At 37.8% G+C, this 47,474-nt stretch carries 37 protein-coding genes, 2 tRNA genes and 3 pseudogenes (1 of these 42 running past the window's edge); 13 read left to right on the forward strand and 29 right to left on the reverse strand.

Annotation, left to right across the window (positions count from 1 at the left end):
• A protein-coding gene (locus GSM42_RS11035) for an FAD-dependent monooxygenase (protein WP_160801594.1) crosses the window boundary here: on the forward strand, nt 1-458 show its end. It extends 676 nt beyond the left edge of the window; 458 of the gene's 1,134 nt are visible here — the last part of the coding sequence; its start codon lies off the left edge, out of view; the stop codon is at nt 456-458.
• A 72-nt stretch (nt 459-530) separates the two neighbouring features.
• Here the strand turns inward: GSM42_RS11035 and GSM42_RS11040 are convergent.
• The 3 genes and pseudogenes from GSM42_RS11040 to GSM42_RS11050 all read right to left on the reverse strand — a co-directional run.
• A pseudogene (locus GSM42_RS11040) lies at nt 531-865 on the reverse strand (aldo/keto reductase); the annotation flags it as partial.
• Between the two features lie 109 nt (nt 866-974).
• Nucleotides 975-2,114 carry a sensor histidine kinase gene (locus GSM42_RS11045; protein WP_160801595.1) on the reverse strand — a complete coding sequence of 380 codons (1,140 nt, stop codon included), beginning with the start codon at nt 2,112-2,114 and terminating at the stop codon, nt 975-977.
• Nucleotides 2,111-2,797, reverse strand: a complete 687-nt coding sequence (locus tag GSM42_RS11050; protein ID WP_160801596.1) for a response regulator transcription factor — start codon at nt 2,795-2,797, stop codon at nt 2,111-2,113. The genes GSM42_RS11045 and GSM42_RS11050 overlap by 4 nt, the downstream gene beginning before the upstream one ends.
• Before the next feature lie 291 nt (nt 2,798-3,088).
• On the opposite strand from GSM42_RS11050, the gene GSM42_RS11055 reads away from it, so the two are divergent.
• The 3 genes from GSM42_RS11055 to GSM42_RS11065 are packed head-to-tail and all read left to right on the forward strand — an operon-like array spanning nt 3,089 to nt 7,971.
• Complete coding sequence (locus GSM42_RS11055; RefSeq protein ID WP_160801597.1) at nt 3,089-4,588, forward strand: FAD-dependent oxidoreductase; 1,500 nt, start codon at nt 3,089-3,091, stop codon at nt 4,586-4,588.
• Nucleotides 4,589-4,631: 43 nt separating this feature from the next.
• On the forward strand, nt 4,632-5,831 hold the full coding sequence (locus tag GSM42_RS11060; protein ID WP_160801598.1) for an MFS transporter: 1,200 nt from the start codon (nt 4,632-4,634) through the stop codon (nt 5,829-5,831).
• A gap of 49 nt (nt 5,832-5,880) precedes the next feature.
• Entirely contained in the window at nt 5,881-7,971 is a 2,091-nt protein-coding gene (locus GSM42_RS11065; RefSeq protein WP_160801599.1) for a multicopper oxidase family protein, read from the forward strand.
• Between the two features lie 173 nt (nt 7,972-8,144).
• Here GSM42_RS11065 and GSM42_RS11070 read toward each other — a convergent pair whose 3' ends face one another.
• The 5 genes and pseudogenes from GSM42_RS11070 to GSM42_RS11090 form a co-directional block, all read right to left on the reverse strand.
• Nucleotides 8,145-8,345: a hypothetical protein gene (locus tag GSM42_RS11070; protein ID WP_237446566.1), complete on the reverse strand. Its 201-nt coding sequence runs from the start codon at nt 8,343-8,345 to the stop codon at nt 8,145-8,147.
• Between the two features lie 634 nt (nt 8,346-8,979).
• Complete coding sequence (locus GSM42_RS11075) at nt 8,980-10,689, reverse strand: M20/M25/M40 family metallo-hydrolase (RefSeq protein ID WP_160801601.1); 1,710 nt, start codon at nt 10,687-10,689, stop codon at nt 8,980-8,982.
• Nucleotides 10,690-10,788: 99 nt separating this feature from the next.
• Nucleotides 10,789-11,961 carry a sensor histidine kinase gene (locus GSM42_RS11080; RefSeq protein ID WP_160801602.1) on the reverse strand — a complete coding sequence of 391 codons (1,173 nt, stop codon included), beginning with the start codon at nt 11,959-11,961 and terminating at the stop codon, nt 10,789-10,791.
• Nucleotides 11,961-12,641 (reverse strand): response regulator transcription factor, encoded by a 681-nt coding sequence (locus tag GSM42_RS11085; RefSeq protein WP_160801603.1) that lies wholly within the window; start codon nt 12,639-12,641, stop codon nt 11,961-11,963. The genes GSM42_RS11080 and GSM42_RS11085 overlap by 1 nt, the downstream gene beginning before the upstream one ends.
• 500 nt (nt 12,642-13,141) lie before the next feature.
• Nucleotides 13,142-13,633 (reverse strand): annotated as a pseudogene (locus GSM42_RS11090) (sugar phosphate nucleotidyltransferase); the annotation flags it as partial.
• A gap of 238 nt (nt 13,634-13,871) precedes the next feature.
• Here GSM42_RS11090 and GSM42_RS11095 point away from each other — a divergent pair.
• Nucleotides 13,872-14,651, forward strand: a complete 780-nt coding sequence (locus tag GSM42_RS11095; protein WP_160801604.1) for a glycosyltransferase — start codon at nt 13,872-13,874, stop codon at nt 14,649-14,651.
• Complete coding sequence (locus GSM42_RS11100) at nt 14,648-16,051, forward strand: hypothetical protein (protein ID WP_160801605.1); 1,404 nt, start codon at nt 14,648-14,650, stop codon at nt 16,049-16,051. The genes GSM42_RS11095 and GSM42_RS11100 overlap by 4 nt, the downstream gene beginning before the upstream one ends.
• A 78-nt stretch (nt 16,052-16,129) precedes the next feature.
• Here GSM42_RS11100 and pseI read toward each other — a convergent pair whose 3' ends face one another.
• The 9 genes from pseI to GSM42_RS11145 form a co-directional block, all read right to left on the reverse strand.
• On the reverse strand, nt 16,130-17,182 hold the full coding sequence (gene pseI / locus GSM42_RS11105) for a pseudaminic acid synthase (RefSeq protein WP_237446567.1): 1,053 nt from the start codon (nt 17,180-17,182) through the stop codon (nt 16,130-16,132).
• Nucleotides 17,183-17,196: 14 nt separating this feature from the next.
• Nucleotides 17,197-17,730: a UDP-4-amino-4,6-dideoxy-N-acetyl-beta-L-altrosamine N-acetyltransferase gene (gene pseH, locus GSM42_RS11110; RefSeq protein ID WP_160801606.1), complete on the reverse strand. Its 534-nt coding sequence runs from the start codon at nt 17,728-17,730 to the stop codon at nt 17,197-17,199.
• 2 nt (nt 17,731-17,732) lie between these two features.
• The gene (gene pseG, locus GSM42_RS11115) at nt 17,733-18,824 is read right to left on the reverse strand and encodes a UDP-2,4-diacetamido-2,4,6-trideoxy-beta-L-altropyranose hydrolase (RefSeq protein WP_160801607.1); all 1,092 of its coding nucleotides are present in this window, start codon (nt 18,822-18,824) and stop codon (nt 17,733-17,735) included.
• Nucleotides 18,821-19,567, reverse strand: a complete 747-nt coding sequence (locus tag GSM42_RS11120; RefSeq protein WP_160801608.1) for a cytidylyltransferase domain-containing protein — start codon at nt 19,565-19,567, stop codon at nt 18,821-18,823. Before GSM42_RS11120 ends, pseG begins: the two co-directional genes overlap by 4 nt.
• Nucleotides 19,568-19,579: 12 nt before the next feature.
• Nucleotides 19,580-20,755 carry a UDP-4-amino-4,6-dideoxy-N-acetyl-beta-L-altrosamine transaminase gene (pseC, locus tag GSM42_RS11125; RefSeq protein ID WP_160801609.1) on the reverse strand — a complete coding sequence of 392 codons (1,176 nt, stop codon included), beginning with the start codon at nt 20,753-20,755 and terminating at the stop codon, nt 19,580-19,582.
• 26 nt (nt 20,756-20,781) lie between these two features.
• Nucleotides 20,782-21,759, reverse strand: a complete 978-nt coding sequence (pseB, locus tag GSM42_RS11130; protein ID WP_160801610.1) for a UDP-N-acetylglucosamine 4,6-dehydratase (inverting) — start codon at nt 21,757-21,759, stop codon at nt 20,782-20,784.
• 20 nt (nt 21,760-21,779) lie between these two features.
• On the reverse strand, nt 21,780-22,742 hold the full coding sequence (locus tag GSM42_RS11135; RefSeq protein WP_160801611.1) for a CgeB family protein: 963 nt from the start codon (nt 22,740-22,742) through the stop codon (nt 21,780-21,782).
• 248 nt (nt 22,743-22,990) lie between these two features.
• The gene (locus GSM42_RS11140; RefSeq protein ID WP_160801612.1) at nt 22,991-23,248 is read right to left on the reverse strand and encodes a hypothetical protein; all 258 of its coding nucleotides are present in this window, start codon (nt 23,246-23,248) and stop codon (nt 22,991-22,993) included.
• Between the two features lie 1,187 nt (nt 23,249-24,435).
• Nucleotides 24,436-24,789 carry a winged helix-turn-helix transcriptional regulator gene (locus tag GSM42_RS11145; RefSeq protein WP_160801613.1) on the reverse strand — a complete coding sequence of 118 codons (354 nt, stop codon included), beginning with the start codon at nt 24,787-24,789 and terminating at the stop codon, nt 24,436-24,438.
• 111 nt (nt 24,790-24,900) lie between these two features.
• On the opposite strand from GSM42_RS11145, the gene GSM42_RS11150 reads away from it, so the two are divergent.
• Both GSM42_RS11150 and GSM42_RS11155 read left to right on the forward strand, forming a co-directional pair.
• Nucleotides 24,901-25,575, forward strand: coding sequence for an MBL fold metallo-hydrolase (locus GSM42_RS11150; RefSeq protein ID WP_160801614.1), 675 nt, complete (start codon nt 24,901-24,903; stop codon nt 25,573-25,575).
• A 178-nt stretch (nt 25,576-25,753) separates the two neighbouring features.
• Nucleotides 25,754-26,641, forward strand: a complete 888-nt coding sequence (locus GSM42_RS11155; RefSeq protein WP_160801615.1) for a DMT family transporter — start codon at nt 25,754-25,756, stop codon at nt 26,639-26,641.
• Nucleotides 26,642-27,172: 531 nt separating this feature from the next.
• On the opposite strand, the gene yhbH is transcribed toward GSM42_RS11155, so the two are convergent.
• The 3 genes from yhbH to trmL form a co-directional block, all read right to left on the reverse strand.
• Nucleotides 27,173-28,321 carry a sporulation protein YhbH gene (gene yhbH, locus GSM42_RS11160; RefSeq protein ID WP_160801616.1) on the reverse strand — a complete coding sequence of 383 codons (1,149 nt, stop codon included), beginning with the start codon at nt 28,319-28,321 and terminating at the stop codon, nt 27,173-27,175.
• A gap of 27 nt (nt 28,322-28,348) precedes the next feature.
• Nucleotides 28,349-30,247: a PrkA family serine protein kinase gene (locus tag GSM42_RS11165; RefSeq protein ID WP_160801617.1), complete on the reverse strand. Its 1,899-nt coding sequence runs from the start codon at nt 30,245-30,247 to the stop codon at nt 28,349-28,351.
• Between the two features lie 391 nt (nt 30,248-30,638).
• Complete coding sequence (gene trmL, locus GSM42_RS11170) at nt 30,639-31,103, reverse strand: tRNA (uridine(34)/cytosine(34)/5-carboxymethylaminomethyluridine(34)-2'-O)-methyltransferase TrmL (protein ID WP_160801618.1); 465 nt, start codon at nt 31,101-31,103, stop codon at nt 30,639-30,641.
• Between the two features lie 119 nt (nt 31,104-31,222).
• On the opposite strand from trmL, the gene GSM42_RS11175 reads away from it, so the two are divergent.
• On the forward strand, nt 31,223-32,404 hold the full coding sequence (locus GSM42_RS11175; protein WP_160801619.1) for an MFS transporter: 1,182 nt from the start codon (nt 31,223-31,225) through the stop codon (nt 32,402-32,404).
• A gap of 44 nt (nt 32,405-32,448) precedes the next feature.
• On the opposite strand, the gene GSM42_RS11180 is transcribed toward GSM42_RS11175, so the two are convergent.
• The 6 genes from GSM42_RS11180 to GSM42_RS11205 all read right to left on the reverse strand — a co-directional run bounded on the left by GSM42_RS11180 (nt 32,449) and on the right by GSM42_RS11205 (nt 36,454).
• The gene (locus GSM42_RS11180; RefSeq protein WP_420820988.1) at nt 32,449-32,922 is read right to left on the reverse strand and encodes an amidase domain-containing protein; all 474 of its coding nucleotides are present in this window, start codon (nt 32,920-32,922) and stop codon (nt 32,449-32,451) included.
• Nucleotides 32,923-33,080: 158 nt separating this feature from the next.
• Nucleotides 33,081-34,454 carry a cytochrome P450 gene (locus GSM42_RS11185; RefSeq protein ID WP_160801621.1) on the reverse strand — a complete coding sequence of 458 codons (1,374 nt, stop codon included), beginning with the start codon at nt 34,452-34,454 and terminating at the stop codon, nt 33,081-33,083.
• Nucleotides 34,455-34,641: 187 nt separating this feature from the next.
• The gene (queG, locus tag GSM42_RS11190; RefSeq protein ID WP_160801622.1) at nt 34,642-35,775 is read right to left on the reverse strand and encodes a tRNA epoxyqueuosine(34) reductase QueG; all 1,134 of its coding nucleotides are present in this window, start codon (nt 35,773-35,775) and stop codon (nt 34,642-34,644) included.
• Nucleotides 35,776-35,793: 18 nt separating this feature from the next.
• Nucleotides 35,794-36,204, reverse strand: a complete 411-nt coding sequence (rnhA, locus tag GSM42_RS11195; RefSeq protein ID WP_160801623.1) for a ribonuclease HI — start codon at nt 36,202-36,204, stop codon at nt 35,794-35,796.
• A gap of 76 nt (nt 36,205-36,280) precedes the next feature.
• Nucleotides 36,281-36,358: transfer RNA gene (locus GSM42_RS11200), tRNA-Pro, on the reverse strand.
• A 12-nt stretch (nt 36,359-36,370) separates the two neighbouring features.
• A tRNA-Leu gene (locus GSM42_RS11205) sits at nt 36,371-36,454 on the reverse strand.
• 185 nt (nt 36,455-36,639) lie between these two features.
• Here GSM42_RS11205 and GSM42_RS11210 point away from each other — a divergent pair.
• On the forward strand, nt 36,640-37,422 hold the full coding sequence (locus GSM42_RS11210) for a mechanosensitive ion channel family protein (RefSeq protein ID WP_160801624.1): 783 nt from the start codon (nt 36,640-36,642) through the stop codon (nt 37,420-37,422).
• Here the strand turns inward: GSM42_RS11210 and GSM42_RS11215 are convergent.
• Nucleotides 37,414-37,968 carry a DNA topology modulation protein gene (locus GSM42_RS11215; RefSeq protein ID WP_160801625.1) on the reverse strand — a complete coding sequence of 185 codons (555 nt, stop codon included), beginning with the start codon at nt 37,966-37,968 and terminating at the stop codon, nt 37,414-37,416. The genes GSM42_RS11210 and GSM42_RS11215 overlap by 9 nt on opposite strands.
• Nucleotides 37,969-38,175: 207 nt before the next feature.
• Nucleotides 38,176-40,083, reverse strand: coding sequence for a heavy metal translocating P-type ATPase (locus tag GSM42_RS11220; protein WP_160801626.1), 1,908 nt, complete (start codon nt 40,081-40,083; stop codon nt 38,176-38,178).
• A 627-nt stretch (nt 40,084-40,710) separates the two neighbouring features.
• Between GSM42_RS11220 and GSM42_RS11225 the strand changes: the two genes are divergently transcribed.
• The 3 genes from GSM42_RS11225 (at nt 40,711) to GSM42_RS11235 (ending at nt 46,696) form a co-directional block, all read left to right on the forward strand.
• Nucleotides 40,711-43,095, forward strand: a complete 2,385-nt coding sequence (locus tag GSM42_RS11225; RefSeq protein WP_160801627.1) for an ATP-binding protein — start codon at nt 40,711-40,713, stop codon at nt 43,093-43,095.
• A 24-nt stretch (nt 43,096-43,119) separates the two neighbouring features.
• Nucleotides 43,120-45,438, forward strand: a complete 2,319-nt coding sequence (locus GSM42_RS11230; protein WP_160801628.1) for an ATP-binding protein — start codon at nt 43,120-43,122, stop codon at nt 45,436-45,438.
• 190 nt (nt 45,439-45,628) lie between these two features.
• Nucleotides 45,629-46,696 (forward strand): peptidoglycan-binding protein, encoded by a 1,068-nt coding sequence (locus tag GSM42_RS11235; protein ID WP_160801629.1) that lies wholly within the window; start codon nt 45,629-45,631, stop codon nt 46,694-46,696.
• Nucleotides 46,697-46,828: 132 nt separating this feature from the next.
• Here GSM42_RS11235 and tnpA read toward each other — a convergent pair.
• Nucleotides 46,829-47,312, reverse strand: a pseudogene (gene tnpA / locus GSM42_RS11240) (IS200/IS605 family transposase).
• Nucleotides 47,313-47,474: the final 162 nt, after the last annotated feature.

Below are 47,474 nucleotides of genomic sequence, written 5' to 3' on the forward strand. Positions count from 1 at the left end.
ACCGAAATATCAAGTTTTCAGGAGAACAGAAAAAAACATTCTTATTACAGAAATGTAAGTCTATTGAGTGGGGAATCCATCAGGTGATAGAGCAAATTGATCCTGCTTATATATATGAAGACACAATGAGCATAATTAACTTACCTGAGTGGAGTAAAGGAAGAACGGTCTGGGTTGGAGACGCTGCACATGCTATGACCTTTATGCTAGGAACAGGTGGGGGGAAAGCAATGCTTGGAGCGGATCGTCTAGTGAATGCATTGATGGAAACTACTAATTACAAAGAAGCATTCTCTAAATATGAATCTCTTCATCGGATTGATGTAGAGAGATTACAACAGAAATCCGTTGAAGCAGCAAAGTTTACAATCTCTAATAGTTTAGAGGAATTCAAACAAAAAAATTTGTTACTGCAACATGCTCCAGATCAATTATTAAAAAGATACTCCTCTGAATAATAAAATTTAAATAATTTCAGGTCCACAAATAACGAAAAACCACCTTCTCAAAAACATGAGAAGGTGGTTTTTTACACTACTTCTTAACAACCACGCCAATGCCACATGTGACTCTTTTTCTCTCAATTCCGCACACAACTTAGAAAATTTCTCAAGCTGTGAGTGATGTATTTCAATAAATCGATCGTTGTGATGTGAGTGGTCCTATTTTTATTTAATGCATTCCCACCGAGAACTCCCCCTGCTAAAGGACTCCATGCCACCACGCCTAATCCCAAATCTTTAGTAGCAGGTAATACCTCCAATTCAGGAGTTCTTTCTAATAAACTGTATTTGTGTTGTTCAGTAACTAATCCCATAAAATGACGCTCTTTGGCTGCTGCTTGTGCTTTTACCAAATGCCAACCCAGCAAACTTATTCCCTTGTTAGTTTAGATCAGAATGGGTGCGCACCTACAAAGATGCTGTACTTCCCACAAATAGTAATAAATATAAAATAGGAATCTCAAAAATAGTTCACAAGGTCAAATCATTTCTATAAAGCTCTGAAGGCAAGTAAACGGTAAATGTCGTTCCCTCGTCTGGTTGGCTCACAACGTTGATAAAACCTCCGTGAGCTTTAACAAATTGGTGAGCAATGGACAATCCAATCCCTGTTCCGCCTGTATGCCGTGATCGAGCCTTTTCTACCCGATAAAAACGATCGAACAGATGAGGAAGTTCTTCCTCAGGTATCCCAATCCCGGTATCGATTACGGAAACACATGTGTAAACCTTATCTTGATCAACAACGTTGTCTTTGATATCAACCGCTATCACTCCGCCATTAGGAGTATATCGGATTGCATTAGTCAACAAGTTGATAAATACTTGCGTTATTCTTCTGGCATCGACTTTTACAATCACAGGATTTGGGCAGGAAGAGAGGCTCATCCTCAGTCCATTCTCTTCAGCCTCTATCTTTACATCATTGACGATTTGTTTCAGTTTTTCCCTCAGATCGATCGACTTGCAATCTAACGTCAGCCGTCCTGCTTCGGCCAACGACAAAACATGAAGATCATCCACTAACAAACTTAGGCGGATCACTTCGTCATGAAGTCTAAGCAGTACTTCAGGAGAGACATTTTGACTGGCTTGCTGAGTATTTTCCAACTTTAATTGCATAATAGAAAGCGGAGTGCGAAGCTCATGAGCGACATCCGCAAACATCCGCTTTCGCACAATCTCAGCTTCTCGTAAACGAAGCGTCATGTCGTTAAATGTCCGGACAACTTTCCCATATTCGTCCTTAGATTCCATAGGAACATTCACGTTTAGATCTCCTTTTGCAACCCGTTCAATAGCGGCTACAAGTTTTCGAAGCGGAAGTGTGATGACTCCTGATATCCAGAGACTAAAATACAGACCAGTTGCGATAAAAAATACAGCAATTCCAACCCCCATCAGCTTCATTTTGTCAATTACAAACGTCTTCAACATCTCCATTTGATGATCGGGTGAGGCTTTCAAAAAAGCTGTTCCGATTTGTTCCTTGCGAAATTCATCAAAAACGAGGTTCATATAAATTTGATAAGTAAAAATGTGAGAAAGGGTAATGATCAAAACAAGTAGCCCCATGTAAGCAAAAATTTTTTGCCGTACTGTCATTTTCATGATTGTTCACCGAAACGATAGCCGAAGCCGTATACGGTCTGGATATATCGCGGGTTGGCTGGGGAGTCTCCCAGTTTCCGTCGAAGGTTTCGAATATGAGAATCCATCGTCCGTTCATAACCTAAATATTCGTCTCCGAGCGCGACTTTTAATAACTGCAGGCGGCTAAAAACAATACCAGGACGTGCAGCCAATGTGTACAAAATTTTAAATTCGGTCGGTGTTAGTTGGATTTCTTGGGAGTCTTTGTATACTTGGCATTTGGCTTCGGAAATGGTCAAATTGTCTCTTTCCAAAAACTGAGGCTTGTTTTCTGGTCCATGCAAGCGCCGAAGTAACACCCGGCTGCGCGTAGCTAGTTCACGCAAGCTAAAAGGCTTTGTCAAATAATCGTCCGCTCCAATTTCCAAACCAACGATTTTATCCGATTCATCTGATCGGGCTGTGACCATAATAATGCCGCAATTCGATATTTGCCTTAACTCGCGGCAAACATCTAGGCCGCTCTTTTCAGGAAGCATCCAATCAAGCACAACAAGTTCTGGCTGCTCTAACTGGACGAGCTCAAGTGCTTTTCTTCCGTTTTGGCAGGTGTAGACTCGAAATCCTTCACGTTGCAGATAAGTTTGCATTTCTTCCAACATGTTGGTCTCATCCTCTACAATCAGCAATTTTGCTTCCATTCCAATTTCATCCTTTCAGTACAGAAATTCATATTTAATATTATATCGTGGATTAATTGGATAAATAAAAAAACCACACAAATTGAGAATAATCTGCATAAGTTCTCGACAATTATTATGTAAATTAACGTCGAAAGGGAACGGACGTACAAAAAATCATAGGAGTTTAATCTGTTCACTCAGGAGAAACAAAAAGATTAAGCCACGAAGGATTAATCCCAAGTTACTTTTTAAGATTAGCAATAGAAAAAATAGCCTATGGCGAAAGAGGACAATAGAAGGATGACAATCATGGCAAACATGAATAAAGCTGTAGTTATTGGGGCAGGAATAGCTGGACTGATAACAGCTAGAATGCTATCCGAGTATTATAAAGAGATATATATTGTGGAACGCGATGACTTACCAACAACACCAGCCAATAGGCAGGGCACTCCACAATCATTCCATCCACATCGTGTACTGCCACGCGGTCACATGATTTTAGAGCGCTACTTCTCTGGTTATACAAATGATCTGTTAGACAACGGTGCTTATCCCTCAGATGCCGAAGAGATCGTGCTTGTTAATCCGTTCGGTAATTTAATAGTTCGTCCTCCTGCTGGAAGTGCTTCGAGCAGCAGAGCTTTGTTAGAATGGGTGCTTCGCCGTCGTGTACAAAAGATTCATAATGTTCATTTTATAACTAATACGGAAGTTATAGGTTTCATGTCCTCAGAAGACCGTCAAACAATTATTGGCGTATATACAAAAGAGCGCAAAAAGAATAGCCAAGAGGATTTGCTTACAGCGGACATGGTAATCGATAGTTCTGGGCGCTCTTCGAAGGTCATCAAATGGTTGCATTCGCTCGGTCATACTGTTCCGAATCAAGAGGTGCTCAAGGTATTTCTCGGTTATAGTACCCAGTACTACAAAATTCCTCTAGAGGCGCAAAAACAATGGAGATCAGTTATATCCGATGCACAACCTGCTAAAGGAATAAGTAATGGTACGCTGATTCGTATTGAAGATGATATAGCCGGAACATTGTTGTTTAGCGCAGGTGGTGAACACTATCCTTCCATTAAACCGGATGAATACCAAGAGGAACTAAAAAGTTTAAATGCATCAGAAATTGCCAATATTATGGATTACTTAGAGCCTTTGCAAGCTCCCCGCGGATATCGTACATCTGAATCAATTCGGCAGCATTTCGAACAAATGAAGAATTGGCCGTCGGGACTGCTTGTTCTGGGTGATGCGTTCTGCAGCTTTGACCCCATTCATGGACAAGGAATAACAGTGGCTGCGATTGAAGCGGAAATAATCGAAAATTGTCTGGAAGAGCAGATACGCAATCCACAGCCATATTTTGAGCGACATGTACTGCATCGGATGCAGGAAGCCATTGAACCGGCTTGGTGGCTGAGCTCTATTGCAGATTTGCGTTGGAATGGTGTCAAACATATTGGTACAACGCCCTTAAAGGGGGTTACATTCGCCCAGAAATACATCGACTTGTTTACAAAAAAAGCGACAGAATTGGTAACGAAGGGTAACAGCAAATTTTATCTGATGCAATTCTTGATGAATTCATTGGTTCTGCCTCCTAGCAAATTCTTTAATGCAGAAATACTTACCATTATATTAAACGATAATGGCTCACCAGAAGAAAAACAAGTAAGAGCGGAGCTGGATGTTCAGGACCCTAAACTATTTCAGCAACGAATTGATGAATGTATTCCGTCATTTGATAGTGCATTTGATGAGCGTTTGAACGACGTTCTTATGTCTTTCGAACAGCAATAATTTATGGATCGATAATAAAAAAAGATACGAGGTGTTTGATTTTATGAATTCGAAGTGGATTATTTTTTCGTCTGTACTCATTATTTGGATGGGGATTGCTGTGATCAATCCTTTAATGGGGCCAATCGCACGTAGCATGGGTCTAACCGAAATACAAGCTGGATGGCTCATTTCGATCCCGGCCATCATGTCTATCGTAGGAAGCCTTTATCTGGGGCGAAAAAGTGATATCTTGGGCCGTAAAAAAATCCTTTTGCTCGGCATGACTGGATTTACGATTACAATGCTCTTTTTTGGAGTTTTGGTTCAGATGGGTTTGTCCAATTCAACATATATAGGGATAGGAATGATTTTTTTGCTCTTGCTGCTCACTCGCCTCATTCAAGGTTTTTTTGCTGGAGCCATTCCCTCTACTGGACAAGCTTATATGGCAGACATTACAACTGGAAAAGAGCGACTTTCAGCAATGGCTCTGATTGGTAGTGCGAATGGCCTAGGGTTTGTATTAGGACCTATGTTAGGAGCTTTAACTGCTGGATTCCACTTTGCAACGCCATTTTATGTGTCAGCCTTTTTGACAGCAGGTGTAACCATATGGTTATGGATATCACTACCTAACCAAAAACCGATTAACAACCTTGGTGAGAAAGAAAATATCGTAAAACCCATTCTTTTCTCTAAAGTATGGTTACCGCTTGTTTGTAGCCTATTGCTTACGATGGCATTATCCATGGTGCAAGTAACTTCTGGATTTTATATTCAAGATATATTACATCTTTCCATAAAAGACGCAACACGTTATCTCACTATCTTTATTACCATCGCCGGTCTATCCGTCGTTTTTACCCAAATACTCATTGTCAAACGCTTTCGTTGGTCACCGGCCACACTGATAAGTATTGGCTTACCGATAGTCTTTCTTGGTTTTTTCTTGTTGTCCATCACTCATCAGATTCTGTCTTTCTCTATTGCCTTCTTGCTTATTGGTATTGGGACTGGTATGGCTTTACCTGGTTCAATGTCAGCAGCTTCATTAATGGTTGATCAAACCCAACAGGGGAAAATTGCAGGGATGATTACTGCAGGCAATGCAACAGGAGTAGTTATCGCTCCTTTACTAGGAACCTATCTCTATCAATTTTCTCCACAAAGCCCTTATTATACTTGTATCATTCTGCTAATAGGAGCTAGTTTGTTGATTTGGACGGTAGGCAGAAGAAAACTGAATCTATTGAGTAGTTAGTAGGTTATCAGGATAAATATTTCGGTTTGAAAAAGGGAGAATATTGTAAATGTTTATGATGCTTTACATTACTAACATGCTCAGCTCTGTTTTACTGATGATCGCATCAGGAATTGTCACCAATCGACTTGGAAGACTTTCATTTCGTTCTACGAAAGAGGCTTTATTCAGAAGTATCAAACGGGCAAATATTTTACTATTCGTGACGTTCATTCTACTACTCATTAAACTCACCATTGTTTCTATTATCGTTATTTCATATGGATGGATGTTTGTTAATGATCAGCAACTATCAGCCCTACCACTCATACTTATATCTTTCACTGCGTTATTTATATTGACTTATCCAATATTACGTAATACTAGAAAAGAAGGGACGATCCATTTAGAAGAAGCAAGGAATCTTTTCTTTTCTGCTACATTTTTCGTACCAGTCCAGTCTTTATTTATCAGTACTGTGTTGAATACGTATTTCACGATCTTTCAATATCCATTTACACTCAATTGGCTCACTATGATTTGTGTTTGGTTGCTGTTTGCAGTGATGGTGATAGCACTTTGGTTTCGACAAGAAAGACGGAACAAAAACCTTGATCAATGGAATGTTCATCAGCGGTTCGGTAGAATTCGCCGTGCGATTCCAATTACCCTCGTCACATCAATTTTGACGGCAGGTTGGTTTTCTTACACAGCTTACGCATCGGTACTTCCGGATAAATATAGTATGGCTGATCACCACTCTGTTGACTGGGGAGATGAATCTCAACCTACTAATAGTCATCACTCTCATCAATCATCAAATAAATCAAGTGTTAGTGTAACTGCCTTACGTGGACCGCAAAACATAAAAGCCGATAAACAAATTACATTAGTTGCAAAGAAGGAAAGAGTTCGGCTTCAGTCAGGAAAAATCATAGAGGCATGGACCTTTAATGGCTCAATTCCTGGGCCCGAAATCCGAGTAAAACAAGGCGATTTGGTAGAGGTAATATTAAAAAATAAAGATATAAAAGATGGCGTTACGATCCATTGGCACGGTTATAACGTCCCAAATGGAGAAGATGGTGTAGCTGGAGTTACACAAAATTCCATACAACCTGGAGAACAATTTGTATATCGCTTTCGAGCAGAGCAAACAGGAACTTACTGGTATCACTCTCATCAACAATCATCCAAACAAGTTTCAAAAGGGCTGTTTGGTTCATTTATTGTAGAACCGAAAAAGGAATTACCCAACAAAGAAAAAGATATTACCATTGTCAACCATGAGTGGGACCTAGAAAATGAATCCAACACTATTGCGACATTTGGTATGAATGATCAGGTATCCAAGCATATTATTCAATCTGGGACACCTGTACGACTTCGACTAATTAATTCAAGTAATAATGCAAGATATTTTCAATTATCAGGTACTCCCTTCCAAGTAGACGCAATCGATGGAAATAAAATTAACCAACCATCAAAAATTAGTAATCAAAAGATGTTGATCGCTGCAGGAGGAAGATATGATCTAATTTTTAAGATGCCTAACAAACCTGTATCTTTGATTAGTGAAGGTAAATATGGAGGAACAAAAGTTCAACAGCTTTTTCATCCACCTAATACTTCTGCGCCAGCTCCTGCTGTTCCAGTAGAGGAATTACCAACTTTTGATCCCGCACATTATGGAAAAACAACCAAAACATCTATGCATAATAAGCAATTCGATCGAGAATTCAAAATGATTTTAGGAAATAGAATCGGCTTTTATGATGGAAAATTAACGCCGGTATATACAATAAATGGTAAAATAGCGCCTTATACTCCTATGTTAATGGTTAGAAAAGGAGATATCGTAAAAACAACTTTCGTTAATGAAGGAGTTGAGGATCATCCGATGCATCTGCATGGTCACCATATGTTGGTACTCAGTCGAAATGGAAAACCAATTACGGGAAATCCTTGGTATACAGATACCCTCAATGTTGAACCTGGGGAAAAATATGAGGTAACTTTTGCAGCTAATAACCCGGGAATTTGGATGGATCATTGCCATAATCTAACACATGCAGAAGTAGGCATGACGTTACATTTATCTTATCAAGGTATCACAACACCATTTAAAGCAGGTTCTGCTACATTAAATCAACCTGAATAGCTTGCGAAAATATGCAGTGGTTTTTGTCACCATACCATACCATCCCATTCCTTCATCTCGTCGAGCTTGGTATCACATCTGTAAGTGGTGTCATAATACTACATCAAGCATATTGGTATCAAATGTTGAATTATAGAAATCTTTTTATACTGAATATAAAACTCAGCATTTTATCAAAAAAAGTCGCCTTCTCGAACCACATTCGAAAAGGCTTCTCTTTTTACACAATTTCTTCTTTCATTTAAAATCTCAATGTCATCTCCACTATTAATATAAAGAAAAACACCTATGGAAAAGAGAAATAAATATCTCCAGTAAAGTCCAGTAAGTATTCCACCAAAAATAGGTCCAATGAAACCTGCAAATGCCATCACGGAGGCTATCATCCCCAAAGCTTTTCCCCGCCTTTCCAATGCAATGTTACGAACTTAGCTTGGTCCGAAAAACGTTATTTATCCTTGGCAGCACGTTCGTTTCGTGTCCTGCTTATTGAGCATTTCGCTGAATAATAGAAATAATCTATTGGAGAACATAGGCGTTCTATAAATCTCAGTACAACTCGGTCTTCATTTAGATAGCTTAAACCATTTTTTGTTTAATTGGAAATAATTGCTTGTGAAAAATCGATTAGCTCTGTTGAAGCAAGATTAGCCCTAGAAAGCTCAAGAAGGGTATAATCAAGCGATACAATCATTCGATTTATAAAACAATGAACCATATCCTTTTTAATTTGTTCATGCAAAGGATTAAGAAGGTGTATGGAACAGTAACAGAAAAACCTCCTTCTCAAACGATACTTGAGAAGGAGATTCATTTTTTTACACGATCACACAGCAGCTTCCTACTTTCGAGAGAAATACTTCACTTCAACAAATGATATGCTTGGCTTTTTCTTGGATAACAAAGTGAGAAAATTTCGGGTCTACCAAATGGCGATTGTATTGTTTTAGACGTCTGAGATATTCCTAATAGGGTAATATCCATTTCAAAAAATAACTTTTCTAATACCTACTCACAAGACTTTAAAACCAATGTATCTTTCGTTATGAACAGAGCAGAAACTATCGAGATCGGAATTACACTTATCGCAACTGATACCGGGGTAAACGGTAACATGAGCAATACATAGATTAGCCAACATACAGGCATATACAGAAACACTATTGTTGTACCAACCACCACCGATGCAATCCATCTGCCGATCTTGTACCGGTCAAGTAGTGCTACAGCCAAAATTCCCAGTGTTGAAAGAGAGAACAAATAACTAATTTCTTGGAACAGAACGAGACAGCCTACAATTAACAACAAGTGAAGAGGCAGGAAACCAGCAAGCGCTTCCCGTAGTGACAACTTACGTGCCCGGATAATACCAGCGATTAAAGTGCATATACTCATAAGAAAAAAGATACTAAAAAATGCATTGTCATTGTTCGTAGACTCACCTAACTGCATCACTTGTGTTACTCCAGCTACGATTCCCCAGCTCAATAACGCCGCTCCAACCATCACTCCGAGAAGCCAGCCTGTTCCTGTCATCATTGTACGAAGCCGAAAGCTGCCTTGTCGAATCTGCAAGATCATCCACCATATGGCCAATACAACAGCTACTAGTGACAGGATATAAGATGTAGAATTACTCATGATCATTAAATAGCTGGGAGACAAGGAGAAAAAGAGGCTATCCTGTTTTCTTCCTTCTTTAAATGGTACTTGTGAAGCATGATCTACCACTTCCAAGGCAGTCAATAAATAATGGTATGCTGTCCCAAGATCTAAATTTTCAATGGTATCCGTCTCTCTGCCGTAATTTTCAGCTCCTTGCGCTGCTGCAAAATTTAGACCTGAGTAGCCTGCCTTCAAAAAACGAGTTAAATCGGTGTCATTTGGCATCTGATGGTACAACGCAGTCAGGAATGAGGAGGACAACGGACGTGAGCTTGCAGACTGAAGGTAGTTCACAGCATCCAGATTACGATCAGAAGTCTCGAACATCAGCAGCGGTCCGCGACTACCTCGGGCTTCAAAGTTAAAGACCAGATCTATTTTATTTAGCAGCTCTGGGTGTGATTGAACAAATGACTTCGCTCCCAGCGTTCCTACTTCCTCGCCATCCGTAAACAGAAAATAAATATCTGACTTCAGACTCGGATTTCCCGCATGCTTACGAATGGCTTCCAGCATAGCAACTACGGAGAGCATATCGTCCGCTGCGCCTGGAGTTTCCGGTTCGGAGTCATAATGAGCCATTAGCAGGATACCGCGATCAGTTTTGGGGGCATCCATCTTCACCAGTATATTTTGTAACACCAATTTATCGTTCTTGTCAAAATGTGCCTTTTCACGAATGGTATTCATGAAACCCTCTTCTGCAGAAACTCCGTTAATTGGTGGCATATTTTTGAAATCCGGCGCTCCCTTGCGCTCTATAAGGTCAGCTTTCACGTCATCAACTGTGTAGGTTACTTTGTCAATCGTTGCTTTCAAGCCCATCGCACGGATTTGCTCCAGTAAATAGGCCCGTACCGATTCCAGCTCCTTTGACCCGGAGGGATGAGGTACGACAGTCATCGCCTTTAAATTAATCATCATTTGCTTATATGATGGATAGTGGACATCGGATTTGTCTGGCGGTGTCGGCGGCAAAAAAAGTTGAGCCCCCAATCCAATTCCTATCACAAGTACGATGCACATTAATATAATTGAAATAGTTCTAGACATATTTCGCACTCCCTTAGTATGGATATACCAATACTATAAAGGAGGCAAGGTTAATTCTTGGTTAAGTAAACAGTTCACGGAAAAGATGGCAAACCATTTTCAAAGAACGCTTGGAGAGTTAGGCAGTTGAATCACGAATGTAGTGCCAAGGCCTGCTCCGCTCTGAACTTGTATCGAGCCGTCATGCTTATCGATGACTGCCTTCACAATGGACAGACCTAATCCGTTGCCCCCAAGTTCTCTCGAACGGGACTTGTCCACACAGTAAAAGGGATCGAAGATCTTGTCTATTTGATCCTCTGGGATTCCAATACCTGTATCGGTAATAGTAATGCATGTTGTCTGTGAATGATGAACAGCAGTGATTTGAATGCTTCCATTCTCCTCATTATATTTGATGGCATTGTGAAGAATGTTGGAGAAAGCCTGATGCAACAGATTTTTCTCACCATAAAGCATCACACCTTCAAGCTGAACGTCAATATAAATATGTTTACGTTGAATCTCCAAGGAAAAATCCCTTATAATCATCTGAAATAATTCATTGGCACCGAATACTACACGTTTGAACCCATTCCAATCCGCATTCATTTGGAGCAGATCGTGAACGATGGAATTAAGTCGTTCCACATTGCTCCGCATATCCTCCAGTGCTTCCGTATGTTCTTCAAGTATAGGTGGGTCACTTAGTTGTACCACCTCAATCCTAGCTAGCATAGCAGCGAGTGGTGTTTTGAGTTCGTGTGCGGCATTAGCTGAAAAATGTTTATAGGACAAAAATGATTTTTGTAACTTATGGATCATCCGATTAAAGGAAATGGACAGACTCGCGACCTCATCCTTGGACGGGGGAACTTGAACTTGTCTATACAGATTATTTTCGTCAATCTCTTCGATCTCCTTGCTTAAGTCTGTGACAGGCTTCAACGCTCTTCCTGTTACCATGTAGGTGATGCCAGTTCCACTTGCGATGATCAAGATCACGCACAGGAGACCAGCAGAAGCAAAGTCAATCTGCTGTTCCATCAAGACGGGTGCAGGTGTGACAGATGGGATAGGTGGCACAGACGGTAAAGATGGTACAGACGGTACAGTCAGTGATCCTTCCTTCGTTCCATCAAAAGCATCGACTTTCGGAACAAGCTGCGGTTGAACATAAATAACACGAGCGGCATAAATGGAAGCTACCATAAGCGAGATACATCCGATTGAAAGTATTATTGCCATTAATAAAGTCAACCGTAGACGGAGGGAAAGTGTACTAGTTTGCATCAAAGAGGTACCTCCGCAATATAGTATCCAAAACCCCTTTTGTTCTTGATCACTTCTTGCTCTCCCAAAAATATGGACAACTTCTTCTTTAGCGAATTGATATGAACCTTGAGAGAATTCGAGAAACCATCAAAGCTGCTGTCCCACAAGTGCTCCATGATCTCTTCCGTACTGACAATCTTATCTTTATTAAACATCAAGTACTCCAAAATGCCATATTCTTTCTTTGTTAATTCTATCGGAGTGTTCTGAATATATACTGTCTTTAACGCCGTATCCAATATGATCTCTCCATATGACAGCCTTGTATCTGACTGAATGAATCTTCTGCGAAGCAATGCTCGAAGCCGAGCCTCTAACTCCTTAAAATGAAAGGGTTTCACCATATAATCGTTCGCTCCAGTATCAAGACCATAGATCTTATCCTCTACCTCGGAACGCGCCGATAAAATCAGAACCTTGATGTCAGGCTTATCCTTGCGAATCACCCTTAACACATCGATCCCATCGATTTTAGGCAGGTTCCAGTCCAATACGATCGCATCATATTCGTGGATTTCGACCATTTGTAGCGCTCTTTCGCCATCTGACGCTGCATCAACCGCATAGCCGAATTTTCGCAATCCCATGCTGATTGATTGCTGTATGGATAGATCATCTTCGACTACCAATATTTTCAATTTCATCTCCTCCTTCTTCCATTAATTCTATAATAGGTCAATCTCAGTTAATAGAAGGTTAAGATGTATTTGTACTGCACTACCCGCTAACATTATGGAATTAACCTAGCATAAAGCCCAATACTTTTACTTCTGAATCACCCATAACTGGAAAAAACTTAACGCAAACTACTAAGAAAATATCACAAACTAATGTTATTCTTGGTGACTACTACTTTTAGCACAACCTTTACCAAGGAATTATCTTCATGAAAAGCACTTGCTTAAGTCCAAATACACTACAATCAAAGAACATAAACACTCATTCACTTACATCATTTTCAAAAAAAAGTGCTAAAAAACTTACTGATCATGTTTTAATAGTAATATTATTTTAGGAGATATCAGATCAACGATGAATTATCTGTATCTATCTTAACGAGAAACTTATCCTCAAAATCTACTTAAAAAACTGAATAGAAATCGCCTCCTACATCCATTATAGAAAGGCGAGTTCTATTTGGACGAACAGGTTTTTCTTCAATGGAAGTAACAGTTCCATCCTCTAAAAAGTCAATAACTCCAAATCGTTCCGGATCATGAACGAAATAACCAAACACAGTTGCACCTTTTTTTTGATTTACAGCTTCCATTAGCAAATGCTGAAACTCATAACCATAAAAAATATTGTCACCTAAGATTAATGCCACGTTATCATTCCCTATGAATTTTTCCCCATAAACAAAAGCTTGAGCAATTCCCTCTGGGGCTGGCTGTACCTCATAGCTTATAGAAATGCCCAAATCCGAACCATTTCCTAGTAGCTCTTTGTAGCGAGGGGTATCCTGCGAGGTGGGATATAATTAAGAATTCTTTAATTCCAGCAAGCATGAGTGTTGAGAATGGATAATAAATCATAGGCTTATCATAGACTGGCAATAAATGTTTAGATATTGAGTGGGTTAACAGATATACCTCGTGCTACTGCCACCTGCTAAAATAATTCCTTTCATGCTAGGTCTCCTTTGTTATATATACAATAAATTACTTGATCATTGAGTATTGTATGTTCTTTCAATAAAAAGTGGTGCAACTTTACGAAAAGACAGGCTTTTTGTTGAATGTCAAATGAAATGTCCCATTTTTTAATTAGACTCTAAAAGTTGTACCACTACTCACCTAATTGTCATAAAGTATAAGAAATGTGACTAAGGAATGCTGTTGTAATAAAAAGGGGAAAGAGGTGGGGTCGTGCCAAAAGTATCAATCATTTTAACCAGTTTTAATAAACACGAATATGTTGGAAAAACGATTCGATCAATATTAGACCAAACGTATGATGACTTTGAATTGTTTATTATGGATGATAATTCAAATGAAGAAACACTTAATAAAATTAGACCATTTCTGGATGATTCTAGAGCCAAATTTTTCAAGAGTGACGTTCAAACGGTTGATGAAAGAGTAGCGAAAACGAGATATGCCGTTTTGATTAATCAAGCACTAGAATTAGCACAAGGAGACTATATTGCGTATGCTACCGATGACAATGTCTATCATAAACAAAAAATAGAGAAAATGGTGGATTTTTTGGAGAACCATCCGAATGTAATGGTTGTTTATTCAGCATCAGAAACAAACTATTTAAATGTGAAGGGGGAAATTACAAACTCCATTGTCAGACCGTCTAAAGTCATTCAATGGCTCGCACCTTGTGTTACGGATCATTGTTCCATTATGCACAGAAAAACTGTAATACCTGTGATTACTAAAACGTTTGGATCTATTTGGGATGAAGATCCCCAATTTTATAGAATCGGTGATGCTCGATTCTTCTGGAAACTTAATCACTTTTGGCCGTTTTATCCTATTCCTGAAGTACTTGATTTTAACGCTATTACCCCAAAATCCATTCACGCACAGATTTATAGTGACCAACCAAATGAGTTTGCCAGTAAACTGCCGCAGCAAAGAACATGTAAGGAACTAAGAGACTCCTTAAGGGCAATAAGACGGGAGAAGAGAGAATGAATACTTATTTGAAAAATTACTGGGCTATCTATCGCGAGTTTATCGAAACGTTCAAGAACTTTACATTCAAAGATATTCCCATTTCCTTGTTAACGAATTTTTATCATCATATAGACCAAGATTTGAAAATGAAAATGGAAGCAGAAAATTTTCCTATATCAGAAAAATACCCTGAATGGAAACAAGAAATGATACAGCCCTATTTTGAAAAGTGGTTGAAAAAAAATAGTCCTCCTTCTACGAACAAACCGAAGGATGGGAAAATTTTGATAAATTATGACTATACACGCATTCCAGAAACTTGTTATCGAACATTATTTGATCCAGAAAAAACAATCATTCTGTCTCGTTCAAAGAGTAAACAAATTTTTGGAATTCCAACTGAGATGATGCAAAAATACGAAGAATCAACTGAAGACATTTCCAGTCAACTCGTAAAAAAAGCAAAAGCTTTATTTGGAAAGTTAAAGAACCATCCAGCCTTTGGTAATGAATTCTTTCAGCAGACGTTTCTTAACCGAATCCCGATAATCGTGAAAACAGTCAGTGCCGCCTTTAATCTTTTCGATCAACTCACTTTATCAGCAATTATAGTAGGAACGACAGAAGATATTGTAAGTAGATCTCTTGCTATTGTTGGTTCCATATGCGGGATCAAAAGTATTTGTCTTCAGCACGGTGTTTTAATGGGAGAAGAGGCTTTTATGCCGATTTTTACCAGTTCTATTGCCGTCTATGGTGAGTATGAGAAAAAGTGGTATTTGCAAAGGGGGCTGACACAAGAACGGATTAGTGAAATCGGTCATCCTAAATATGATGAAATTTTCACTAAAGTCACTCAACACAATACTACATTTCCGGAAAAATTCAAACTTGATTCTAATAAAATTACTTTATTAGTGATTACTGGGCCTAATATAGATGCTGCCCGATTCACTGAACTAATAAATAATCTAATAACTAATTCTAACTATCAATTAATTATTAAGCCGCACCCATGGGAAATCAAAAAAAAGCAGTGTGATCTTTATTTAGAGCTTGAAAAAAAATGCAAATCGATTAAAGTGTTGACTTCACGAGAGGATTACTTGTATGAACTAATCAGTCATGTTGATGGAGTGATTGCTTCTTTATCTACCGTTGCATTAGAAAGTATCTTATTTAAAAAACCTGTATTTTTATTTGACTTTTTAATTAGCAATCGAACATATAATTATTTTGATCAACTAGGAGAGTATGTTCAACCTAATCCAAATCATTTATACACGATAGTCAATCAATATTATACTTCTCCTGAGCATAAGCAAGCCTATGATAGAATTAGAGAACAGTATTTAAGTAGCATTTATATGGACGGAACTTCTGGACAGAAATTACTTTATGAATGTTACCACAACTAAGCAAATATTATATCTGTGATATAAACTAGAATGAGGACCTGCCATTCCTTTAGCAGATCCTCATTCTAGTTTATTCTATTAGACAAATAGTGACCAGTCCGTGGGGGTACCAGCTTTTACTTTCTTCCCAACTTTTTTCCCTAATAACTGCTCGTAGTATTTCGGAGCCAAGCCAAAACCAGGCCGTATGACTCTTAAATTGTCTTTTGTTAAAATATCCCCAGCTTGTACGTCCTTTACAATATAAATTGATCTTCGGAATTTCAGTGAGTTTTTTTCTTCTGCAGTGGGACCGTAACTCACTTGCCCCAAGGATTGCCAGACACGTTCTGTCTCAATAACCAATGACTTCATTTCATTTGACTCCATTGAAAAGGCAGAGTCAACTCCCTCTTCAGAACGAGAAATTGTAAAATGTTTTTCAATAACAGTTGCACCTAAAACAACACTGCCGATAGAAACCCCGATCCCCATCGTATGGTCGGACAAGCCTACTTGACATTGAAATAATTCCCTCATGTGAGGAATGGTTACAATATTGGTGTTTTCAGGCGAAGCAGGGTAGGTACTCGTACATTTTAACAAAACTATATCTTGACACCCAAAAGCCCTAGCCGTTTGAACTGTCTCTTTTAATTCCTCGATTGTTGCCATCCCAGTAGAAATAATCATCGGCTTTCCTGTTGCAGCTACTTTTTTAATTAAGGGGATATGATTGTTTTCAAAGGAAGCAATTTTATACATCGGTACGTTTAAGTCTTCTAAAAAATCAACAGCTGTTTCGTCAAATGGTGTGCTAAAAGGGATCATTCCCAGTTCTAGTGTTCTGTCAAATATCGGTTTGTGCCACTCCCATGGAGTATAGGCCTGTTGATATAGTTTATAGAGATTGTTTCCATTCCATAAACTTGTCTTGTCATTGATTTGAAAATCGGTTGTATCTAGATTGATTGTCATTGTATCGGCGGTATAAGTTTGTATTTTTAAGGCATGCGCGCCAGCCATTGCTGCAGCCTCGACTATTTGTAAGGCACGTTCCAAGGATTGATTATGGTTTCCTGACATTTCTGCAATAATAAAAGGAGGATGGTTCGGTCCAACCATTTTTCCTCCAAGATTGATTTCCTTCAAATTATTACACCCTTTCAAGTGAAATTCAGGTCTAATTTCGCTTTATGATGCTCCCAGTCTTCTTTGTCTAAGACAAACCTAATGATATTGATTGGCTGGCCATTTCGGTATAAAGTATTTTTATAATGCAGATCATGTTTAAAGCCTAGTTTGCGATGATACGTAGCACTCTTTTTATTAAAAGATAGAACCTCACCAATAATGGTTTTCATCCCTAAACATTGAAAGGCATAATCTAACGCTAAACTTCCCATCCATGTCCCTGCGCCTTTAGGTGCCTGAATTTCACCAATATAAAATCCCCAGAAGCAGGTTTTCTTTTGTGGATTACTTTCTTTAAAGGAAACGAGCCCCAATGGTTTGCTATTATAACGGAAGATGCGATAATAAGCAGTTTGGTTTGTCAGAATGATTTCAAACCAATGACAATGAGCTTCATAGGGAATAAGTTCATCTTGAAACATGTTCACCCGAATAAATTCAGCGTTTCTCCAGTTATAAATCAAGTTCTTATCATTTTCTGTTAGTGCACGTAAATCATAATCCATACTTAACCACCCATTTTCATGATGTCCTCTATCATTGTCTGTAAATTGACAAGATTGTCTTTCATCAATACAGCCGCTAGTCGTGACATTTCCACTCGTTCTTGTTCATTTTCAATGAATTTCTCCAGCTGCGGTGTTAACGATGACTGTTTCACTGTGTGATTCTCCCCTAAATACTTGATGATCTTTTTTCTCCCGAGATTCTCGCAAATAGCCTTCTGATTTGCTGCAATACTCCAAACGATCGCTGGTAAACCAAGATAACATCGTTCCCATGTGGTCGTACCTCCAGCACCTATTGAGAAGTCCGCACGCCGCATTAGTATGGCAATATTAGTTATTTGGCAATGAAAATGCAGATTAGAATACTGATCACAAATTGCTTTCAAGTCATGTTTATGGAAGTTTGATTTTCCTACAACCACGTCTACTTCGATGTCATGTCGCTCTAATTCTAAAAAAGAAGCTAGTGCTTTCCCTGTTTCATTCGTATGGTCAAATCCTCCAAAAAAAATAAATATCCTTTTAACAGGACCTGTTCTCAGCTTCATTTGATATCTTTGCTGGTAAAACTCAGGTCTCAACAATACGTAACTAGGACCAAGAAAAAGGCTGCAATGAGCTGGAACGAGAGAACGATATCGGTATGGTGCATCGAGTGCTGTTGGATCCATTAAAAGGTCACATTCATGCTTCCGATCGGCCAGATCATCAATAACCATGATTCTTTTTGCAATATCTTTTTGATTGCGTTCCCATTCATTGTAAATGGCATAATGATCAATAATCAGTAAATCAACAGAGTGTTCTCGTAGTACAGCTTTCGTCTGTCTTGCATCAATGAACAATGGAACACCAAGCCAGTGGGAGTGGGGGGTCAAAAGTGGAAGGGGGGCATCCCATGTTGGAGCAGGAAGTTTTAATACCAAGAAACCCTTTTCTTCAATTAATTCGCATAGATGCCCGACATGTTCCCTGCATATAAACGTGACACTTGCACCATGTAAGTGTAGTTTTTCTGCAAGAGTCAAGCATCTCATCACATGTCCTGATCCTATTTCATTAGAGGCGTCGACACGAATATATACATTCATATGATATCCTCTAATTTCTTTTGTTCTATATGAGAATTGATTAAGTTCCATTCAGGTTTTTTCTGTAACAAACAAATAATATCTTCAAATGTAACGGATTCAATCTTTTTGTCAGAAAAGTAATGAATCAAACGTTTTATTAACTGAAAATCTTCTTTGGTATCCACTGTTAGCCGATAACTGCTTACATCAAGAGGGTTCTTAACACTACCCAAGGTAAATTTGTCGGGATGAAGATAAATATATGGTGTCACATGTTCACGATGAACGATGTTTCTTGCTTCCCGGTTCGCTTGATCTAAAGCCTTCATTGACATCACTTCAACATCTAAACCGCGTGGAAACGTTCTTTCAATTGTATTTGAAACATAATCATAGAGGTTAATTTTTGATAAGTATTTGGTGATGCTGGCATCGATAATTTTCGGATCAATCAAAGGGCAGTCAGATGTAAGACGAACCACAACTGTCGCTTTGTACCTCATGGCAGCTTCCCAGTACCTTAACAAGACATCTTGTTCTGAACCACGGTGATAGGCAACAGAGAGTCTATTACATAGATCAATAATAGGCTGTTCTGATTCCTTGTTTGTGGTGGCAATCACTATTTGATGAATAAACCTAGACTTTCTTACTCTTTCAATTTGATATTCAAGCAGAGGTCTGCCTAAGACTTCTTTTAAGATTTTTCCTGGAAGTCTAGTTGACCCCATTCTAGCTTGAATGATTGCTACTATTTTCAAAGAATCACCTTCTTATAATTTGCAATAAAGATTGATGATTTTTTTTACGGCGTAAATAACGTCTCTTACATCATTTTCTGTCATTGCCGGGAAGAGGGGAAGGGTAATGATTTCTTCATACAGCTTTTCCGCCTTTGGACAAATCCCTTGTTTGTAGCCGAGATTTTGGTAATATGGCAGTAAGTGAACTGGAATATAATGTACATTTAGCCCGATATTTTCTTGCTGGAAGGCGTCGAAAATCTCTTTCCTAGTCGCTGTTAATTGGTCTAATTGAAGACGGATCACATACAAATGCCAACTTGAGCACCCATTCTTATCTTGGGAAGGAAGCGTTATAGCTGGAATGTTGGTAAATGCTTCGTTATACATCGAACTATATTTTTTTCTTAAATCTATAAATGTGTTGAGTTTTTTGAATTGGCTGAGCCCAAGGGCTGCTTGAATATCCGTCAAACGATAATTATAGCCGAGGAATTGCATTTCATAATACCAAGGGCCAGGATTTTCTGTTAATTTACTAGAATCCCTTGTGATTCCATGAGAACGAAATTGCAGGAGCTTCTCATAATAATCTTTATTATTGGTGGTTATCATTCCGCCTTCACCAGAAGTAATATGTTTTACTGGATGAAAGCTGAACATGGTCATGTCGCTGATCGACCCAATCATGTTTCCCTTGTAGGTAGCACCGAGAGCATGGGCGGCATCTTCAATCACTATTAGATTATGGTTTTTGGCGATGGCGGTTATTTCTTCCATATCAGCCGGCTGTCCGGTGAAATGTACGGGGATAATGGCCTTTGTTTTACTCGTAATTCGTTTTTTGATTTCTTCTGAGTCAATGTTGTAAGTCTTTTCATCAATATCGGCAAAAACAGGAGTACCTCCTTGATACAAAACGCAATTCGCACTCGCAGCAAAGGTCATCGCACTGGTAATCACTTCATCCCCTTCAGAAACCCCGGCAGCAAAGCAGGCACCATGCAGGGCTGCGGTGCCATTTGCAAAACTCACGGCAAACTTTGCCCCAACGTAGTTGGCCACTGCTTTTTCAAAACGGGAAATGAATGGGCCTGTTGTAAGATAATCTCCCTTTAAGACTGCTGTCACAGCTTTAATATCATCATCATCAATCCACTGCCGGCCGTAAGGAATATAGGAACTTCTAATTGGTTTCTGATTCACTGTATGCCTCCTTCCGTTAAATATATTTATAGATTTTTATCGCTTACCAAGAGTCGTAGCTCTTCTACGGTAAGCCATTGACTATTTGTATTACTTACATAACTAAAACCATTTGGTAATATTGTTCCTCTTTTGACACCTGTAGCATCCCACCAAGGAAATTCAGGTTGAATAACATAATAGCTGCCATAATCTAATGTATGGCGAGCATCATCTTCGGTAATCATCGTTTCGTGTAATTTTTCTCCAGGACGGATACCGATAATCTCCATTTTGCAATCTGGGGCAATCGCAGTGGCTAAATCGGTCACTTTCATACTTGGAATCTTCGGAATAAAAATTTCTCCGCCCTTCATTCTTGCTAGATTGTCAATGACAAACTGTACTCCTTGGTTTAAGGTAATCCAGAAACGAGTCATTCCTTCATCTGTTATCGGGATTCTCCCTGTTTCTTTCACTTTTTTAAAAAATGGAACAACACTGCCGCGGCTGCCCACTACATTCCCGTACCGAACCACAGAAAATCGCGTTTTTTTCGATCCACTATAAGAATTTGCGGCCACAAATAATTTATCTGAAGCTAATTTTGTTGCTCCGTATAGATTCACTGGATTTGCTGCTTTATCGGTACTTAATGCGATGACCTTTTCTATCCCTCGATCAATGGCTGTTTCAATGATATTTTGAGCACCTAGAATATTGGTTTTGATTGCTTCAAATGGATTGTACTCGCAAACTCCAACATGCTTTAATGCAGCAGCGTGGACAACGATATCAACACCATCAAATGCCCGAAATAATCTATCTTTGTCACGGACATCTCCGATAAAAAAGCGGATTCTGGGATCGGTAAACTCTTGTGCCATTTCATATTGTTTTAATTCATCACGGCTAAAGACAATGACTTTCTTTACTTCAGTTTCCAGAACCCGCCCAACGAATTTTTTCCCAAACGATCCGGTACCACCCGTCACGAGGATGGTTTTATTTTTAAAAAATAACAATATTACCTCCTTCTTCCTTTTTATCCTAATAAACTTATCATTTTTTGCACCCTATGGAAAAAGGTATGACAATCAAGAACTCTTTCCATTGCCTTTTCACTATAATGAATTCTTTCTTGGTCATCATTTATAAAGGCATGAATAAGTTTGATACATTCCTCATCCGTAGAATAGCTAACAATTTCCTTTTCTGGATCAAAATGCAATTCGATATCTGGTTTTGCAGAAAGTAATTGAAACCCCCCAGAAGCAGCGATCTCAAAGGTGCGATTATTGATACTCTTACTTTTTATACCAATCGTATTTTTATTTTTGTGAAAATCAAAAGCGCGATGGGGATTTAAGATTATCTTGGATAACTGATATAGTTGGTTAACCTTGCTAGGTTCCATCCATTTATTGATGACCATCAATCTCTGATGGTGCTGAATTTTCATATACCTTCTCCAAACAGGGCCAGAAAGAAGCAACTTATACGGTGTTTGTTCCAATATATGATGAGCAAGTTGGATTCTTTCTGGGTATGGATAACCAACTATACAAACATCATAAACATCCTGACTCACTGTTTTTTGGGGAAAGTAAATAGAAGGTTCAACCCCTAAAGGAAGATGGTATATTTTTTTAGATGGAAATATTTGCTTGTAATATTCATATGCTCCTAGATCAATAGTGAAAATATACGGAAAATTCCCAGCTAAACGAATGGACTCATCTATATAAAAGGGATCTTCCGTTAACCAAACTCCTAGAATATATCCTTTTTGCTTTAAAAATTGAAGTAACTCCTGTTGAATCTTATAGCCAACAAAGGCAAGCACAAAATCAGGCTGAAAGTTTTCAATTTGCTTGATGGTTTCTAGGTTATATTCTGGAATTATCGTTATAAAAGGGTTACCAAGATTAGAAAGGGAATCTTGAATGTACTTTTCCAAATATGGATAGATTCCCAAATAACCAGATGAGATCAACAATATTTTCATACTACCTACATCCTGTGGATTGATTTTCATATTTGTGGATCCTTGTCATCAGAAACCTTATAACCAATGACTACAATTACTAGGGGATACAACAATTGGTATTACAAAAACCCACTCTTCACACACTAAGATATTCCGGTTTTACTGTTTTTAAAGTGATTCCAGTTTGTTCGTACTTAACGTATGAAGATGGTAATGGAAGGTTGCATAGTAAATGTCAAAAATGCTAAAGCAAGAAATTCCTAAACTTAATCATCATCATCGTCATCGTCATCATCATTAAAATCACTCGTCTGAATGGTTACAATCGCAATATCTTCACATTTAACGATTGTTAAGGATTCAGCAACAAAAGGGCTTATAATTTCTGCTTCTAGTAACACCACTAAACCATCTTTTATTTTAACTAACTTCCCAGATACTACTTGTCCTGTATACAATGTCACTGTGACTTCATTATCGATATAGTCTTTGAGAAATTTACAGATCGGGCCTTTCTTTCCCATTATTATCTCTCCCTTCATTGTAAATCTTAAGACTAATATATTCTCTGCACGTAGAATTGACTGGGTTTCTTTCATTAGTAATAATATTTTCTATGATCAAGTCCAAATTTGTATATAAAATCCCTTTCGGAAAAAACAGTTCAAGCAAGCTGATGAACAATAGCAGGCAATGAATTTGCTTTCCTCTCTTGCTTCCCTGTTCAGTACTTCCGTCATATCAAAAAATCGCTTTCTGGTGCTCCATTTCTCAATAAAACAGACCCATACAGTTTTTGCTTTTCCAACTTCTCTGTTTTCCAAGGGAAGGATGGGTTCAGGTGATTCCCTGATCCCTTTTTACACAATACTATAAACTAAACTTGGATGGTTGCAATCAAACATCTTTACTTCAATCAATTAGGGATTGAGCAATACAAGGGTTTATGATTTTTATTTTTTGCAACAAAAATTAAACCATATTTTGTAATATCAACTAATTTATCGGTCAAAACTTATCCTGATTCCAGTGTCATTGTCACTACACTACCCATACATAGAGATACCGACAAATTGCGTCATCACATTTTTCTTTTTATTGCCAATCATTCTTATTTCCTTCATAAGCAACTAAAGACTAATATAATCTCTGCACGTGGAATTAATATCGAGTGCTCTCTGGATTGGTAATTTCTTGTCAACTAGATTTCATGGTGTTGAACCATGAAACAAATAAATAAAGTACATTACCACAAATTAAAAGGTACTGTCTAAGTGTTATAAAACTGACGACATAAAAAAAGAAAAATCGATTCTCAATTCTAGAATTGAGAATCGATTTTTCGTCGTGAATTAAGCTTATAAAGATTGATCAGTTTGAGATACAAATTTATCTTCTAATTTGAACGCTATTAAAGTATTAAGAGGATTCAAACAATCCCGGAGCCAAGAAATGCTTTACAGCATGATACACATGACTTTTTTCTCGGATTACAAAGTGAGAAAACTTTGGATCTACCAAATGGCGATATGCCGTCATTAAAGTGGAGTGGCGATTGTACTGATATAACTAGCTAGGATATAGCCAAAAGCAAATATAAAATAGTTTAGGAAAATTCTATTTACCTTAAATTTATACCAATTTAGTTCTTTTAATTCACAAACGTAATGTAACCTTCTCACACAAGGATCTCTCCTTGGATATGATATATTCATTCATTTTTACTTATATAATCATTTCCCCACATTCTCATGGATTGGATAATGGGTGTTAAACTTTCACCCTGATGAGTTAAAGAATATCCCACCTTTATCGGGATGGTCTCCTCCACTTTTCTCTTCACTATCCCATCTGCTTCTAACTCCCTCAATTGCAATGTTAACATCCTTTGTGAAATTCCAGGTATTAATCTTTTCAGCTCATTAAACCGAGTATCTTTCTTAGACAAAATATTTATAATGACTCCTTTCCATTTCCCACCTATGATGTGCAAAGTCAATTCAATGGGACATGCCCTTTCTACTTCTATACTACAGTCGCCAAATCCATTTAATCGATTTCCCATATCATCACCTCACCAATTAGGTTACAAAAATGTGCGTACTTATATCGCCTATTGATCTGTTTTATATTAATAATATCAGAAATTCTAGATTGAAATAGAGGAGTGTTTAAAATGAACATGATCCAATTATCAAAACATATTTTTAAATGTGAATTCAAAATCGAAGGACCTATTAAAATCCCAATTAATATTTGGTTCATTAAAGATCGTGATGATGTTTACATCATCGATACAGGTGTCGAAGAACTAGTCCATGCTCAAATTAAGGCAGCAAAAGAGATTGGTATCCCAAAAGCGATTTTCCTCACCCATGGTCACAGTGATCATATTCAAGGTGCTGCTAAGTGGTTAGAACAATTCAACATTCCGATCTATGCTCACCATTATGAACTCAAATATATCAACGGCATCGTACCTTATCCAAATAACAAAACAATTGAAGACACGGGTGTAGCCAATTTTGTGCAACCACTAACGGCGCAAACATTTGCTAACCTGCCTATACAATACTACCTGACACCTGGACATTCACCAGGGCATGTTGTATACCATCATGAAATAGACAATATCCTTTTAGCAGGAGATCTCTTTATTACAAGTAAGGAAGATTTACTTCCACCCATAAGAAATTTCAGTGTCGACATGAATGAGAACATAGATAGTGGTGCGATTATTGATGAAATAAAACCGAGATTAATTAGTTCTTCTCATGGACAAGACCTTCTTTACAATGAAGATTTGTATAAAAAATATGTATTTTGCTATAGAGATGAAAAAATTCATTAAGTCATTAAAATGATTCGCAAAGATGTATACTTATCAGTCTGTATTGTACGAAAAATCTGTATTTTTATGAATATGGCACTAGATAGAACATTCGAAAAGAGTGTTCTATCCATAGTACCATCTTAAAAGAAACATTCACCAGACAATAAAATTATATTATAAAAAGGGATGGTAGATCATGTTTAAAGTTTTTTTAGGAATCATCATGGTTACGCTTATTTGGGGATATTCATGGGTTACGATGAAAATAGCCATTAGCGATATACCACCATTTTTATTTTCAGCTTTACGTTTGTTAATAGCGGCAATTCCTTTATTTATTATATTAATCATCCAAAGAAAGAAACTCTTGATCGACAAAAAAAACTTCCAGAACTATCTACTAATAAGTTTATTCATGTCTTTAGGATATATGGCAATTCTTACCTATGGTTTGCAATTTGTAGACTCAGGAAAAACATCCGTTCTCGTATATACAATGCCTATATTTGTAGTAATCATTAGCCACTTCAAATTAGATGAGAAAATCGATATTTATAAAATGATTGGATTGATTTCCAGCTTACTTGGTCTTACGTTTATCTTAGGGCTAGAGATTATTAACTCTGATATGAAAGTGATACTTGGAGAAATATTAATTTTAGTTTCAGCTTTTATTTGGGGAATAGCCAATGTTTTTAGCAAAATCAAATTAAAAAATACCGATGTGATTCATATGACTGCATGGCAACTGCTGATCGGATCGCTCTTTTTGTTCATTCTTTCATTACTCTTAGAACCAAACCATTCAATCGAGTGGACTCGAAACGCACTGTTCTCATTATTATTTAATGGCTTGTTTTCAACAGCTTTTACATTTGTAGTTTGGTTTTGGGTCCTTCAAAAAATCAATGCTTCGAAAGCCTCTATGGCACTAATGTTTGTTCCCATACTAGGGATTTTATTTGGATGGCTACAACTTGGAGAGAACATAACCATGAGTATTGTTTTGGGAACACTTTTTATATGTGCTGGTATCTTTATGAATACGTACAATTTTAAGCGTAATAGAAAAGTATCCAATTAATATGATGATTGGATCTAAAAAATGAGATCAAAGACAATCTATTCCTGAGATCACTGATCATTGTTTGTAACAACCTCAGAACCTGAATTTTCCCACTCGTTCTAAATAATATATGTAAAGTTAATTCAAAAAAATACACGAGGACTTTAGATGATCACTGTCATAGATAAGCGAAATCTATTTCCCACTACTTACGACTACACTTCGAACAAGGAAGGGATTTACAATGGCAGAAAACATAAGAGCAGACATCTTCACCATTGTTTGGGTTTTATCTATATTTATATAGCATGAAAACATTTAGGGAGCACTTTTATAGAGAAATGGGTCAATTGGATATTAATCGTTGGAGGTATACATAATAATACTAAATTAGGTTTTATCTTACACGATGTATATATCTTCAAAATATTTGCATTTGGAAATTGGAAAAATGATCATATATCTAGTTGATTTCAGGAGCGGTTCCCTTATCGCAAACTGAAAACAAAATCGTCCTCTCAAACCTTATTTGAGAAGACGATTTCCTCTTTACACTACTTCTTTCACTTGAAAGAAATGCTTCAACGCATGATACACATGACTTTTTTCTCGGATTACAAAGTGAGAAAACTTTGGATCTACCAAATGGCGATATGCCGTCATTAAAGTGGAGTGGCGATTGTACTGGTTTACTTCACCATATCCAAACATGTTGGATCTTTCCATCAAAGCTTTGACCAAGCCCACACACCGTTCATTATCTGATGTGAGATTATCTCCATCTGAAAAATGAAAAGGGTAAATGTTGTAACGACTTGGAGGATAACGATTATCAATAATCTCGATTGCTTTTTTATAAGCAGAGGAGCAGATGGTACCTCCGCTCTCTCCTTTGGTAAAGAAAAGTTCTTCCGGGACTTCTTTTGCTTCTGTGTGGTGGGCAATGAAAACGATTTCTACATTTTCGTACTTGGTGCGTAAAAAACGTACCATCCAGAAGAAGAAGCTTCGCGCGATGTATTTTTCAAAGATACCCATGGATCCACTAGTATCCATCATCGCAATCACGACAGCATTCGAATGAGGAAGTACTTTTTCTTCCCATGTTTTAAAACGGAGATCGTCAATAGAGATCTTTGTTTTCTGCTTAGAACCAGCTAAAGCATTACGCTTGATTGCTTCCATCAGTGTTCGTTTCTTATCGATATTTCCCATCAACCCTTTTTTACGAATATCCGTAAAGCGAATTTCTTCAATTTGAATCTCTTCTTGTTCTTTTTGCTCTAAGTTGGGAAGTTCCATTTCAGAGAATAAAATATTCTCCAATTCATCGATTGAAACTTCAGCCTCAAAGTAATCATCACCTGCTTGGTCTCCCGCACCTTGACCTTTCCCTTTTGCTGGGGACCCAGAGGGGTCTCTCGCTATCACATCACCTACTTGACTGTCGCCATCACCCTGACCAACTTGTTTTCCTTTATTAAAATTGTAGCGAATACGATATTCTTCAATCGACCGAATGGGAATCTTCACCAGCTGTTTCCCATCTGACATAATAATACTCTCTTCACTCACCAGATCGGGTAAGTTTTTCTTTATGGCTTCTTTCACTTTCTCTTGATGGCGCAGCTGATCTTGATAGCCTTTGCGATGGAGGGACCAATCTTCCTCTGACACAATAAACAGGGGATTCTTCATTTTCGGTTCACCTCCCGCCTTGTTCGGTTATCGATTGAGTAAACTTCCTACGTAACGCAGTAGTCCGTTTGCACTCGAAGGAGTATAGCCATAGTCCTCTACCAATCGGGAAATTACTTCGTTCATCTTTTTCAATTGGATTTCATCAGGTGTTTTTGTGGATGTAGTGATTTTTACAACATCTTTTAGATCAGCAAATAATTTCTTTTGGATCGCTTCGCGAAGTCGTTCATGACTGTTATAATCGAAGCGCTTTCCTTTTCTTGCAAAAGCAGAGATACGAATTAGAATTTCTTCTCGAAACGCTTTTTTCGCATTTTCGGAAATGCCGATTTGCTCTTCGATGGATCGCATCAGTTTTTCATCTGGTTCCATCTCTTCTCCAGTAAGTGGATCGCGAATTTTACCCCAGTTGCAATACGCTTCTACATTGTCTAAATAATTATCCATCAATGTTTTGGCAGATTCTTCATATGAATACACAAAAGCTTTTTGTACCTCTTTTTTCGCAATCTCATCGTATTCTTTTCTTGCGACCGAGATGAAATGCAAATATTTCTCACGCTGTTCTGTCGTTATCGAGGGGTGTTGATCTAGTCCATCTTTTAGTGAACGCAAAATATCTAGTGCGTTGATATAGTCTTGATCGGTACGAATCAAGGCACTTGATATACGATTGATGACATAACGCGGATCAATGCCCGACATACCTTCATCTAGATATTCGTTCTGCAACTCTCTTATATCAATATCTTTCATGCCTTCTACAGACTCGCCATCATACAGACGTAGTTTTTTAAGTAGATCGACACCTTGTTTTTTGGAATCTTTTAATCGGGTTAGGATTGAGAAAATTGCGGCTGCTCGGAGTGAATGTGGTGCAATGTGGATGTGAGATAGATCACTTTGTTTGATCAACTTTCCATAGATACGTTCTTCAGCAGTTACTTGCAAATTGTATGGTATCGGCATTACGATCATTCGAGACTGCAATGCCTCGTTCTTTTTGTTTGCGATAAAAGATTTGTATTCCGATTCGTTCGTATGGGCAATAATTAATTCATCCGCGGAGATCAACGCAAATCGCCCAGCTTTGAAGTTTCCTTCTTGCGTTAAAGACAACAAATTCCATAAGAATTTCTCATCGCATTTGAGCATTTCTTGAAACTCCATTAAACCACGATTAGCTTTGTTTAATTCTCCATCAAAGCGATATGCCCGAGGGTCCGATTCGGAACCGTAATCGGTAATGGTGGCAAAATCGATACTACCTGTAAGATCTGCAATATCTTGCGATTTTGGATCAGAAGGGCTAAACGTACCAATCCCTTGACGTTCATCTTCTGATAGCAGGATACGTTCAACAATCATATCCTCGATGCGTCCACCATACTCTTCCTGTAAACGAAAACGGCAAGAAGGGCACAGGTTTCCCTCAATGCGAACTCCTAACTCTTTTTCAGCTTCGGTCCTAAGTTCCCTTGGAATCAAGTTTAGTGGGTCTTCTTGCATCGGACAGCCCTTGATCGCATAAAGCGCTCCCTCGTCCGTACGAGAATACTGCTCTAAACCTTTTTTCAACATGGCAACGATCGTCGATTTACCTCCACTAACTGGACCCATAAGGAGAAGAATTCGTTTCCTCACGTCTAGCCTACGTGCTGCAGAGTGAAAATACTCCTCTACCAATCGTTCAATCGCGTGATTGAGACCAAAGAGCTCCTCACTAAAAAACGGATACGATTTTCTTCCATCTGCATGTGTCTGTACCCCATGGCTCTTAATCATGTTATAGACACGTGAGTGGGCGGTTTCCGCCACTTGTGGTTGTGACTTCACAATTTGCAGATAGTCGGCAAACGTACCCTCCCATAGATAATTCAACTCTTTTTCACGATAGTCAGAAATACGTTTTAAGATGTCCAATGGAAGCCTCCTCTCCGGTAAGAACCAGCTTCACTTGCTTAACCGTTTAATTATCGTATTCCACCAATACCCCTACTTTGAAACCTATAAATAGAGAAAAAGTGTATATTACTATATGCTTTTCTATAGCAAAAGGACACGATAAGTTTTAAACTTTTAGAAAAATGGGAGTTAGAAATTGTATCCGTATTTTCTAGGCAAATGGGAGAACATCCGTTATTCTATAATTTAATTCAAAAGAATGGTTTTGAAATTCCATTCTATTCCCTACTTATTATTATACACCATGCTGATCTGTTTTACTTTGTTTTACAATATTTTAACTATTACTTTTTCCCCTCTTCTTCAACTCAAACAGCGTGATTTATTTCCAAATTTATATATCCTGAATCTAAATTAAGGATGGAAATTCCAATTGACGTAATCCTTCATACAAAACAATCGCTACCGAATTTGCTAAGTTAAGCGAACGGACATCAGGCAACATCGGAACACGAATCAATGTCTCTTTATTTGCTTCTAAAATGGAATCAGGTAATCCTTTTGTTTCTTTCCCAAAAACAAAAAAGTCTCCCTCTTGATAATCAAAAGAAGCATAGGATTGTTTTGCTTTGGTTGTAGCACAGAAAAAACGATTACTTGGATACTTATCGCGAAGTTCTTGAAACGAATCATACATTTGGATATCCATCTCATGCCAATAATCCAAACCTGCTCTTTTTAATTGAGAATCCTCAATGGAAAAACCAAGCGGTTTTACTAAGTGAAGTTTAGCTCCAGTAACCGAACAAGTACGGACAATATTCCCCGTATTTGGTGGGATTTCAGGTTCTACTAATACAATGTGAAAAGGCATGTTCTAATCTCCAATCATTGATATTCATTCTATTAACCCATAAGAACAATGGTAACTTCCTATTAGAAAAGGATCATTTTATAATAATAATACTAACACTTCAAAAAGGAGTATGTAACTTGATCGATACAGCGAAAAAAAACTCGATAATGATCATCAGTTTTTTTCTTTTTTATTTTATCGCAATAGGTGCTTATATGCCTCTTTTTAGCCTATATCTTCATGAATTACATTTTACAGGAACGCAGATAGGAATAATTGCTTCCATTAATCCTTTGATCATGCTGCTTGTCCAACCTTTGTGGGGATACCTCGCGGATCAAACAGGACGCCTTCATACTATTTTGGTAACTTCGCTCTTAGTCTCTGCCGCAATAGGTATTTTGTTCCCTTTTTTAAATGGCTTTGTGACTTTTATTGCGTTATCGATTTTACTTGCCTTTTTTAACAGTGCCTCTGAGCCTGTCTCTACAAGTATTATTGTGAGTTATACGAAAAAAAATAATCAATCTTACGCAGACTACCGTCTCTGGGGAGCTGTTGGCTTTGCGCTCTCTGCTTGGGTATTGAGTCTAATCGCACAATCGAACTCTCTTCAAATCATCTTCTATACGTTTTCCCTTTTTCTTTTCGTCTCCATCTTTTTTGCTTGGAATCTGCCAGAGATCTCAACTGTCCAGAAAAATGTTACGACGAAAGGAAATGTGAAAAAACTGATTATCAACAAACCTTTCCTGTTGTTTTTATTTGCTTGCTTTCTGGTTTATGGGGTAATGCTCGCCAATAATTCCTTTTTTGGACTGCTGTATACCAGTCTTGGAGGAACACTTGCTGGTGTTGGTGTTAGCTTCTTGATCAGTGTAGGAAGTGAAGTTCCTTTTATGCGTTTAGCTGGAAAGCTGTTAAGTAGAATGGATATTACTTCTATCTTAATTTTTGCTTCTTTCATTTCAGCCTTACAATATTTTTGCTTTTTCTTCCACCCATCAGAAATATTTATATATTTACTTAATGTAGCACAAGGGTTATCACTTGGTCTGTTCATTCCTGTTTCAGTAGCCTATGTTCAAAAACATACCTCAAGTTCTCTTCAAACAACTGCACTTGGTATTTTTAATGGCATCAGTTTTGGTCTTGGCAATTGGTTCTTCACTTTAGTAGGTGGAATTGTGCTTGAAAGCCTAAATATTCACTTTGTCTATCTGATCTTTAGTATCGTTTCCTTTTTGGGGATGTTTTTACTTGTGATTCTGCGTTTTTTGCAACGAAAATTGGACATACAACTCTTGCAACAATCTTAAATATCTAGAATAACAAAGAACCTACAAGTGCCTAGGTAGGTTCTCTAACGAATATGAAAGAATGCATACTTGATGCGAGGGGTCCAAGCAGCAGAATCTTGATAAGGCCAATAGCGGTATTGACTATTGTTCGTATGTGCATTTACATATGCTTGCCCATTTTCATCTTTATAGGTAACGATCGTACTATGATTCCATCTGCCATCGCCTTCAAAATCATAACAGATAACATCTCCCAGTTGTAAATCTTCTACCCTCGAAACCTGTTGTGCTCGGCTTCGTAAAAACCAGTAAAAACTATTTGCAACCGCCCAACTATAACTCCAATTATCAGGGCGCCCTTGACGGTACCACCAACCCTTCGTACGATCCCTTCCTCCCACCATCGGAAATCCACCAGCATATAAACATTGGGATATAAAATTGGTACAGTCGTCAGTACGGAAAAAACGAAATGCAGGATTATGGGAGTTCCAATAGGTATTAGCATAAGCAACAGCTCGTTCACGATTATACATAACATCATCCCCTTCCATCCATTTATATGATTCTGGTCGGAAGGGGTCACACAAAAAATCGTCTATTAGAGGAACCAGAAACCACTTTTGGAATCAAGAGAAATATCGCCATACAAATAAAAGTCACGTGTTCCTATTTTTACTTTCACTAACCTATGCTAATCTTTTCTTCTTTTTAGCTGAAAAGGCATCTCCAGTGGCTGGTAGGTCATCGCATAACGAGGACTTACATTGCTATTAGGGACAAGACTAAATTCATATTTCTGCACAAATGTAACCAACATTATGAGGGCAGTTGCCAAAGACATATCCTGTCCAATACATATTCGCTGACCTTTACCGAACGGATAATAGGCTTTTCGTGTATGATTATCAAACCGTTCAGGAAGAAATCTTTCAGGATCGAATTTATCAGGGTCTGACCAAAAACGAGGATCGTGGTGGGTAGCAAAAGGACTTAATATTACTGGTGAATTACCGCGAATGGTATAGTCACCTATCTTATCTTCTTTTACAGATGTTCGAAAATACATCGGAAACGCAGGATACAGACGTAGTGTCTCATTTAATACCATCCTGGCATACTTGAGTTTCATCATATCCATATACTCTGGAGTGCGCCCTCCCAATACTTGAATCGCTTCTTTATAAACCAATTCGAGTATTTGTGGATTTTGACTAAGTAGATAAGAAGCCCAAGTCACCAAGCTGGCAGTGGATTCATATCCAGCTAAAAAAATGGTAAATATTTCATCTCGAATCTGCTGATCAGTCATTGATTCTCCGTTTTCATCTTTTGCATCAACTAAAATTCCCAACAAATCATCCTGTGATGCATTTGATTCTCTTCTTTGGTTGATTATGGAATAGATCTCATGATCCAACTGATCAATCGCTTTTTTATAAGCAGAGCGTCCAGGTGTAGGGAACCAACTAGGGACAAAAAACGTCCAAACTCTTTTGGTCATCCCTTGAAAAACATCATTTGTTAGTTGTACTAGCCGCTTGGATTGATTGGAATTTACAGATGTTCCAAGTAACGATTTTAAAACTACTTCCACATTTGTTTCCGTCGCATCTGTTAACATATTCAACGGAGTACTATTATCTATGCATTCTTCCCATCGCTTTATTGCATGTTGCACTGCTTTATTTACAATGAGAGCTGTTTTTTCTATTTGTTCAGGATGAAAAACTGGTTGCATCAACTTCCTTTGACGTTTCCAATGGCTCCCTTCTGCTGTAAATAACCCATTTCCTAATGCAAAGCGGATTCCATCCATCATACTTCCTTTTATGTAATTAGGAGAGTTTTCAATAAGAACATGATGAACGTAATCTGGATGACTTACTAAATATGCACTAACTCTTCCAAAACTCAAACGAACCAAACCGTTTCCTTTTGCAGCTTCACTCATACAAAAATTAAATGGATCCTTTGCTAATTTAGGAAGAGAAGCGAGAAGACTAAATCCTGTGCGACCTGGAGGATGTAGCGGTTTATGTTGTTTTTCCGATGTTGAGATAACCATGATGACTGCTCCTTTAAAATTTACATTAGAGTGTATATTCTATTTATTATATATAGTTTTATAAATATATTTTTGGCTTATTATAGCAGAATATCTTTTTCGACACACCCATTTTTTCCCATAATAAAAGCCTCGATCTAGTAAGGTAGAATCGCTTCAGATCGAGGGCATTTATTATCAAATATAATTAGTTTTTTAACCTGTTCATGGCTACGTTTAACTCCGTTAACACCATTTCATCTGTTTCTGTCTGAATTGCCTTTTGTAAACTTTCTTTGGCTTCTTCTCCGCCTATTTTTCCTAATGCCCATGCAATTGTTCCTCTGATAACAGGGCGAACATCCTTTTGTAACATAGCAGTTAATTCGGCTACTGCTGTTTTATCTTTAAAATGGGCTAAAGCAATGATGGCATTTCGTTGTATCGGATTCTTTCCTCTCCATGAGCCGGACATCTCTCCAAACTGTTCTTTGAATTGTCGATTGCTTAACTTTAAGATCGGCTTTAACAGCGGTTTTACTTTTTCTACGTCTGGATGGAAAGCTTGCTGATGATCAAAATACCGCTTTTTATTTTTAGGACACACCGTTTGACAAGTGTCACATCCATAGAGGCGATTGCCTATTTTATCGCGGTATTTCTCTGGTATCATGGTCTTCGTTTGCGTCAAATAAGCAATACAGGATTGAGAATCTAAACGTCCTGGTTCGACAAGTGCTCCTGTTGGACAAGCTGTCATACATAAAGTACAATCACCACAGCCATCCTCAACTGGTTCATCTGGAGGAAGATAAACGTCCACCAACATTTCTCCAAGGTATACCCAAGAGCCAAATTCTTCTGTGATAATAGCTGTGTTCTTCCCACTCCACCCAATACCAGCACGTTGTGCTGCTGCTCGATCACTCAGTGCACCAGTATCGACCATCGATTGGATCGTTGCATTAGGTACAAGAGAGTGTAAATAAGTCGATAAATCATCTAGCTTTTGTCTCAGTACTAGATGATAATCAGTTCCCCAAGATGCACGACAAAAGATTCCACGATAATTTCCAGGTTCGGATTTTGGAGGATCAGTTAGTTTGGCAGGATAAGCGATGGCAATGGCGATGATTGTTTTCACTGCTGGCATAAGCTTTTCTGGATGAGAGCGAAGCTCAATATCGGATTCTTCAAAACCGGAGGCAAGGCCTTTCTCTTGTTGCTCACGTAGTCGCTCTTTTAGTTCTAAAAAAGGATCAGCAGAAGCAAAACCGATTTTATCAATACCTAACTCTGCAGCTTTTGCGATCAATTTTTCTTTTAGTTGCTCTGCCTTCATTTATCCTACCTCCTTTCCTTATCTTGGTACAGCAGCTCGAGCTAATTCGTCACAACGATTATTTAACTCAACATTGCTATGTCCTTTTACTTTTTTAAACTCTACATCATGTTTACGATAAAGAGCTAGCAACTCACGCCATAAATCTTCATTCTTCTTAAATCCGCTTTTTTCCCATTTTACATACCATTTGTCATGAAAACAGTTCACAATATAAGCACTATCGGAACACACCTTCACTTTGCACGGTTGTTTTAACATTTTCAGTGATTGGATAACAGCCATTAATTCCATTCGATTATTTGTTGTCTGTTTATCTCCACCAGAGATTTCCTTGGTGTGCTCTCCATATATCAAAATAGCTGCCCATCCACCTGGACCAGGGTTTCCTGAACAAGCTCCGTCCGTATAGATGGTAACTTCTTTCACGTCATACCTCTCCTCCCAAAAGAAAAAGACACATTAGATTTGCTCTAACATGTCTTTATCATATCACCAAATTGTGTGGTCGGGGTGACAGGATTCGAACCTGCGACCCCTCGCTCCCAAAGCGAGTGCTCTGGCCAAACTGAGCTACACCCCGATATGCAATTGGTGGTACCGAAGGTGGGACTCGAACCCACACTCCAAAGGAACACGATTTTGAGTCGTGCGCGTCTGCCAGTTCCGCCACTTCGGCTCAGCGACAAAATCTATATTACGATATATTTGCTAGAGTGTCAATCCTTTTTTAAAAGAAATTTATCTTTTGTTTGCAAACCCATTTCTCTACAGAGAATTGTACACTTCATCTGTTTTATTTTAAAGAATATGTTATATTATACCTATTCTTTTTATTTTAATCATACTAGGAAGGAAGATACCATGAACTGGAATTTCCAAATCAACTGGGATCATATCTCTGAAATACTCATTCGCTGTCTCGTAATTATTGTAATTGCTTACATTGCTTTTCTCCTGATTAAAGGAATTATTTATCGTTTTATTGTTGGTAGAAAAAAACAAAATACACGTTTGCAGACGTTAACCAGTTTAGCCAGCAATTTTATAGGATATGTCATCTTCTTTGTTGCGTTGGTGTCTTTACTAGACCAATTTGGAATTAATGCTACTGGACTTATTGCTAGTGCCGGAATAATAGGGTTAGCAATTGGTTTTGGAGCACAAGGTCTTGTAAGTGATATTGTAACAGGATTCTTCATACTTATGGAAGACCAAGTAAACGTAGATGACCATATCACTGTTAATGATTTTTCTGGTGTAGTAGAGCAGACTGGATTACGTATATTAAAAATTCGTGGTTTAAATGGTGACCTTCATTTCATCCCAAATCGTGAACTAAAGTCCCTAACCAACCACTCCAAAGGTACATCCAATACTATTGTAAATGTAAAAATTCATTATGCACAGGGACAAGATATGCATAGCAGTTTATCCGAAATTCAAGCAAAACTAAACGAAATAAAAGAAGAATTGCCACAAGTTATTCAAGGACCAGCAGTACTTGATGTACATACTCCAAATAAGGCTGAAAATTATATTCGTATCATTGCTAAAACAGAACCAAATCAAGGAAGGGCTGTGGCAGAGGTACTGGAAGAACAAGCAAAGCAAATTATGGCATTGAAGAAAAATTCATTAGCATAATCTTTTTTCCGATAAAGAAGGTGAATTCAAATGAATCATCTTCTTTCTTAATGTTGCTAGAAAATGGGAAACTTGCTTACTATTTTGCAAAATTACTATCTGCTTTTCTTCGTTTTCCTGTAAAGCTTGTAATATTTTTAATCTCTTCCCTTTTGGATAGTTCCATATAAATTGGAAAAACTCCATATCTATCTTTTCTGGACAGCCATTTCCCATATCAGATCGTGTCTGATTTCTATTTTTCCAATATCTTTGAAATACACGATAAAGGCAAATCCACTTAGGAAAATCCAAAAAAATGATCGTATCTGCTTTTTCCAACCTAGGTTGCCATACACTGCTATAAGTTCCATCGATAATCCATTGATCTTTGACGAGATGTCTTTGTTGCGCTTCTTTAAAATCTTCTTGTGAGACAGAAATCCAACCAGGCTGCCAAAACAGTTTATCTAGGTGGATCACTTCTATGTCTAGTACTTGGCCTATTTTTTTTGCAAGTGTTGATTTACCTGATCCTGGAGATCCCATAATACATATCTTTCGCATTCTTAAATCCTCCAAGCACCTACATACTAGTCACAAACAAGGAAAAAGAGCAAGTAGGTTAACTTACTCAGATATCAATGTATTAAGCAATTGTGAAGGTTAACTAAAAATCTCTTCATTAAAGCCTATTCTTATTTCTATATTTATTACCATATTTATTATCATTCCCCTTGTTCTACTTTGCAAAAAAAGAGAGGTTACCCTCTCTTATCGAAGCAATCGCAATCCATTTAAAATAACCAGTATAGTACTACCTTCATGACCTATTACTCCAAGTGGTAAATTGATTAGCTCAGTAAAGTTGGACAACAAGAGGAGTAAAATAACGCCTGCTGCAAAAATAAGGTTTTGGAGAATAATACGTTTCATTCGTTTTGATAATTTTACTGCTGTATAGATATGGGAGAGATTATCATTCATCAATACCATATCAGCAGTTTCTAAAGCTATGTCACTACCGCCAGCACCCATCGCAATACCCATACTTGCTTGGCTCAGTGCAGGAGCATCATTTACACCATCCCCAACCATTGCAATCTTGCCGTGTAGTTGTCTCAATTCTTTTACCTTTTCTACTTTATCTTGAGGCATGAGATCACTATAAAATTCCTTTATATTCAGTTCTTTTGCAATCCCTTCTGCTGTTCGCTTTTGGTCTCCTGTCAGCATAACAGTGTGAATACCTGCATCATGTAAAGACTGAATAACAAATTTCGCATCTTCACGAATCGTATCTTTTAATGCGATAGCTCCTACGATGATCCCTGCTTGCTCGACTACTACGACTGTCTTCCCTAGTTTTTCTAGTTTCTCCGTCTCCAAACGGATATCATTTGCAAGAGTAAACCACTCTGGTTTTCCTATTCGCCAAGAAACACCTAGATACGTAGCTTTTACTCCACGACCTGATTCTGATTGAAGTTCCTCTGGTCTTGTACGGTTCAAATCATGATCCTCTGCATATGCCACAATAGCTTGTGCTATTGGATGCTCAGAGAGCCACTCAATAGAAGCAACTGCTTGTATTAACTCCGACTCACTTAAACCTGCGAATAAACGAATATCAGTGACTTTTGGCTTTCCTTCTGTCAAGGTACCAGTTTTATCAAAAGCTACGGCACCAATCTCAGACAACACCTCTAATTGCATACCATTTTTAAATAAAATACCTTTGCGTGATCCATTAGACATTGCAGACAATATAGCAGGCATGATAGAAGCAACAAGTGCACAAGGTGAAGCAACAACTAAGAAAACCATTGCTCGATAAAAAGTTTCAGACCAACTCCATTGGACCACAAAGTGAGGAACAAACAACAAGATAGCTGTTACCAACAAGATAACTTTGGCATATGTTCGCTCTAAACGTTCCATTTTTAATTGAGATGTAGGAACATCTTCTCTAGCTTGGTCCACCATTTTAACAATTTTAGCAAAAAGGCTATTCTCATTGGAGACAGTGACTCGAATGAGTAGTGACCCAGTACTATTAATTGTTCCAGCATAAACTGGATCATCTTTGCGTTTGGAAACAGGTGTAGATTCCCCCGTTATGGTAGCTTGATCCACATCTGAATGGCCTTCAATCACTTTCCCATCAACTGGGATACGACCTCCTGGTCTCACCACCACTACATCATCCACACTTAATTGGGATACTGGAACTTTTGCTTCTGAGCCATCTGGATACACAATCGTCGCAATTTCTGGTTGCAGACTGAGAAGTTTCGATAGATCTCGTTCACTTCTAGCCATGGTATAAGTTTCTAAAGCTCCACTGAACGAAAATATAAAAATGAGCAAAGCTCCTTCTAGCCAATAACCGATTGTTGCTGCACCAATAGCGGCAAGCATCATCAATAGATCAACACCAATTTCGCGTTCTTTCCATAATTCTATTAGTCCTTCTTTTGCCTTTACATAGCCACCAATAAAGAAAGCAAGTAGGTAAAGAGCTATAGCAAATGAAATGCTTGTCCTTTCTAATAGAAATGCAGCTAAAGTTAACAAACCACTTGAAATGGCAAAACTAAATTCAACATAATGGTCATTTTTATTATTTGGTTCTATTTGGTGATTATTTTTTTTATTTACTTGATACGTAACGAATTCCATTATTTTCACCACCGTATAGTTGAGATTCTCTCTTTCCAATAGGGGCAGAGCCCCAGGTTAATTACTGAGAATGATTTTCATTTTTGCCCATGCACAACTTATTTATAATTATTATAATCAAGAAATGATTATTTGTGAATAGTTATTTTCATATGCTAATAATTCGTTTAAAAAATATTCGGAAGAGGCGTCTTAACTAGTGTTTTTTCCAAGTTTCCTGTTCCATCGTTCTAAGATTACTTGCTCTTTTCACGACCAAATTAAAAATTGCAAAATAGCTATTCATTTAAACCCCAACGAAAAACATATTAGTTTAAATTTTAGTTATTTTAGATTTATTCATCCCTTATTATCTATAATTCATCCAGATTATTCTTAACATTACTTTTACATAGCTCTGCAATATGTTTAAATAAAATGTATGTGAACTCTTGTTATGAAGCTTTAAATCAAAAAAGAAGCCAATAGAGGCTTCTTTTTTATGATTCTGTTTTACTATCGTTTTCTGCACTATTATGATAAATTTAAAGAAAATCTGACCTTATTCATCTTAGAAGCGGATCCGGTCACACAATAGATATCCAACTATCCTTACATTCCAACAGTAAGGGAAAGGAGCAGATAATTTTGAAGAGGTTTCACTTCTTCCCCTTTTTAATTCCAGAAGGGGTTACGTATGAAATTCAGACACTTATCGGTGGTTCCCCAGACTACGTTCGAACTCAAAAATCACTGAATAACTATATTGAATATATGAAATTCAAATGGTACCGTCGCTTCCCCTTTCGTATGATTGAACCGTGGATTTCATGGGAAATTTACGCAAATGATACACGGACAAGGTACTTTTTTTGGGCTCCTAATAAACAATGGGGCAATGAGTTTTGGAATCGTCTTTATACCATGAGTCCGGAACTTAACTTTATATTGGAAGAAACACCAAAAATGGACTTTTCACAACCTCACGCAGGTATGAAACTAAGTTTAGAACGGGACTTTGCTGTACCTATGCGCGTGTATGATAAAAATAATATTGATACTCAATCTGCCTTACTTGAATTTCTCAGTAATGTTGATGAAGGTGAACAAGTAGGATTACAGTTTTTAATGCGGCCTATTTTTCATTATCAAACAGCATCAGCATTTCAACGAGCTATTCGAGATGTATATCGGGATAAGACTGCCACAAAAAGAGAAAACGATTTATATATAAAAGCAATCAAGGAAAAAAGTAGCCAGTTGCAGGCTGAAGTTTCTGTTCGGATCGTTGCAACAGCACAAACGTACGAACGGGCATTTGAACTAACAGAGCAAACTGCAAAAACACTCAGCTATATGAATTCCAAAGAGTTGAATCGTTTTGAAACACGAGAGTGGTGGCAGATCTTCCGGCCAATGTTCCGCTATGAATGGAACAAACGTATTTTTTCTTTCCGAAAACCAGAAAATCGAATTATATTAGGGACTCCAGAGCTTGCTGGTTTAATGCGGGTACCCACTATAGCAGGGACCACCAAATTCATTAAGCTAAAAGGGAAAAGGATTCTTATGCCAATTGAAGTGAGAAACTTGGCAAATCATCCAGAACCTACTCTGTTAGTCGGACATAATAACCGAAATATTAATTCACCACCTGTTTATTTACCTGTGGATGATTTAAAAAATCATATATCGATTCTAGGTGGACCTAAAACAGGGAAAAGTAATCTCATTCTTAATTTAATGTCTGATTTTCTTAAAATGAAAACAGAAGAGAACAAATATGGCTTGACTCTCATTGACACTCAAGGTACGCTTTCCGATCAATTATTGGAGCAAATCCCACCAAAGTGGCACCATTTGGTCAAAGTTGTCCGCTTTCGCTCTGGTGGTCCTTTTAATTTATATGACATGGATTTTCCAGCTGGCGAAAGCCGCAAGGCAAACTTAATATCGGAAATTATCAAACGGGTTACAGGTAGTTGGAACCCAATGATGCAAGAAACGTTTCTCGTAGCCAGTCTCGCCTTGATGAAAGTAAAAATGGCAAGATTAGATAATTTACTTAAATTAATCGAAGATGAAGAATTCATCAAAAGAATCATTTCATTATTAGATGAAAATGATCCAGAACAAGCAACACTTATCCGCAGTTTAATGAGAAACCTACGAGATATTAAACGAATTGACTGGCGAAAAGAATTTGTCTTAAGTTCTACTATGGCAAGATTTAGAGGGATGCTACTCTCATATGCAGGGAAAATGGTTAATCAAGATACCAACTGTATCAAATGGCGACAAGCACTTGATGAAGGTCATATTGTTATTTTAGATACTTCTGCTTGTCCTTCTTATGAACGAACTTTTTTCGGAACAGCCTGCTATGTTTTATTTCGTCAGGCGATGGTTACACGTTCAAGTGATTTCTCAGCTGGTAAATACATGCCAATGCATCCTCTGATTGTGGATGATGCTAGTCTCTATATGAATACAGCTTTGGACAACATTGAATTTACCCTTAATGAAGCCAGAAAATATAATGTACCGTATATCCTTGCAAATTCAGGAATTAAAGCACACTTGAATGATGAATCTGTCGAAACACTCTTCCGAAATTTTGGTACGATATTTGCTTTCCAACAGGGGAGTCCAAGCGATGCCAACATAGCTGCAGAAAACATGTTACTATATGGCCTTACTCCTCGCGATTTTAATTTGGTAGAACAACACATTGCTTACTTACAAATGACCATAAACAATGAAAAAATGAAAACTTTCAGCATAATGACTCGACCACAACCAAATCCTGTCCATGATACACCTGCTGATCAACTTGCATTAAACTTTTTAAACCAAGCAAAAGAGACCGAAAAAGAAACAGCCGCAATTAATTTAAAACGGCAAAAGAAAAATTGGGCGGACGTAGAAAATAAAGTAGCTATGCTCTCAAGAAAATTAGAGAGAATAGAAGCTACACAAATGGAAGAAGGCAGCGATGAAGATGATTTTATTGACATTTTTTATGAAGATTAAAAACTAAGAAAGGAGAAATAGGTATTGAAAAGATATCACTTTCTACCTCATTTGATCCCGAAAGGGGTAACGTATGAGTTAAACACTCTTGTTACAAGTGTACCAAACTATCATCAAACTGCTGTTGCTTGGCAAAACATTATTGAATTTTTACAGCGAAAATGGTTTCGTCGATTTCCATTTGCCCTACATGAACCATGGGTATCATGGGAAGCATTTGCAACTGGAACTCGCACCCGTTTTTTCTACTGGGCTCCAGATGAAACGATTGGGCAGCATACATTAGACCGAATTTCACTTGAGCATTTTGAATTCAATTATGAACATGCAGCTGATCCCTATCAACTTGATTTTTCCAGACCTCATTATGGGATGAAGTTGTTTTTAGAACGTGATTTTACTGTTCCTATACAAATTCACCACTCAAACGTTGATAGTCTTGCACAATTGGTTGAACACATGAGTAACATCGCACCGGGGCAGGAATTGTTAGTTCAATACTTAATCAGACCTGTCTATGATAGACAAATGTTACCCAAATTCCGTAAGGTATTAAACAAATTAAAACATGACAAATCTTCTGATACTGGTATGTATATGCAAGCAATTGAAGAGAAAATGGAACAACCAAAAGCAGAACTAGCTATTAAAATATTAGGCTTTGGCAATACAATGGAAGAAGCAAAAAGTATAACTGAACATGCCTATCGCTCTCTTGGATATTTAAACTCTGGTGAATTAAATCGGTTTCACTCAAGAGAATGGTGGAGAATTATCCATCCCTGGTTTCGACATGAGATAAAAAATCGGATTTTTCCATTCAGAAGGCCGCAAAATGCTGTTATTTTGGGTACCTCAGAAATGGCTGGGATGGCTAGATGGCCCACTTCATCAGGATCTAGTAAGTTAATTCGGGTCAAAATGCAATATCCGCCTGCACCAATTGCCGTGAGAAAGATTGCAAAAGAACCGAATACGATCTTTGTAGGAAATGGTCTTCGTTTTACTGCTCGATTTCCAATCTATTTCAGGCATGAGAACTTAGATGATCACATTGCTGTAATGGGTGGTGCTAGATCTGGGAAAAGCAGCTTTATTCTTAATCTTATTGATGATTTGATCAAAATTCGAACAGATGAAAATAAGATTGGTTTTACTCTAGTGGATACAAAAGGCACACTGGCCAATGATGTTCTTGCGCGTATCCCACCTGAAATGCATGATAAAGTAACCGTAGTTCGTGCAAGAGAAGGTAATTTCCCTTTCAATCCTTTTGACGTAGATTACTCCATCACTCAACGTGGCGGGCAAGTTGTGGAAATGTTAGCCCGTGCAGATTCGAGTGATTGGAAACCAGCTGTAACAGAAACATTACTGCTCATTGGACATTCATTGGACCGTTTGGGAATTGCCAGTTTGCGCAATATCCAGCGTATCATTGAAGAACCAGAGTTTTGTAACTGGGTTATTGACCAACTCGATGAATCACAGCCTGCAGTTGCTACTTTAAAAAGATCACTACAAAAATATGTACAAAAAGATTCCAATAAAATCAGTTGGCCTCGTGAGTTTGTGGAAAGCTTTAGTACTGCACGTTTACGTAATATTAATACCTCTGGAGTTAGTGGGATGTTAAATTCCTACACAAGTGGAGTCAAATGGGTGAAATCTTGGGAAGAAGGTCATATTGTTATTTTTGACTTATCAGGAATGTCTCCTGGAGATCAACGCTTGATCGCATCCTGTATTATCTGTCACTTTGAACTTGGAATGGTTTCACGAGGAAAAAAGACAGCGGATGGAAACTATGCTAGACACCCTTTGATCATTGATGAAGGTTCTACATTTATTGATCTATTTGGAAATTTAAAAACAATGGCAGATATGCATCGAGAATTTAATATTCCATTGATTCTATCTACACAAGGTTTGAAAGATCACATTCCTCCAAGTTTCGTAGAGTCTTTCTTTCGAAACTTTGGAACACATGCAGTTTTTCAATTGGGTAGTAGAAAAGACGCTCAAACGGTTCAAGCTAATCTTCGTTCTGAGAGCTTTTCTCTTACAGAGTATGATTACTACGAAATCAGCCCAAGACATTGTTACATGCAGCATGCAGCACTGAGATCAGAGGTCTTTATCTTGCAACCAAAGGAAATCATTCCTCCTAAATTTCAAGGATTAGCAGAAAAAATAGTAAATAAGTCCCGTATACGGGCGTTTGAAGCAGAAGAAGAAAGAAAATCAGGAATCAAACTTGGTCTAAAATCAATTGAAAAAGAAAAGCAAGAAGATCCTATTGATAAACTTATAGCTGAATTATATGAAAACGACGTTTCCTAATATTGGATAACCAAAAATTACTATTTATGAATCTATGTAGCAAACTTTTGTAGATAACGTTATAAAATATACGCTTTCTGCTGTATAATAGGTCACTTTCACTGTTGCTAAAAATTTTAATTTTGTATATTCCTCTTCCATCCCCTTATAGTATGATGTTTGTAACTTACTAGTGAGGGGAGGAAGACTATTGTCAAAGTTAACCAATTTCTTTAAGGAAAAGTTACCAAGCAACAAATTAATAAGGTGGCTAGAACTGACTTCCATTGGTGTTATTTGTACATTCGGTGGTTTTTTCGTATATCAGTATACACAAACCTTTGCCGAATCAACTCCTTTTAAACAAAATCAAAGTAAAGAACCGCGTGTTGTGGTAAGCACAGTCGTATCCAACGACGCAAATAAACAAATCATGGAAAATCTTCCATCGAAAAGCGTCGAAATTACTTTGAAAGTAAAGCCCATCCCATACCAAAATACAGATCAAACAGCACAACAACCAAACACGGGAAATAGCTCCTCACTAATCGGTAGCAGTGATACAGTTGAAAAGCCTGATGCAACCAGTACGACACCAGAATCCACTACACCTGCCAATCCTACAGAGGTAACAGGTAATTCTGACCAGATAGCAGTAGCAGAGGCTATCGAAAATCTTGAGGTGAATGGACAAAACCAAGAACAAAATGTAAACAATCAAAAACCAAAACCTGCATCTAAAACAAAGCCCACACCAATAACCGTAACAACAAAGCCTACGATACCAGTAACGAAACCGACAAAACCGGTAACAAAACCTTCAAAACCAGTTACCAAACCTACGAAACCGGTAACAAAACCTACGAAACCAGTTACCAAACCAACAACACCGAAACCTACGAAGCCAGTTACCAAACCAGTTACAAAGCCAACAACACCAAAGCCTACGAAACCAGTTACCAAACCAACAACACCAAAACCGAAACCTTCAAAACCAAAAGCTCCATATCCTGTAACCAAATCTTTCCCTGGAACAAAATACTTTAAATCTGGAGCGAAGAACAAATATGTAACCCAGCTCGGTTATATGCTTGTAACAGCTGGCTATGGTAAATACTATAAAGTTGGTCCAAGTCCAGAATGGTCATCTGCAGACTTAAAAAACTGTCAAGCTTTCCAACGGGCTCAAGGTTGGACTGGCAGCGATGCCGATGGATATCCAGGACCTGAAACTTGGAAACGACTGGTCAATATTTACTACAAAAAATACAGTTCTTAAATCAAAACCACCCGTGTTAACGGGTGGTTTGTTCTGCAGCTGCAAGCCTTTATTACTGACCAGCCCCTGAAGGGGCTCTGAATGGTTCGCCAACTGCACTACTCTTACTCGCTAGACCTCAAAGGTCTACTGTTATCTTTTTCTTTTTGCATCCCGGATTTCTTCTCCTGTAAAGGGATCTATATATTCCATGATGCTTAATTGTTCTGTGACTATATCTTCTTGTATTTGTTTTTTTATATACTCTTCAATCGCTTTTTTATTTCTTCCAACCGTATCGACATAAAATCCTTTACACCAAAATTTTCGATTCCCATATCTATACTTCAAGTTCGCATGTCGATCAAATATCATTAAACTACTTTTCCCTTTTAGATACCCTACAAATGAGGATACACTTAGTTTTGGAGGAATACTTACCAGCATGTGGATATGATCTTTACATGTTGAAGCTTCTATGATTTCTACTCCTTTTCTTTCACATAATTGTCTTAAAATTACTCCTATATCCTTTTTGATTTTTCTATATATCTTGTCTTCTATATTTTGGAGTAAAGACTATGTGATACTTACAATTCCATCTTGTATGTGCTAAACTATTCCTGTCTGATGACATAGAAAATCCCTCCTAATTCAGAAGTACTGGTTGGCGAACCATGTACATTCTAACATTGTGAAGGGATTTTTTTCATCACTTGAAGCTTTTCTGTACCACACGCATAGCGTGTGGTATTCTTCTTTCAAAAGAAAACACTACTTTCCATTATGGAAAGTAGTG

The organism is Shimazuella alba, from assembly GCF_009831235.1.
Taxonomy (GTDB): domain Bacteria; phylum Bacillota; class Bacilli; order Thermoactinomycetales; family Thermoactinomycetaceae; genus Shimazuella; species Shimazuella alba.

What these genes read in the sequence shown, in the direction of transcription:
- GSM42_RS11045 (WP_160801595.1), bottom strand. Translation starts at nt 2,114, where the DNA reads ATGAAAATGACAGTACGGCAAAAAATTTTTGCTTACATGGGGCTACTT.
- GSM42_RS11050 (WP_160801596.1), bottom strand. Translation starts at nt 2,797, where the DNA reads ATGGAAGCAAAATTGCTGATTGTAGAGGATGAGACCAACATGTTGGAA.
- GSM42_RS11055 (WP_160801597.1), top strand. Translation starts at nt 3,089, where the DNA reads ATGGCAAACATGAATAAAGCTGTAGTTATTGGGGCAGGAATAGCTGGA.
- GSM42_RS11060 (WP_160801598.1), top strand. Translation starts at nt 4,632, where the DNA reads ATGAATTCGAAGTGGATTATTTTTTCGTCTGTACTCATTATTTGGATG.
- GSM42_RS11065 (WP_160801599.1), top strand. Translation starts at nt 5,881, where the DNA reads ATGTTTATGATGCTTTACATTACTAACATGCTCAGCTCTGTTTTACTG.
- GSM42_RS11075 (WP_160801601.1), bottom strand. Translation starts at nt 10,689, where the DNA reads ATGTCTAGAACTATTTCAATTATATTAATGTGCATCGTACTTGTGATA.
- GSM42_RS11080 (WP_160801602.1), bottom strand. Translation starts at nt 11,961, where the DNA reads ATGCAAACTAGTACACTTTCCCTCCGTCTACGGTTGACTTTATTAATG.
- GSM42_RS11100 (WP_160801605.1), top strand. Translation starts at nt 14,648, where the DNA reads ATGAATACTTATTTGAAAAATTACTGGGCTATCTATCGCGAGTTTATC.
- pseH (WP_160801606.1), bottom strand. Translation starts at nt 17,730, where the DNA reads ATGGATTATGATTTACGTGCACTAACAGAAAATGATAAGAACTTGATT.
- pseG (WP_160801607.1), bottom strand. Translation starts at nt 18,824, where the DNA reads ATGAATGTATATATTCGTGTCGACGCCTCTAATGAAATAGGATCAGGA.
- GSM42_RS11135 (WP_160801611.1), bottom strand. Translation starts at nt 22,742, where the DNA reads ATGAAAATATTGTTGATCTCATCTGGTTATTTGGGAATCTATCCATAT.
- GSM42_RS11140 (WP_160801612.1), bottom strand. Translation starts at nt 23,248, where the DNA reads ATGGGAAAGAAAGGCCCGATCTGTAAATTTCTCAAAGACTATATCGAT.
- GSM42_RS11145 (WP_160801613.1), bottom strand. Translation starts at nt 24,789, where the DNA reads ATGGGAAATCGATTAAATGGATTTGGCGACTGTAGTATAGAAGTAGAA.
- GSM42_RS11150 (WP_160801614.1), top strand. Translation starts at nt 24,901, where the DNA reads ATGAACATGATCCAATTATCAAAACATATTTTTAAATGTGAATTCAAA.
- GSM42_RS11155 (WP_160801615.1), top strand. Translation starts at nt 25,754, where the DNA reads ATGTTTAAAGTTTTTTTAGGAATCATCATGGTTACGCTTATTTGGGGA.
- yhbH (WP_160801616.1), bottom strand. Translation starts at nt 28,321, where the DNA reads ATGAAGAATCCCCTGTTTATTGTGTCAGAGGAAGATTGGTCCCTCCAT.
- trmL (WP_160801618.1), bottom strand. Translation starts at nt 31,103, where the DNA reads ATGCCTTTTCACATTGTATTAGTAGAACCTGAAATCCCACCAAATACG.
- GSM42_RS11180 (WP_420820988.1), bottom strand. Translation starts at nt 32,922, where the DNA reads ATGTATAATCGTGAACGAGCTGTTGCTTATGCTAATACCTATTGGAAC.
- GSM42_RS11185 (WP_160801621.1), bottom strand. Translation starts at nt 34,454, where the DNA reads ATGGTTATCTCAACATCGGAAAAACAACATAAACCGCTACATCCTCCA.
- queG (WP_160801622.1), bottom strand. Translation starts at nt 35,775, where the DNA reads ATGAAGGCAGAGCAACTAAAAGAAAAATTGATCGCAAAAGCTGCAGAG.
- GSM42_RS11210 (WP_160801624.1), top strand. Translation starts at nt 36,640, where the DNA reads ATGAACTGGAATTTCCAAATCAACTGGGATCATATCTCTGAAATACTC.
- GSM42_RS11215 (WP_160801625.1), bottom strand. Translation starts at nt 37,968, where the DNA reads ATGCGAAAGATATGTATTATGGGATCTCCAGGATCAGGTAAATCAACA.
- GSM42_RS11220 (WP_160801626.1), bottom strand. Translation starts at nt 40,083, where the DNA reads ATGGAATTCGTTACGTATCAAGTAAATAAAAAAAATAATCACCAAATA.